This window comes from Nonomuraea sp. NPDC049158 (genome assembly GCF_040648335.1).
Lineage (GTDB): Bacteria > Actinomycetota > Actinomycetes > Streptosporangiales > Streptosporangiaceae > Nonomuraea.
Genome location: NZ_JBEZDM010000006.1, coordinates 329,071 through 383,546, shown reverse-complemented (window position 1 = coordinate 383,546; position 54,476 = coordinate 329,071). Strand labels below are relative to the sequence as shown.

The following is a 54,476-nucleotide window of genomic DNA, read 5'->3' as shown; positions in this document are numbered from 1 at the left end:
GGGTGCGCCCGCCACCGCCGAGGAGCACGCGCCGCGGCCTTCGGCGCGGGACACCATGATCAGCCTCGGGCTGCTGCTGGTGGCTCTGGTGACGGTCGTCGGCCTGGCCAAGGTCGAGTCGCCGGTGATCGAGCTGGCGGTCTCGTCGGCCGGGCTGCCCCAGGCGGTGGTCGGCGTGGTGATCGCGCTGCTGGTGCTGCTGCCGGAGACCATCGCCGCCGTCCGCGCGGCCAAGCGCGACCAGATCCAGATCAGCCTCAACCTGGCCCTGGGCTCCGCGATGGCCAGCATCGGGCTGACGATACCGGTCATCGCGGTGGCCTCGATCTGGCTGACGGGGCCGCTCGTGCTCGGTCTCGGCGCCACGCATCTGGTGCTGCTGGGGCTGACCTTCGTCGTCACGACGCTCACCGTGGTGCCGGGGCGGGCGACGCTGCTGCAGAGCGGCGTGCATCTGGTGCTGTTCGCCGCGTTCCTGTTCTTGGCGATCAGCCCCTGAACATCACACTCCCCGGCGCATCGCCCGGTTGCCCAGCCAGAGGCCGATCGCGGCGATGAGGCAGGCGGCCGCGGTGCCGTACAGGATGGACAGGTTGGTGAGGTCGCCCGAGAAGAGGGCGCGTTGGGCCTCGACGATGTACGAGATCGGGTTGATCTGTCCGACCACCCGCAGCCACGCGGGCCCGGTCTCCACGGGGAGCAGCACCCCCGACAGCAGCAGGATCGGGAAGAGCACCACCTGGGTGACCAGGTAGAACAGGTTCCCGCTGGGCGCCGACTTGATCGCGAGAACGAACGAGAGCGCCCCCAGTCCGACGCCCAGCACGATCAACATCGCGAGCCCGGCCAGCACGCCAGCCGGATACAGCCGGAAGCCCAGCGGGAGCGCCAGCAGGATGATCAGCACGGCCTGGCAGAGCAGGACCGCCATCTCCTTCATCGTCCTGCCGACCAGCATGGCCGAACGGTTCAACGGCGTGACCATCAGCCGCTCCATCGAGCCGCCTAGCAACTCGACCAGCAGCAGATAACCCGACGACATGGGCGCCGTCAGGGACATCATGACGAGAATGCCCGGCACGAACCACTGCCACGACGAGCCCGTCGCCCCATCGAGCAGCGAGCCGAACAGGTACAGGAACAGCAGCGGCTGCCCCATCGCGAACAGCAGCCCGGCGGGCTCGCGCAGCGCGGGGGTGATTTCGCGGGTGAAGACCGTCGCGGTGTCACGAAGGAATGTCGTCATCGGTGAGACTTCTCCCGGTAAGAGTGAGGAACACGTCGTCGAGGGTCGGGCGGGCGGTCTCGGCGGTGGCGACCTTGACGCCGTTCGCCTCCAGCGCGCGCAGATATTCGGGCAGGGCCGTGGCCGCGTTGGCGACGCGCAGCCGCACGCTCGTGCCTTCGACCTCGACCGCCGTCTCGCCGGTCGCCTCACTGGTCATCCCGGCGGCCGTGGCCGCTTCCTGCTCCGTCGCGGTGGTGATCGTGATGCGGTCGCCGGCCAGGTCGTTCTTGAGTCCTTCCGCGGTGCCGTCCGCGATGATCTCGCCGTTGTCGATGATCACCACGCGTTCGGCCATGCTGTCGGCCTCTTCGAGGTAGTGGGTGGTCAGGAAGAGCGTCGTGCCGTACGCCTCCCGCAGCCGCAGGATGTGCGACCAGACCTCGGCGCGGCTCTTGGGGTCGAGACCGGTGGACGGCTCGTCGAGGAAGAGCAGCTCCGGGCGGTGGATCAGGCCGAGCGCGATGTCGAGGCGGCGGCGCTGGCCGCCCGACAGCGTGCCGGGCTTGCGCTGGGCCAGCGGCCGCAGGTCGAGCAGGTCGAGCAGTTCGTCGGCGCGCCTGCTCGCCTCCGCGGGGGCCAGGCCGTAGCAGCGGCCTTGGGTGACGAGTTCGTCGCGGACGCGGAAGTTCTCGCCGGCGCTGCTCTTCTGGCCGACGTACCCGATGCGGGCGCGTACGCCGGCGGGGTCGCGGGCGATGTCCCGGCCCGCCACGGTGGCGGTGCCGGAGGTGGGCGGCAGCAGGGTGGTCAGCATGCGGAGGGTGGTGGATTTTCCGGCGCCGTTCGGGCCGAGGAAGGCGACCAGCTGGCCGGCCTCCACATCGAGATCGATGCCGCGTACGGCCTCGACGGCCTCTTTCTTCAGCTTGAACACTCGGGTCAGTCCCCGGGCGTGGATCATGGTCGTTCTCCTCCGGGCATGACGAAGAAACCCCAGGTCGGGGGCTCGATTGAGGATCGGAATCAGCTTGAGCCAGATAAAGCCGGTTTGGCAAACGTGAAAGTGACGTTCATAAACGGCCCTGACCTGCGAAAACGCCATCTCGTACACACCCTGTGGATGACCAATTTCCGGCCGTTGAAATGCGGTTTTATACCGATATAAGAAATTTCTTGCGAGGCCGTTCGGCGCTCCGCGATGATCTCCCGCGTGAAACGTCTGTTGTTGTTGGCGGCGGTCGCCACGGCCGGGATGACCGGCACCGCGTGGGCCGCCGACGGGGTCGCCGGGGTGGACGTCAGTAACTGGACCGGCGAGGTCGACTGGTCGGCCGTCGCGTCCGGCGGCGGGAAGTTCGCGTTCGTCCACGCCACCGAGGGGACCGACTACCGCAATCCCTCCTTCGACGCGCAGTACGACGGCGCGGCGGCGGCCGGGTTGCTCCGCGGGGCGTACCACTTCGCGCAGCCGCACGAGTCCGACGGCGCCGCCCAGGCCGACTTCTTCCTGCAGAACGGCGGGGACTGGAAGATCGACGGGTGGACGTTGCCCGGGGTGCTCGACCTGGAGGAGAACCCGTACAAGGACAAGAACGGCAAGGACGGCTGCTACGGCCTGTCGCAGAAGGACATGGTCGGCTGGATCAAGTCGTTCACCGCGAAGTACCGGGAGCAGACCGGCCGCCAGGCGATCATCTACACGACCCGGGCCTGGTGGCAGACGTGCACCGGCGACTCCGGCAAGTTCGGCGCCCACCCACTGTGGCTGGCCCGCTGGGGCGGCGATCCCGGTGAGCTGCCCAAGGGCTGGGAGCGGCACACGTTCTGGCAGTCCGCCGAGAAGGGCACGCTGGCCGGCGGCCAGAACTCCTTCAACGGCTCCGAGGACGAGCTGGGGGAGCTGGCCAACCCGCCCGCCGAGGTGACGGTCTCCGGCCTGGCCAGGAACAGGAAGACGTACACGGTCACCGTGTCCAACACCGGCCCGGTCGCCGTTACGCACGTCAAGGTGTCCGGGCGCGCGTTCGGCGGCCAGCGGGTGGTGCGGGCGCCGGGCTGCGACTTCAGCGGTACGGCGGTGCGCTGCGACGTCGCCGAGCTCGGGCGCGGCCAGAAGACGACGCTGACCTTCACCACGAACGCGAAGCCCAAGGGCAAGGGCAAGGTCGGCGTACGTGTCACGGTCGGCTCGGTGAAACTCACCCTCACGGCCCGATAGACCTGGTCTGCTCGCCGGGCCGCCCGATAAAGCAGAATAAATCCCGATGCCTAGGTTGCGAGGGTTAGCGGCGGCATCGGGATGGCGTTGGGTGGCGATCGCCCTCATCCTGCTGACCGCCACCGCGTCGGTGCCGCTCCTGCGGTTCCCCGCCCCTTCGGCGATCGTCAGAATCGCGTACGAGATCCAGCAGCGGGGCGTCGTCTACTCCTGGGGAGGCGGCCACGGTACGGACCCGGGACCGTCGAAGGGCACCTGCCTGGGCTACCGGGGAAAGACGCGCCCCTGCCCGGCGGCCAGGACACGGGGGCTGGACTGCTCGGGTTTCACCAGGTGGGTGTACGCCCGAGCCTTCGGCGCCGACGTACTCGGCCCCGGCACCACCGACGCCCACGTACGCAGGCTGCGCCGAGTCGGCTCGGCCGAACCAGGCGACCTCGTCTTCTTCGGAAAAATCACCAAAAACACCGTTAAGACCCACCACGTCGGCGTCTACCTGGGCCACGGCAAGATGATGAACGCCCCCGAGACGGGAGCCTCGGTACGCGTCGACGACATCCGAAGGATCAAGGACCTCGCGGGCTTCTACCGCTACTGACCTCAGTATGTACGGTCCAGACCAGCCTTTGACGGGAGTAGTCGTGAGCGATGCTGGGCGCATCGATGGTGAGCTGATCCAGCGCTTGCTGTCCCAACGCGTGACACGGTATGAGCCGCTGTCTGGATTCGCTGCCAACACGGTCGCCGCAGTGACCCTGGAGTCCGGGACACGCGCTGTCTTCAAGGCCGCCGCCGCGCGTGAAGTCGAGGTGGAGTTATGGGCCTTGCGATCCATGTCGGAGAGGGGCGTTCCGGTCCCCGAGGTCATCGCCGGCGCGGCGGACGCGGAGATTCCGTACCTGGTGACGCGACTCGTCTCTGGCGAGCCGGGGGTCGCGTCGCTCAAGGCGGCGTCCGAGGTGGGACGGCTGCTGCGTGCCGTGCACTCTCTTCCGGTGAAGGGAGCGGGCTTTTTCAAGGAGGCGTCCGGCCCGCCACCATGCGCCAGTGAGGGAACCTGGGCTGATCAGGTCGCGGGGCTGGTGGATCGACTCGGCCTTGTCGCCGATGCCGGGATCTTGACCCCGAGGCTCTTCTCCCGATGTCGGGATCTCCTGGTGGACGGTGGTCGGTGGGATCAGCCCTGCGTGTACGTGCACGGTGATCTCCACCTGCGGCATGTCCTGTCGGTCGGGTCCCGGATCGAGGGGATCATCGACTGGGCGGACTGCGGTGCCGCCAGCCCATGGCTGGACCTGGCCAGGATGGACTTCCCGGAGCCCGGCTCGCAGCATGCGATGCTCGACGCGTACTTCCCCGCGGGCATTCCACTCGACGCGCCATCGCACATGGCCAACCACCGACTGCTCTACATGCTGCTGGCACTCGTGTGGGAGTACGAGTGTGGCGGGGACTGGCTGCACGAGCTCGTGGCCGGCATCGAATCGGCACTCCCCACGACCTAGATGCGCCGCCGCAAGGACCGCAGTAGCAACTCGGTATGGCGTGTAACGCATGTCGCCTATCGGAAATTGAGAGACCCAGGAGCTACTGTGTGCCGCTATGGACAGGCGATGGGTTGGATTAGACGGCTACGAGGTCGTTCTCGCCGAGCGTGACGGGCGACAGGTGCTCCGCGTGCGCAGGGACGGGGTTCCCGTCGCCGACTGTGTGTCGGTCGCGGAGGTGGCCCGGCACGTCGATCTGGCCGATCTCTGCGAGGTCGTGGAGCTGCCGTTCCAGCGGGGATACGAGGCGGTCGGCTAGTGGGCCGACGAGTTCGCGTCATCGCTGAGGGCCGTGTATGGTTACACCTGTCCGCAGCGCCGGACAGGCCCCTATAGCTCAGTCGGCAGAGCGTCTCCATGGTAAGGAGAAGGTCAACGGTTCGATTCCGTTTGGGGGCTCGCACACTGACAAGGCAATTCGCCCGACCCGTGAAATCGCGGAGTCGGGCGTTTCTCGTTGTGCGCGCTATCTGCGCGACGACTGAGCAGGTGCCCGCTGGACGAAGCAGCGAGCGCCTTGTTTCTGCGGCGGGGGCGTCAGGCCAAGGCGTCCGAAGCCGACCTCACCCCGAACGGCAGGGCTAGCCAGACGAGTGATCGGCGTGCGAGTCGGTCCTTCTCACTCGCGTGCTAAATGCCTGTACGGTCGGTAGCCTTGAAGGGCAGCGAGAGGAGGGCAGCCGGTGAGCGCTCAGCCGCATGGCACACGCCGTACGCCGGAGGAGATCCGGGCATCGCTCAAGGATGACCGCAGCCCCAAAGCCATCCGTACCGCGCTGCCGGCCGAGGACCACGTGCTGTTCGACCGCGAGTACCGGACTGCGTTGGATCAGGCGAAGATCTCCTACGATTTGGCACCCATCCAGGAGTTTCAGACGCGCTGGTGGATGACCGCAGTCCTCAAAGCCGACCCGAACGAGTACGCGGAGACCCTCCAGGCTGGAGAGCGCGCAGCGGAGTACTACGAGCGGGGAGAACGCCCGCCTGGCGCCACGCGGTGGGATGACGCCGTTGACGCCGATCTCCGGGAACGTATCAAGCGCGGCCAGTAGGCTCGCCTGGTGTACGCCGTCGAGTTCGATCCGCCAGCGGAGAAACAACGCGACACGCTGCCGGTCGAGGCGCTACCTGCGTTTATGGAGGTTCGGGCGCTGCTGGAGCTCGCGCTGTGGAGCGGCGATCCGCCATCCAGCAACCCTGCCGGGAACATGCTGTCCATGCCGTTCGGCCACTCGGGCATCGTCACGTATGTCGTGATGGAGCGACGGCAACTCGTCTACATCGTGCGCATCGTGTGGTTGTGAGGCCCGGCCCTCGCTCGTCCCCTCCAAGCGGCGAAGGCCGGGCTGTCCACGGGGCCCGCTCGGGCCGCAGATCCGATACGTGCACGATGAGGGCCCTGGCGAGCGTGTATTCCAGCGTGGCGTTGTCGGTCAGCGGGACGTCCTGGCGAGTCGGGCTGCCGGAGGAGAAGACGATTCCCTTCACCCCCCACGGCTTGTAGTCGGGCGAAGTGTAGACGTGGGCCTCTTGCCGGAGACGCGGGCACGCGGCCCGCGCCCCTGGGATACACCGCAGGCACGTCGGCGGCTTGCTGAGGTGACCGGACGCGGCGGGTACCTTCTCGTGGAAGATCCAGGAGAGGCGCCCAGTGCCGGGGTCCAGCGCGGGCCTCGCGCACACCTGGCAGAGCCGATGCAGCATGCATTCCCGCTGCCGCAGCGTGTGCAGCTCGTCGTACTGGGGCCTCCCAAGGCGGTGTGACTGCTGCCGGGCCCACAGCACGCCCAGGCTCCAGTCGCTTGCCGCAGGGTCGATGTACGACAGCCGCCGCCCGCTCAACGCCCACTCGTCGGCGAGGAGGGTGAGAGCCAGCGAGACGGTCTCCTCGCTGTAGGCGACGACGTGCGGCACCCGGAGGGCGGTCGAGGTCATTAGGAGGAGGTCAGGCGCGGGTTCGGGAACCACCATGCCTTGACCGTACGTCCACTTGCCCTGTCTGGTCTAGGTCTTGCTATAAGTCAGTTAGATGGTTGACTGCGATCAACAAGAAGCATGTAGTGGAACAATAGGGCATGATATAGCTCACCTATCGTCACGAGCGTGCTCAACCGTGAGGGGCCTGTGCCGATATATCGGCAGGTCGCCAATGAGATCAGGCGCCGCATCGCCAGCGGGGCGATCCCGCCTGGCCACGCCATCCCCAGCGAGCACCAGATCGTCGCCGAGTTCGAGGTGTCGCGCATCACCGCGACGAAAGCCATCCGCACGCTGCGAGACGACGGTCTGGTCTACACGGTCCGCGGGGTCGGCTCGTTCGCCGGTCCCGAAGACCAGCCACGCGTCAACGAGACGACGTCGCCCTACCAGCGGGTCGCCGCCGAGATCGCCGAACGGATCCGCGCCGGCGAACTCCGGCCTGACTTCCCGATCCCGAGCGAGACGACACTCATGCAGCAGTACGGCCTCGCGAAGGGCACCGTCAGGCGGGCGGTCGCTCTGCTACGCGAGCAGGGGTGGGTGTTCACGGTGCCGATGCGTGGCACGTACGTGGCGGCGCGCAAGGACTGGCCCAAGACCTGAGGTCGAGGTCCTGTCCGCCGGTAAGGTGGAGATCCGCGCACTTGAGAGTTGACGCGAGAACGCGCTCCTGCCTTGTCGTTGTGCGTGGATTTTGCCCGCTGTACCCCGGCTGCTAGGCTTAATGGTCGGCCAGCCTGGGCGAGCTGGTCGATTACGTATGTGCTCCCCAGGTCAGGTATCCTCTACGGGCCGGGGTCGTTCGTCCGGCTCAAAGGCGGAGTAGCTCAGTCAGGCAGAGCAAACGGCTCATAATCGTTGTGTCGCCGGTTCAAGTCCGGCCTCCGCTACTGCCCCTCCCCAGGTCGCCGACCTGGGCTTGGGCATGTCCCAGTCCCAAACGTAGAAAGGCACTCCCACGTGGCTGCCACCGACGTTAGGCCGAAGATCACGCTGGCCTGCCAGGAGTGCAAGCACCGCAACTACATCACGCGGAAGAACCGGCGCAACGACCCGGATCGGCTTGAGCTGAAGAAGTACTGCCCCAACTGCCGCTGCCACCGCGCGCACCGCGAGACCCGCTAGCTCTTTTCCGAGCGCGGTCTCGCCGGGGGCATTCTCCTGGCCTTACCTAACGCATAACCGGCGTCCTGACTCCAGGGCGCCGGTTTGTCGCGTCTACCGGCTGTCTCGGCGGGGAAGTCGCCACTCGTCACTGCGGCAAAGTCATGGTCATCCCGGCGACAGCCGAACCTTGTTCTGTTAGCGTCTGCGTAACGGACATGCGAGGGAGCACAGATGGCCTTGAACCGCGACTTCGTGGGCCGGACGTACGCGTCCAAGTCCTCGTACGAGGTCAGCCGGGTGAAGATCAGGGAGTTCGCCGCCGCGATCGGTGACGGCAATCCGATCTACCGAGACCGGGACGCCGCCCAGGCCGCCGGGCATCCCGATGTGGTCGCGCCGCCGACCTTCCCCATCGTGTTCAGCCTGCAGAGCGGCGGTGAGGCGCTGGCCGATCCGGACCTCGGTCTGAACCTGGCCATGGTGGTCCACGGCGAGCAGCGTTTCGAGTACGTACGCCCCATTTATGCCGGTGACGAGCTCGTCACCAGCTCCACGATCACCGACATCCGCAGCGCCGGGCGCAACGAGCTGCTGACGGTGAGAAGCGACATCGCCACGGTCGCCGGTGAGCCGGTCTGCACCACGTACAACACGATCGTCGAGCGCGGAGGGGCGGCCTGAGATGACTGCCACGGTGAAGTACGACGAGGTCGAGGTCGGGCACGAGATCCCGGCCGCCGGCTACGACGTCCGCAGGCTCAACCTGGTGATGTACGCGGGCGCGTCGGGCGACTTCAACCAGATCCACTGGAACGAGCGGTTCGCCAAGGCGGTGGGGCTGCCCGACGTCATCGCGCACGGCATGTACACGATGGCGCAGGGCGGCCGGTTCGTCACCGACTGGGTCGGCGATCCCGGCGCGGTGGTCGACTTCGGGGTGCGGTTCTCCTCGATGGTGGTCGTGCCCGATGACGACGAGGGCGCGACGATCACCATCAGCGGCGTCGTGGAGGAGAAGCTGCCGGACAAGCGGGTGGTCGTCGCGCTGACGGCCAGGGCGGGCGACACCCGGGTGCTGTCCAAGGCCCGCGCGGTGGTTCAACTCGCCTAGCGCGACGAGCCCCAACGACGAGTTCCCAACGACGAACCCGGCGGGATGAGTCGGATGGTAGGCGGGGCGGCTCTCGGGTACGCGGGAGCCTATGAATACAGCTCCGCACCAAGGCAGGATCTGGCCCACGGTCGAATCGATCCCGGTCTCCGCGGTGACCGACAAGCCGCCCGGCCACCTGGCTCCCGTCAGGACCGAGGACGTGGCGGGCACCGTCGGCACGGGCCGCGACACGGCCGGCGGCGCGGGCGCGGCGACGGGTGTCGGCACCGCGGGGGCCAGGCCGAGAGGCGCCCGCGCCAATCCCGCCGCCGAGCTGGGCTTCTCCGGCGACCCCGAACAGCGGGGTGACCCGGGCGACGACATGCTGCACGCCCAGCGCGTCTGGGACGCGAGCCTGGCCGCCAACCGGCTCGACGCGGCGGGTGTCGCCGCCGAGCGGCAGCGCGTGGCGACCGCCGACGTCACGGCGTCCGTGAGTCTCATCGTCGATGGCTGGCCGGAGGACGTACGGGCGTCCATAGAGTCGGTGATCGAGCACACCGGCGCCCATGTCCTGGCCCTCGATTTGGGCGACGTGGACGGCGCCGGTGAGGTGCTGCACGAGCTGGCGCTGCGCCATCCGGACCGGATCACCGAATGGCGGGTGGCCGAGACTCCGCACTGGCGGGGCGGCTCGGCCACGTGGGGCGGCTGCCGGGCCAAGCTGCTGCGCCTCGACACGTCCGAGGTGCACGTGCTGATGGAGACCTCGGTCGTACTGACGGGCGACGCGCTCACGCCGCTCGTCGCGGCCGTCGCGGACGGCGCGGTGGCAGCGGGGTGGCACGGCCTGGAGCGACCTCCGGACGGCACGGAGATACCGCCGGGCGGCACGGAGCGATCGTTGGACGATATAGAGGCAGACAATATAGAGGCATCGCAGGGCGGCCTGGAGCGACCGCTGATCGGCGCGGGGTGGCACGAAGCGGGGCCGGGGCGGGTGCGGGCGTTGCGCGGCGACCTGATGGCGGTACGCAGGTCGGCCGCGCTCGGCGCGCTGCCCGAGGACGCCCGAGACGGCGAGAACGCCGACCTGGAGCTCTCGCTGGCCCTCAAGGGCGAGCTGGTCGTGCCCTCCGACCGCCTTCCGGTACGCCGCCTGCGCCACCCCGAGGCTCGCCAAGAGTGAAAGAACCCGAGGCGCCCCACGAGTGAATCCCGGCGGAACCACGACAAGGTGCTGGGCATGCCGAGGGCCTCATAAGCTTGTGCCCCATGGAGAACCTCGCGCCGTACACCACCCTGGGGCTGGGCGGCCCCGCCCGCGAATTCGTCGAGGCCACTACGGCGGAGCACCTCGTCTCCCTTGTGGCCGAGGCCGACCGGCAGGCCCAGCCCACCCTGGTGCTCGGCGGCGGGAGCAACCTGGTGGTCGCCGACGAGGGGTTCGACGGGCTGGTCATCCGGGTCGTCACCCAGGGCGTGTCCGTCTCCCGTGACGGCGACGAGGTGCTGGTCACGGTTGAGGCGGGCGAGGACTGGGACGGTCTGGTCACCCGCGCGGTGGCCGAGGGCTGGTCCGGCATCGAGTGCATGTCCGGCATTCCGGGGCTCGTGGGCTCGACCCCGATCCAGAACGTCGGCGCCTACGGCCAGGAAGTGGCCCAGACCATCAGGTGCGTACGCGCCTACGACCGCAGGACGCGGCAGGTGGTCGACCTGGAGGCGCGGCAGTGCGGCTTCTCCTACCGCGACAGCGCGTTCAAGCGGGATCTGGCGCGGCATGTGGTGCTCGGCGTGACGTACGCGCTCGACGTCTCGGAGTTGTCGGGTCCCGTGGCCTACCAGGAGCTGGCCACCCGGCTCGGCGTCGAGCCGGGCGCCCGCGTGCCGCTCGACCAGGCTCGTCGAGCGGTGCTGGAGCTGCGGCGCGGCAAGGGCATGGTGCTCGACCCGGCCGATCCCGACACCCGCAGCGCCGGGTCGTTCTTCACCAACCCGGTCCTGTCGGCCGCCGAGGCCGAGGAGCTGGCGGCGCGAGCCCCCGGTCATCCGCGCTGGGACATGCCGGATGGCTTGGTCAAGGTGCCCGCCGCCTGGCTGATCGAGCAGGCGGGCTACCCCAAGGGCTACGAACGCGGCCCGGTCCGCATCTCCACCAAGCACACGCTGGCCCTGACCAACCCCAACGGCACGGGCACCACGTCCGACCTGCTGCTGCTGGCCGGGGAGGTGCGTGACGGGGTGCTGGAGAAGTTCGGCGTCACGCTCGTCAACGAGCCGGTGCTGGTCGGCTGCTCGCTGGAATAGGTCCCTGCGGGCCGCTGTTATGGTTGTTCGGAATTACCGAAGGGGAGTAGTCCCAATCGCGTGATCGACATGCTGGCGCGCTTGCGCGCCCGGTCACGCGGGCCTGTACGGGCGGACGAGACCTTCGGCCTGGTAGCTATAGATAAAGACGCTACCGGGCCGAAGTCGTGCCCGAAAACCTCCCTGGGTGCCTGCTTCCGGCTCGGTCGCGCGGAAGAGGACAGTTGGAAGCGTTCTGGATCAGCCTCGCGGTCATTTTCGTGGCCGAGATGGGTGACAAGAGCCAGCTCATGGCGATGACGTTCGCCACCCGTTTCAAGCCTTGGCCGGTGCTGGCCGGCATCACGATCGCGACGACCGCCGTGCACCTCGTCAGCGTCGCGGTCGGCGGACTGATCGGCGACGCGTTGCCCACCACAGCCATCTCCGTCGTGGCCGGCCTCGCCTTCCTGGGGTTCGCCCTGTGGACGCTGCGCGGTGACGAGCTGACGGACGAGGAGTCGAACAAGGCCCGGCGCACCACCAGGAACGCCGTGGTCGCGGTGACGGTGGCGTTCTTCCTGAGCGAGCTGGGTGACAAGACCATGCTGGCCACCATCACGCTGGCGACGCAGCACGGCTGGCTGGGCACCTGGATCGGGTCCACGGTGGGCATGGTCGCCGCCGACGCCCTCGCGATCGTGGTGGGCCGCCTGCTGGGCAAGCACCTGCCGGAGAAGGCGATCAGGTATGGCGCCGCCGCCGTGTTCGCGATCTTCGGAGTGGCGCTGCTGATCGATGCGGTCGTCTAGCGTCGTTCGATGAGGACCTGGAGGCCGTCCAGGACGCGCTGGAGGCCGAACTCGTAGGCGTGGTCAGCACTGTAGGCGGCGTTGTTGGCGGCTCCGGCGGCCGCGCCGACCCGGCTGGCCGTCGGATAGGCGGCCTCGTCGTAGACGCGGGCGAGCAGCGGGGAGCTGACGGCCCACCACTGCTCATCCGTCATCGCCTCGCTCTGGGCGGCCCGCTGGTCGGCGGCCGAGCGGGCGCAGGAGTGCACGAAGCCGAGCAGGTAGGCCAGGGCGGCGTCCATCTCCACGTCGCCCAGGCCGAGCCCTTCGAAGGCCCGCAGCTCATGCTCGTACTTGGCCAAGACCCCCGGGCCGAGCGGCGGTCGTGTGGTGGACACGGCGAGCATCCACGGGTGCCGTTCGTACACCGTGAGGTTGGCCCGCGCCACCGCCTCCAGCCGCGCCCGCCACGGCAACTCCGACAGGTCGGGGCGCGGCATCTGGCCGAGGACCGTGTCGAGCATGAGGTCGAGCAGCTCGGCCTTGCCCGGCACGTACGTGTAGAGCGACATGGTGCCGATCCCGAGCGTCTGGGCGACCCGCCGCATCGTCGTGGCGTCGAGGCCCTCCTCGTCGGCGACGGCGATCGCGGCCGCGACGACCTCGTCGACCGTGTGGCCCTGACGTGGCCCGCGCTGCGCCGGCCGTGCTCCCGGCTGCCGCCAGAGCAGCTCTATGGTGCGGGCGGGGTCTCCGGCGCTGGTCCGGGCGATCGTGGGCGGCACGTCATCCATCTTCTCACTCAACATAACTCCGTACGTAGTACGATGTACGGCGTACGGAGTTTATCGAGGGCGAGGAGTGGCGTTGCAGACGTCCCGTATCCAGATCATCGGCGCGCGCGAGAACAATCTCCGCGACATCTCCCTGAGCATCCCGAAGGGGCAGATCACCGTCTTCACCGGCGTATCCGGGTCCGGGAAGTCGTCCATCGTGTTCGACACCCTCGCCGCCGAGGCGCAGCGTCAGCTCAACGAGACCTTCACCGCCTTCGCCCGCAACAGGCTGCCGAAGTACGGGCAGCCGGACGTCGACGTGATCGAGAACCTGTCCGCCGCGATCGTGGTCGACCAGAAGCGGCTCGGGGGCGGCTCGCGCTCGACCGTCGGCACGATCAGTGACATCTACTCGCTGCTGAGACTGCTGTTCTCGCGGGTCGGCAAGCCGTTCGTCGGCTACTCCAACGCCTTCTCCTTCAACGACCCTCAGGGCATGTGCCCTGAATGCGAGGGCCTGGGCAGGACGGTCGCGCTCGACCTCGACGTCTTCCTGGACAGGTCCCGGTCGCTGAACGAAGGTGCCCTCCTGCACCCGCACTTCGCCGTCGGCACCTGGTACTGGAAGATCTACGCCAGCTCCGGCCTGTTCGACAACGACAAGAGGCTGGCCGACTACGACGAGCGGGAATGGGCGACGCTGCTGCACGGCGCCCAGACCAAGGTGCCGCTGGAGTGGCAGGGCGGCACGATCAACTCCAGCTACGAGGGCCTGGTGGCGCGGTTCACCCGCCTGTACATCAAGAAGGACGTCGCCGAGATGTCCGAGGCCAACCGCCGGCTCTTCCAGGAGTACGTCACGACGGCCACCTGCCCGCTGTGCGCGGGCGCCCGGCTCAACCAGGACGTGCTCGGTTGCGAGATCGACGGCTTCAACATCGCCCGGCTCGCCGCGATGGAGGCCACCGAGCTCGTGGAGGTGCTGGCCGGATTCACCGACCCGGTGGGCGCTCCCGTGGTGGCGAGCCTGATCGACCGGGTGCGCGACCTCGTCACGATCGGCCTCGGCTACCTCAGTCTCGACCGCGAGACCGCCACGCTCTCGGGCGGCGAGTCACAGCGCGTCAAGATGGTGCGGCACCTCAGCAGCAGCCTCACGGACATGATGTACGTCTTCGACGAGCCGAGCGTCGGGCTGCACGCGCGCGACGTCGAACGGCTCAACACGCTGCTGCGCAAGCTACGTGACAAGGGCAACACGGTCATCGTCGTCGAGCACGACCCCGAGGTGATCGGGATCGCCGACCACGTCGTGGACATCGGCCCCGGAGCCGGGACGCACGGCGGGCAGGTGGTGTACGAGGGCAGCGCGGCGGCGCTGCCCGAGGCCGGCACCTTGACCGCCCGGTACATGAAGCGGCGACTACCCCTGAAGACCGACTACCGACCCCCCACGGGAGCGATGACGATCGCCGGCGCGAGCACGCACAACCTGAAGAACGTCACCGTCGACATCCCCGCCGGCGTGCTGACCGTCGTGACGGGAGTCGCGGGATCCGGCAAGAGCACGCTGGTCAACGACGTGTTCCTGAGCCGGCACCCCGAGGCGGTGGTCATCGACCAGTCGGCCGTCAGCGTCTCGCGCCGCTCCAACCCCGCCACGTACACCGGGATGCTGGACGAGATCCGGCGGCTGTTCGCGCGGGCCGGCTCGGTGAGCGCCTCGCTGTTCAGCCCGAACTCCAAGGGCGCCTGTTCCGCCTGCCAGGGGCTCGGTGTCATCTACACGGACCTGGCGTTCATGGACGGGCTGAAGTCCACGTGCGAGGACTGCCAGGGGCGGCGCTTCCGGCCGGAGGTGCTGGAGCACAAGCTCGACGGGAAGTCGATCAGCGACGTACTGGAGATGACGGCGGCAGAGGCGTACGCGTTCTTCCCGCAGCCGAAGCTCAGGCGGGTGCTGCGGGCGGTCAACGACGTCGGGCTCGACTACCTCACGCTCGGCCAGCCGCTCAGCACGCTGTCGGGCGGCGAGTGCCAGCGCATCAAGCTGGCCACTGAACTGCACAAGAGCGGCACCGTGTACGTCCTGGACGAACCGACCACCGGGCTTCACATGTCGGACGTGAAGCGGCTGCTCGACATCATGGACCGGCTCGTCGACGCCGGGAACTCGGTCGTCGTCATCGAGCACAACCTGGACGTGGTCAAGAACGCCGACTGGGTCATCGACCTCGGGCCCGAGGGCGGCGGGCAGGGTGGCCAGGTGCTTTTCGAGGGCACGCCGCGTGATCTGCTGGCGGCGACCGGCTCCTACACCGCCGAGTTCCTCCGCCGCGACCTGGCCTCCTAAGGCGCCCCGGCCGGAGGAGGCTCGCTTCTACCGAGACAGCAGGGAGAGCCGGTGTGCGGCCGCCGCTGCCTCGCCGCGGGTGGTCACGCCCAGTTTGGCCAGGATGTTGGACACGTGCACGCTGACGGTCTTGGCCGAGATGAACAGCTCGGCGGCGATGTCCCGGTTCGTACGGCCCAGCGCCACCAGCCGGAGCACCTCCGTCTCGCGCGGCGTCAGCAACTCGGGGACGGTCGCCTGCTGCTGGACGACGCCGACGCGCCGGGATAGCGCGTCGATCTCGTCGATCAGCGGCGTTGCCCGCAGCGCGGCGGCCAGCGGCGCGGCCACGGCGAGCCGGGTCGCCGTGCCCTCCCTGTCGCCCGACCGCGCCACCGCGGTGGCCGCTCTGACGAGGGCCTTGGCCTGGTTGTGCGGGCGCTTGAGTCGCTCCCAGGCGGCCGCCGCCGCGTCGAAGTCGCGCGAGTAGGTCAGTTTGTACGCCTCCGCCACCGGCCCGCTGACCTTGAGGCTCGCGGCGACCTTGGCGGCCTGCTCGCGCACCGCGCGGACCCGGTCGGGCTCGGCGTCCTCGGCGGTGTCGCAGACCAGGGTGAGCAGGGACAGCCGCCGCCAGCCCAGCATGGCCTTGGGGGACTGCGACGACAACGACAGGATGTGCTCGGTCATGGCCAGCGCGGCCAGCGACTCGCCCTTGAACAGGTGCCAGCCGATGCGCAGCCGGGTGCTGTTGGTGATGTCCTGAAGGAACTCCTCGGACCGCTCCTTGAGCACGCCCAGCTCCGCCAGGATGCCTTCGACGACCGCGAGTTCGCCCCTGGCCAGCGCGATGTCGGCGCGTACGCGGAGCAGGTGGTTGTAGGTGCGCAGCACGGGACCGAAGCGGAGCGCCTCCCCGATGGTGTCCAGGGCCTCGTCCCAGCGGCCGATGGCCTCCAGCGCCTCGGCCCTGTTGAGCAGGATGAACAGCCCGTTGACCCGCATCCGGCCGTACTGCTTGGCCAGCTGCCAGCCCTCGTCGGCCAGCGCGAGGGCCTCCTCGGAGCGACCCAGATCGCTCAGCGCGTCGATGTTGTTGCCGATCGCCCGCGCGATGAGCCGTCCCGAGCTCTCCTGACGGCCCATTTCCAGCGCGCGCAGGTTGGTGGCCAGCGTCGCCTCCGTGTCACCGTCGATCGAGTGGCCGAGCGCCAGGTTCAGCAGGAGGTCTCCTTCGAGGCACTTGTCGCCGAGGTCCCTGCTCAGGCGCAGACCTTCCTCGATGAGCCGGGTGCCCTCCTTGACGTCGCCGCGGAGCATCAGGTGCTGGCTCATCGGCATGATGACGCTCGCGCGGGCCAGGTTCGGCTCGGGCACCAGGCGCAGCGCGTGCTGGAAGTCGTCGAGGACGCCCGACTTGCCCTTGTAGATCTTGAGATTGGCCCAGCGCACGATCAGCGTGGCGACCCGGGCCGGCTCCTGGGTCTCGTCGAGCTGCGCCAGGGCCGCCTTGACGAACTTGATGCCCCGGTCGAGCTCGCCGCCCGCGAGGGCGGCCTCGCTAGCCCGTTCGAGCACCGCCGTGTGGTCGGCGCCGATGCGCTCGGCCGCGTCCGGGACCCGGTCCCACAGCATGAGTACGCGTTCGAGCAGCGGGATCGCCTCGGTGTACGCGAAGGCCCCGAACGACTTCCGGGCCGCCTCCCAGGCCGAGATCAGCGCCCAGAGGTCGTTGCGCGCGCCGTACCAGTGGTGGGCCAGCTCCACGGCGGCCCGGCCCGGTGGCACCAGCTTGCGGTCGCGGGAGATCTCCTCGGCGTAGCGCGAGTGCAGCCGCTGGTGCTCGCCGGGCAGCAGCTCGTCGTGTACGGCCTCGCGGATGAGGGAGTGCCTGAAGACGTAGGCGCGGTTGTCGGCGATCTGCAGCACGTTCCCGGCGATGGCCGACCGCAGCGCGGCCTCCAGCTCCAGGTCGGACAGGCCGCTGACCGCGGCGAGCAGGGCGTGGCCGACCCTGATGCCGCCCGCGGCGGCGATACGCAGCACGCGCTGGGTCTCCTCGGGCAGCCGCTCGACCGAGCCGAGTATCAGGTCCTGCATCGACTCGGGGAACGCGCAGTCCTCGCCGCAGTCCAGCAGGGCCTCGACGAACAGCGGGATGCCCTCGCTGCGCTCGTAGACCTTCTCCACCTTGGGGTAGTCGGGGTCGATGCCGAGGATCCCGGCCATCTGCAGGGCGACCTCGTCCCTGGACAGGCGGGGCAGGTCGAGCCTGAGCACGCTGCTGACCCGGCCCAGCTCGGCGAGCACCGGCCGGAGCGGATGCTGCCGGTGCAGATCGTCGGAGCGGTAGGTCATGACGATCAATATCTGCGCGGTGCCGAGATTGCGGCTGAGGAAGGCGATCAAGTCGCGGCTGGACCGGTCGGCCCAGTGGATGTCCTCGATGAGCAGGATCGTCGGCCGGTTGCCGGCCAGCCGTTGGAGGAGTGTCAGGAACTGCTCGAACAGGCGGGCCCGCCCCGTGTCGGTCTCGCCGTCGCCGCTGGGCTCGCCGAACTCGGGGAGCAGCCGGGCCAGGTCGCGTTCGGCGCCGCCCGGCAGCAGCGCGGCGATCTGGGTGGTGCCCTGCTCTCTGACCAGCTGCCTCAGGGCAGCCGTGAACGGCGCGTAGGCCAGGCCCTCCGTGGAGAGCTCGACGCACCCGCCGTACAGCACATGAGCGCCGCTCCGCGCCGCCTGCTCGGCGAAGCGCTGCACCAGCCGGGTCTTGCCGACTCCCGCCTCACCGCCGACCAGCACGGCTGTCGCGGCGCCCTTCCGGGCCTCGTCGAAGGCTTGAGAGAGAGTCGTGAGCTCCTCTTCCCGCCCCACGAAGACGGGACTTACCGAACGTCCCAGCATGTCGTCCAGCATGTCATGCCTCACCAGTCGCTTTCGACGCATTTAGCGGCAGTTGCCGCGCGGCTTGGCCGCTGGTGCGGTGGCCGCGATGGGTTCTCCGGGGTTCGTCACGAGACCGTCTCGATTCGGATGCCGCCTTCGGAGGTGCGGTCCTAGGGAGGGACGGTGGCCCGGCCGCGAGGGAGGTCGCGGCCGGGCGCTTGTGGGGCGGTCATGAGGAGCGGCGCTTGCCGAACAGCGAGCGGCGCTCGGACTTGTTGCCCTCCAGTGCCTCGCGTACCTGACGGTGTCGCGCGGCGGCCTGGCGCAGCTCGTTGACGTGGCTCTTCATGATCTGGTATTCGATCTCGGGACTCATGATGGTGTGTCTCCTTCTTGTGTCTTGCTGACACTCTTAAGGTTCGGGCTAAGGCCCCACCCGCCACATCGGGCGGATGCCCTATCTCCCGGGAAACTCCAGGCCAGGCAGTACCTAGGAGGGGCGCCTATGCCGCCTTAGAGATCCGGTTTGGAGGTAGCCCACCTGGTCGGCGATCCTGTGGAGGTGTCAACTGTGACTACCTCGCTCGCCGACGTCGGCTTGTCCGGCGCGACGCTGCGAGCATTCCTGCACGGCCTGCCCGGTGTCGACCGGGTCGGCGCGGACCAGCGAGCGGCGATGCTCGGCACCCGCTCCATCAAGACCAGCGCCAAGGCCATGGCGATCGACCTGGCCATCTCGATGGTCGACCTCACCACGCTCGAGGGCGCGGACACGCACGGGAAGGTCCGTGCGATGTGCACCAAGGCGACGCACCCCGGCGAGGGAGCGCCCCGGGTGGCGGCCGTCTGCGTCTATCCCGACCTGGTGGCCGTGGCCGCCGGCGCGCTGCGCGGCTCGGGGGTGAAGGTCGCCTCCGTGGCGACCGCCTTCCCGAGCGGGCGTACCTCGCTGGAGGTCAAGGTGAGCGACACCGCGCTCGCCGTCGCCGCCGGCGCCGACGAGATCGACATGGTGATCGACCGCGGCGCGTTCCTGTCCGGCGACTACCTCAAGGTGTACGAGGAGATCGTCGCGGTGAAGGCCGCCTGCGGCTCCGCCCACCTGAAGGTGATCCTCGAGACCGGCGAGCTGTCGACCTACGACAACGTACGGCGGGCCTCCTGGCTGGCGATGCTGGCCGGCGCCGACTTCATCAAGACCTCCACCGGGAAGGTGGCCCCGGCCGCCACGCCGCCGGTGACGATGATCATGCTGGAGGCGGTCCGCGACTTCCGCGACCAGACGGGCCGGCAGGTCGGCGTGAAGCCGGCCGGCGGCATCCGCACCACCAAGGACGCCATCAAGAACCTCGTGCTGGTCAACGAGACGGCGGGCGAGGACTGGCTGTCGCCCGACTGGTTCAGGCTGGGCGCCTCGTCGCTGCTGAACGACCTGCTGATGCAGCGCCAGAAGCTCACGACCGGCCGTTACGCGGGCCCCGACTACTTCACCTTGGACTGATGATGGCGAGCTTCGCATACGCACCGGCGCCCGAGTCGCGCGACATCGTCGATCTGAAGCCGTCGTACGGGCTGTTCATCAACGGCGAGTTCGCGGACGGCTCCGGCTCCGCCTTCAAGACGATCAACCCGGCGACGGAGGAGAAGCTGGCGGAGGTCGCCACGGCCTCCTCCGACGACGTCGACCGGGCCGTACAGGCCGCGCGCAAGGCCTTCGGGGTCTGGAGCGCGATGCCGGGCACCGAACGGGCCAAATACCTGTTCAGGATCGCCCGCATCATCCAGGAACGCGCCCGCGAACTGGCCGTGCTGGAGTCGCTCGACAACGGCAAGCCCATCCGCGAGTCGCGCGACGTGGACCTGCCGCTCGTCGCCGCGCACTTCTTCTACTACGCCGGCTGGGCCGACAAGCTGGAGTACGCCGGGTTCGGCGCGGACCCCCGGCCGCTCGGCGTCGCCGGGCAGGTCATCCCGTGGAACTTCCCCCTGCTCATGCTGGCCTGGAAGATCGCCCCGGCGCTGGCCTGCGGCAACACGGTGGTGCTGAAGCCGGCCGAGACCACGCCGCTGACGGCGCTGCTGTTCGCGGAGATCTGCCAGCAGGCCGACCTGCCGCCCGGTGTCGTCAACATCGTCACGGGAGCGGGTGAGACCGGCGCCGCCGTGGTCGCCCACCCCGACGTGAACAAGGTGGCCTTCACCGGCTCCACCGAGGTCGGCCGGATCATCGCCCGGACCGTCGCGGGCACCGGCAAGAAGCTCACGCTGGAGCTGGGCGGCAAGGCCGCGAACATCGTCTTCGACGACGCCGCGCTCGACCAGGCCGTGGAGGGCGTGGTCAACGGCATCTTCTTCAACCAGGGGCACGTGTGCTGCGCGGGCTCCCGGCTGCTGGTGCAGGAGTCGATCCAGGACGAGCTGCTGACGGCGCTCAAGCGGCGCCTCGGCACGCTGCGGCTGGGCGACCCGCTCGACAAGAACACCGACATCGGCGCGATCAACTCGGCCGAGCAGCTGGCGAAGATCCGCTCGCTCAGCGACCTCGGCGAGCAGGAGGGGGCCGAGCGCTGGTCGCCCGCCTGCGACCTGCCCGACAAGGGCTTCTGGTTCCCGCCGACCGTCTTCACCGGCGTGGCACAGTCGCACCGCATCGCCCGGGAGGAGGTCTTCGGCCCGGTGCTGTCGGTGCTGACGTTCCGCACCCCGGCCGAGGCCGTGGAGAAGGCCAACAACACGCCGTACGGGCTGTCGGCCGGGATCTGGACGGAGAAGGGCTCGCGCATCCTGTGGATGGCCGACAAGCTCAGGGCCGGAGTGGTCTGGGCCAACACGTTCAACCGGTTCGACCCGGCCGCGCCGTTCGGCGGGTACAAGGAGTCCGGATACGGCCGAGAGGGCGGGCTGCTCGGGTTGGAGGCCTACCTTGATGTGTGAGCACCGCCGTTCCCGCCGGGGTAGACGGCGGGCGCAGGCCACGCGCGGCCACGCCTTCGCCCGCGCCGGAAGGCCCGTACGCACCGGCTGGTACGCCCACCGCTGCGGGGTGAGCCGGTGCGGCCAGGTCTTCGTGCCGGTCGAGATGTCGGAGGAGACCATGCGGAGGGGGCGCGGCGATGAGTAGGTTGGCCGTTCGCAAGACGTACAAGCTGTACATCGGCGGGGCGTTCCCGCGCTCCGAGAGCGGGAGGTCCTACGCCGTGACCTCGCCCAAGGGCGACTTCCTCGCCAACGCCTCGCGGGCCTCCCGCAAGGACGTCCGTGACGCCGTGGTGGCGGCGCGCAAGGCGTTCCCCGGCTGGTCGGGCGCCACGGCCTACAACCGGGGCCAGATCCTCTACCGGATCGCCGAGATGCTGGAGGGCCGCCGCGCGCAGTTCGCCGAGGAGCTGGGCGGCGGCAAGAAGGCGGCGCTGGAGGCCGTGGACGCCACGGTCGACCGGCTGGTCTGGTACGCGGGCTGGTCGGACAAGATCGCCTCCGTGCACGGCACGGCCAACCCGGTCGCCGGCCCGTACTTCAACCTCTCCTCGCCGGAGCCCACGGGCGTCGTCGGCGTCGTCGCGCCCGAGGACCCGCTGGTGGGGCTGATCTCGGTGATCGCGCCGGCGATCGTGACGGGCAACACGTGCGTCGTGATCGCCTCCGAGCGGACGCCACTGCCGTCCATCACCCTGGCGGAGGTGCTGGCCACCTCGGACCTGCCGGGCGGCGTCGTCAATGTCCTCACGGGTCATCAGAAGGAGCTCGCGCCCTGGCTGGCGGCCCACATGGACGTCAACGGGCTGGACCTGACCGGCGTGTCCGACGCCGAGCTGGCGCTGACCTGCGAGCAGGCGGCGGCGGAGAACCTCAAGCGGGTCCTGCGCCCGTCACCGGAGGAGGACTGGCGGGCGGCGCCGGCCCTCACCCGCATGACGCGTTTCCTGGAGACGAAGACGGTCTGGCACCCGATGGGGGTCTGACCGTCAGGCGGGTGGGATGTTGGCGTTGAGCGCCGTCACGCCGGTGGGATGTTGGCGTTGAGCCGGAACAGGTTGCCGGCATCCCACACGGCCTTCAGCGCGGCGAGCCGCCGGTAGTCCTCCGGGTCGTAGGCCAGACGGACCTGGGCGGGCGCGGTGTTCTCGCCGTACAGGAAGTTGAGGCCGCGGCCTCCGGTGTCCCACGGCGACAGGGCCTCGCGGACGCCGTCGTGGAGCGGGCGCACCTCGCCGGGGTCACCGCCCGGCGCGAGCCGGGACAGGACGCCGACCTGATACTGGGCGTCGCGGTTGACCACGGGCCCGAGGCCCGGCTTGTCCAGCGCGCCACCCAGATGCCTGATCTCCAGGATGAGGCGCTCCGTCTCCAGCAGCGCGTCCACGGCCCGCGCGGGCAGCTCGCGCAGCAGCGAGTGGGTGGCGTAGTAGGCCATCGGCTCGGCCGGGTCGTTGTGGATGCTGCCCGACTCGGTGTACGGCAGCTCCTTCACCGAGTCCACGAGCCGGGGCCCGATCGCGCGCAGCGGCTCCAGCAGGCGCTCGCCCTCCTCCGGGCCGCCCGTGTACGCGATCCGCACGTGGCCGACGCGGCGGCCGCGGAACACCTCGGGCACCTGCGGGGCGTCCGGGAACGGGATCACCGCGATGGACGAGGTCATCTCCTCGGGCAGGTCCCGTGTCCACTCCGCCCAGCGCCGCACCACGTCGGTGGCGAGATCGAAGAACAGGCCGCCCCCGTACAGGGCGGTCACCGGGACCAGCCCGATCTCCAGCGCCGTGACCACGCCGAAGTTGCCGCGCCCGCCGAGCAGCGCCCAGAACAGGTCCGGCTCCGTCGCGGCCGTCACCTCCCTGAGTACGCCATCGGCGGTGACCACCTCGACGGCGCGCACCTGGTCGACGGCGTAGCCATAGCGGCGGGCCATGAGCCCGAGCCCGCCGCCGAGCGTGTAGGACACGGCGCCGACGGACGGGGCCGAGCCGGACAGCGGGGCCAGCCCGTGGCGGGCCCCCTCCTCGATGACCCGCGCCCAGCGCACGCCCGCCTCGATCCTGGCCGTCGCGGTCTCGGGATCCACCCGTACGCCGGTCATCCTGCGGGTGCTGATGAGCAGGCCACCCTCGGCCGCCATCGGCATGCCGTGCCCGGTGGCCTGCACGGCCACCGGTAGCCCGTTCGCCGCCGCCATGGCCACGGCCGCGCGTACGTCGGCGGCGTCCGTCGCACCGACGATCACGTCCGGCCGGTGCCGGGCGAGGGCCTGGAAACCGGCCCGCTCGTCGTCATATCCCTCATCACCCGGTCGGAACACCGGGCCCTTCAGCATGTCCATGCGCTTCAGCCTGTGTCCGGCCCATCCAGAAGTCAAAGAGATGGATTGTCTGGCTGCTAGCATGATTTGTTATGGAGCTCCGACAGCTTGAGTACTTCGTGGCCGTGACGGAGGAGGCGGGCTTCACCCGGGCCGCGGCCCGGCTCCACGTGGCCCAGCCCGGGGTGAGCGCGCAGATCCGGCAGCTGGAGCGGGAGCTGGGCCAGCCGCTGTTCGACCGCTCGGCGCGGCAGGTGCGTCTCACCGAGGTGGGGGAGGCCGTGCTGCCGTACGCGCGGGCCGCGCTCGCGGCGGTCGCCGGCGCCCGGCTGGTCGTCGACGAGATGACCGGGCTGCTGCGCGGGCACGTCGTGATGGGCACCGTCTCGGCGCCCTCCGTGCTCGACCTGCCGGGGCTGCTGGCCGACTTTCATGATCGGTATCCGTCCGTGGAGATCTCGCTGCAGGAGTCCGATCCGGAGAGCCTGATCGAGGCGGTGCGGGTGGGGCGGATGGACCTTGGCCTCATCGGCATCGGATCGAGCGTGCCGCCGGGGCTCGACGCGCAGGTGGTGATCGACCAGGCTTTGGTGGCCGCCGTCGGGCTCACCCACGAGCCCGCCGTAGGGGTCGCTCACGACTTGGTGGGGAAGCCCGCGATCACGCTGCGGGAGTTGGCAGACCGGGCGCTGATCTGCCTGCCGCGCGGCACCGGCCTGCGGGCCGCGCTCGACGAGGCGTGCGCCGCCGCCGGGTTCACGCCGCATGTCGCCTTCGAGGCCAGCGAGCCGTACGTGCTGGGGCAGCTCGCCGCCAAAGGGCTCGGCCTGGCCGTACTGCCCGAGTCGGCGGTCACCGTCGCGAAGGACGACCTGCACGTACTGGAGATCACCGAGCCGCGGCTGCGCGGCCGGATGGCGCTCATCTGGCGGGCCACGGGGCCGTCGGGGCCCGCCGCGCGGGCGTTCATCGACCACGCCCGCCACCGACTGCCCGACTTCAGCTGAATCGACCGTGTTCGCAGGGTCGGTTCGTCCGCCGGGGTCAGCTTGAGTAGCCGCGCGGCCGGACCGGCGGGTGCGCTGCCGACAGCTGGGCGGCCAGGCCGAGGAGTTGCGGCTCGCCGCCGGGTGGGGCGATGAGCTGGACGCCGATCGGCAGGCCGCTGGAGTGGGTGGCGATGGGAACGGTGAGCGCGGGCCAGCCGCACATGTTCCAGGCGCCGGTGGCGGGCGCGTACCTGACGTTGGCCAGCAGGTTGCGCGAGAGCCCGCGCTCGCCCCAGCGGTCGGCCTTCGGCGGAATCCGGGCCAGTGTCGGCGTGATCAGCACGTCGGCGTCACCGAACCACTGATCGGCGCCGTAGCCGTGCCAGCGGGCGCGGCCCCGCTCGCCGTCCAGCCTGAGCGCGTGGAGCACCCGGCCCGCGCGGGCCAGCGCACGGGTGCGCGGCTCCAGGCGCCTGCGGTCGAGGCCGGCGGCCGCCCCGGAGGCGCGGGTCAGCCAGGTGGCGATCGTGGCGGGGCCGAGGGCGGACGGCAGGCGCGGGCCGTGCTCGACGACCGTGTGCCCGGCGATCCTGAGGGTCTCGGCCGCCGCGCGTACCGCCGCCTGGAACTCCCGGTCCATCGGCAGGCCCACCGGCAGCGGCTGCGGGGCGTAGGCCACGCGCAGGTCGAAGGGCTCCGGGGTGTCTTGCGGTGGCCGGGGCGCCCAGACCTCGTCGTCGTCATCCGCCCAGACCGAGCGGAGCATGCGCGGCCGCGGCTCGATCCGCTCGCCGCCGCGCCAGGACTCGGCCAGACCCTCGTCGGCGGCCAGGACGGAGAGCATCAGCGCCAGGTCGGCTACGTTCCTGGCCAGCGGGCCGTTCTCGGTGAGGCCGCCCCAGGTCTCCGTCGGCGGTGGTACGAGGCCCGTACCCGGCTTGATGGCGTACACCCCGCAGCATGCCCCGGGTATGCGCAGCGAGCCCATCCCGTCGTTGCCCAGCGCTACCGGCACCATCCCGGCCGCCACCGCCGCGGCGCTGCCCGCCGACGAGCCGCCGGCCGTACGGGCCAGGTTCCAGGGGTTGCGCACGGTGCCAAAGGCGCTGTCGCCGAAGGCGACCAGGCCCAGCTCGGGCAGGTTCGTCAGGCCGACGACCACCGCGCCGGCCGCGCGCAGCCGGGCGACCGTCTCGTGGTCCTTGGGCGCGGGAGTGTCCGCCGTCGCGGCGGATCCGCCGCGGGTGGCCTCGCCCGCGACCTCCAGGTTGTCCTTCACCGCGACGGGCACGCCCGCCAGCGGCAGTTCCGCCAGGTCGCGGCGCTTCTGCACGGCCCGCGCCTCATCCACGGCCCGCTCCCTGACCAGCCGGAACGCCCCCACCCCTGGATCGCGCTCGGCGATCGCGTGGAGGTGTTCCTCGACGACGGCCGCGGCCGTGACCTCACCCTGACGTACGGCCGTCGCGATCTCGATGGCGGACCTGCCTGTCCACAACATGCTTAAAGTGTGCGGCTTTTCACCCTTCGTTGCGAGGCTCCCGGCCGGCCTGCTTCAGCGCGAGCCGCAACGCGAACTCGATCTGCGCGTTGACGCTGCGCAGATCGTCGGCCGCCCACTTGGCGAGGGCGTCGTAGACGGCCGGATCGAGGCGCAGCAGGAGCTTCTTGCGCTCAGGCATAGAGGCTGCCGGTGTTCACCACCGGCTGGATCGCCCGGTCGCCGCACAGGACGACCAGAAGGTTGGAGACCATCTGCGCCTTACGCTCCTCATCCAGCTCCACCACCTGCTCGGCGGCCAGCCTATCGAGCGCGAGCTGGACCATGCCCACAGCGCCTTCGACGATTCGGGTGCGCGCCGCCACGACCTGTGCTGCCTGCTGGCGGACCAGCATGGCCTGGGCGATCTCGGGAGCGTAGGCGAGGTGCGTGATGCGCGCCTCCAGCACCTCGATCCCGGCCAGCTCGGTGCGCTCGCGCAGCTCGGCGGTGAGCTCGGCGGCCACCTCCGTGCCGTCGCGCAGGCTGGTGCGGCCGGGTTCGTGCGAGTCGTAGGGGTGCGTGGTGGCCAGGTGGCGTACGGCCGCCTCCGACTGGATCTCGACGTAGTCCTCATAGTCGTCCACCGAGAACTTGGCCTTGGCCGCGTCGTCCACCTTGTAGACGACCACCGCGGCGATCTCGACCGGGTTGCCGTCGGCGTCGTTGACCTTGAGCTTGGCCGTCTCGAAGTTGCGGACCCGCAGCGTGATCGTGGTCTTGTTGGTGAACGGCAGCACCCACTGTAAGCCCGCGTCCTCGACCGTGCCGATGTAGCGGCCGAAGAACTGCACCACCTTCGCCTCGTTCGGGTTGACCACGGTGAACCCGCTGGCGACCAGCGCGAAGAGGACGATCCACCCGATGCCCAGAACCTCCGGCGAGCCGATGGCCGCCACGGCGGCGAGCACCAGCAGCACGAGGAGGACCAGGAAACCGTTCAGGCGGAAAGCGTATCGTTGCATCCCGACTCCTTGCTATCGAAGTGATATCACAATGATAGCGCGTCTAGGCTTGGGCCGCGTGAACGGACCATCCCTGGCCACCGGCCAGCGCTCTCTGGGCGACCCCTCGATCACGTATCCGCTGTGGCCGCCGCTGACCCGCGGCTGCCCCAAGACGAGCACCGCGTCATTGGCCTATCCGGTCGAGGTCGACTACGACTACGCCCGGGTCAGCGCGACCCTGTTCGAACAGGAGCCGGGCCCCGACCTCGCGCGCTGGTCACCGCTGCTGCCGCCACTGCACGCGCCCACGCTGGGCGAGGGCGGCACGCCGCTGATCCCGCTGGAAGGCGTGTACGTCAAGGACGAGTCGCGCAACCCCACCTGGTCGCACAAGGACCGGCTCAACCGGGTCGCGGTCAGCGCGGCCGTGGGCGCGGGGGCGCCCGGCGTGGTGGTGGCCTCGTCGGGCAACCACGGCGCCTCGGCCGCCGCGTACGCCGCTCGCGCCGGCCTGCCCGCCATCGTGCTCGCCTCGGCCGACGCGCCGCCCGCCGTCCATTCGCTGGTCCGCGCGTACGGGGCCAAGGTGCTCGCCGTGCCGGTCGAGGCGCGCTGGCCGCTGATGCGCGAGATCGTGGACCGGCTCGGCTACCACCCGGTCAGCAACCTGACCGTCACCCACACCGGGCACCCGTTCGGGACCGAGGGCTATAAGACGATCGCGTACGAGCTGTTCCTGCAGCTCGGCGGGGTACCGGCGGCGGTGTTCGCGCCGACGGGCTACGCGGAGCTGCTGTACGGGGTCTGGAAGGGGTTCACCGAGCTGCGCCGGCTCGGGCTGACGGGCACGACACCCCGCATGTTCTCCTGCGAGCCCGCCGCGGGCGGCCCTCACGCGCGGGCCGTCGCCACGGGAGCGCCGGCCGCGATCGTCTCGCTCGGGCACACCGACGCGTACGGCATCGGCGGCTCGGTGGGCGGGCATCGGGGCGTACGGGCGGTGCGCGACAGTGACGGCGAGGCGCTGCTGGTGACTGACGAGGAGATGCGTTCGGCCCAGCGGGCGCTGGCCAGGCAGGGGCTGTGGCAGGAGCTCTCGGGAGCCGCCGGGCTGGCCGCCTACCGCAAGCTGGGGCGGGACTTCGACGGGCCGGTGGTCTGTGTCGCCACGTCCAGCGGGTTCAAGGATGTGGGGGTGGGGTCGGAGAGGGTCGAGGTACTGACGAACCCGACCATGGACGACGTGCGGTGAGGTCGTCTGTGCATGCGGTGAGGTCGTCCATGGCCTGGCGATGTGCGCTGAGGTCCGCTGTGGCGCCGCCGGGTCGGGGCGGCGCGTCCGGGGTCACGCCTTCAGCCACACCCGGAGCGGGCCGATCGGGGTGAAGCCGTGCCGGGACGCGGGGGCCGGGTCGGTCTCGTAGCCGACCAGTGGGCGGCCGGGGAACAGCTCGGCCGCCAGGGCCACCGTGCCCGACCAGGCGGCGTTCAGGTCGCAGCCCAAGGCGAACACGTTCGAGACGCCCACGACACTGCCGCTCGCGTTGAGCGCGGACCCGCACACGATGTCGCCGCCGATCCGGCCCGCCAGCACGGTGACCTCGCCCAGCAGCGGCGGCCGGAACAGATCTGTGTCATCCGCCGGAAAACAGGCGCGCTCCCAGTCGCGGAGCGTGCCCGCGTCGCGGACCGCCTCCCAAGCGATGACGTCCCCGGTTGCCGCCGGGGAGATGGTCACGCCGGTCGCCGTGGGCGTGATGGCCTCGCCGGTCGTCGTGGGGGCCGGGCGGTGGATCCACTCGGCCTCGAACAGCAGGTCCCACCCGGGCGGCAGCTGGAGCACGGCGAAGCTGTCCTTCACCGAGGCGCTCCGCTTGCCCTCGACCCCGGCCAGCAGGTCGGCCCACGTCCCCTCCGGGGAGAGGGTGACGGCATCGGGATAGTAAGTCGGGGTGACGCCGGGGTTGGTCCAGCTCAGCGCGCTGAACGTGCCGGGGGACCCGTGCGAGCGGCACACCGCGTCGCACCACTCGGCGTTGTTGCGCGCCGCCTCAAGCAGCCGGTCATCGGTCATCGCGGCTCCCGTTCGGTCGCGGGGGTCATCTCGGGTTCGCGCGGCGGGTGGGGGCCGCCGTGAGCGGGTCCTCCGGCCAGGGGTGACGGGGGTAGCGGCCGCGTAGCTCCGCGCGGACCGCACGGTAGCCCTCGCGCCAGAACGACGCAAGGTCCGCGGTGACCGCCACCGGGCGTCCGGCGGGGGAGAGCAGGTGTACGAGGAGCGGCACGCCCGCGATCTTCGGCGTCTCCGTCCAGCCGAACAGCTCCTGCAGCTTGACCGCCAGCACCGGTTGCCCGCCCGAATAGTCCACACGGACGCGAGAACCGCTGGGCACCGCGAAGCGCTCGGGCGCCACCTCGTCCAGCCGCCGGCTCCACGGGATCAGCCGTTTCAGGGCGGTGGCCACGTCGATGCGCTCCAGGTCGGCTCGGCGACGGGCGCGGGACAGCTCGGGCTCCAGCCAGCGTTCGGCGATCTCCGCCAGGTCGTCCATCGGGAGCCACGGGTCGCCCAGCTCGCGATGGCAGAACGCCAGACGGTCCCTGAGCGCGGTGGCCTCCTTGGTCCAGGTCAGTACGTCCTCGGTGCGCAGGCCGTACAGGATGGCCTCGCGTACGTCGGCGTTCTTGAGCGGGGTGGCGGAGAGCTCGATCGCGCCGAGCCGCTCGACGACTCGGGCGGACACGTCGCCGCGGCGCTCGCCCGGCGGGGTCCGCCACGCGATCTCCTCCTCAGCGGTCACCGGGAACGCCAGCCTGGCGGTCTCCTCGTCGATCACCACGGCCTGCCGGATCCGGGCGGAGGCCGAGCCGGTGGGACGGTCGGCCACCGCCACGGCCAGCCACTTCGCCTCGCCGAGCCGCGACCCCTCGGCCAACTGCGCCTGGGTGCCGGACGCCATCAGGTATCCGCCACCCCGCCGCCGCGCCACCCGCTCGGGAAACGCCAACGCCACGGCCAGCCCGGCCAGGGCGTCGTCGGTCAGCTCCCGCCCGTCCGGTGGTGCGGCCTGTCGGCCTGGGGGTGGGGTGCGCCGGTCCGCGGGTGGGGTGCTTCTTGTGAGGCGGCGGACCTCCTGGCGCCAGCGGGCGGTGAAGCCGTCGCGGCCGTGGCGGGCCGAGCGCCAGATCTCCACGAGGTCGTCACCCGCGTCGCGGGGGAGCTGGTCGGACAGGAGCGCCACCACCTCGGCGGCGCGCGGCCCGAGGTCGAGGAGCGCTCTGGCCAGGCGCGGGTGCACGCCGACCAGTGCCATCCGCCGTCCTCGCGCGGTCACCCGCCACATCACCTGGTCGGTGTCGTCGTCCGGCGCGTACGAGGGCGTCGCGGTGCCAGGGGTCGGTTCCAGGGCGCCCAGGGTGTGGAGGGTGCGGGTGGCGGCGGTCATCGCGGCGGGTGGTGGCGGATCGAGCAAGGCGAGGCCTGAGGCGTCCGGGTCGCCCCAGCAGGCGGCCTGGAGTGCGAAGCCCGTGAGGTCAGCCAGGGCGATCTCCGGCCGTGCGTGGTCGGCGAGCCGCTCGTGCTCCGCCGACGTCCAGCACCGGTACACCGTGCCGGGAGCCTCCCGCCCGGCCCGGCCGGCGCGCTGGTCGGCCGACGCCTTCGAGACCCGTACGGTGGTGAGCGAGCCGAGTCCCCGGGCGTGGTCGGTGCGCGGCTCCCTGGCCAGGCCCGAGTCCACCACCACCCGCACTCCCGGCACGGTCAGGCTCGACTCCGCCACCGACGTGGCCAGCACCACCCGGCGCGTCGATCCGGGCGACAGCACCGCGTCCTGGACCCGCGCCGGCGCCTGCCCATGCACCTGAAGCACCTCGACACCGTCCGAGAGCCCGCCGCCGAGCAGGGCGGCCACCCTGGCGATCTCGCCCGTGCCGGGCAGGAAGCACAGGATGTCGCCCTCCCGTTCCGCCAGCGCCTGCCGTACGACCTGAGCCACATGCGAGAGCAGTGCGGGATCGACCCGGAGGCCGTGTGGTGGGGCGATCGGGCGTGCCGGGGGCGTCCACACGATCTCGACGGGGTGTGTCGCCCCCGACGCGTGCACGATCGGCGCGTCGCCGAGCAGGCGGGACCAGGGGACGGCGTCCGCGGTGGCCGAGGCGGCGAGGAGGCGCAGGTCGGGGCGGAGCGTGTCCCGTACGTCGAGCAGGAAAGCGAGCGCGGTGTCGGCGTCGAGGTGGCGTTCGTGGCATTCGTCGAGCATCACCACGTCCACGCCAGAAAGCTCCTGGTCGCGCTGGAGCCGCTGCAGGAGTACGCCGGTGGTGACGACCTCCACCATTGGGTTCGCGCCGGTGTGCCGTTCGCCGCGGATCGTGTAGCTGACGCCCATCCGCTTGGCCGCGGCGCGTACGGCCAGTCGCCGCGGCTCCGCCACCAGCACCCGTAGCCCGGCCGATGCCAGGGCGAGTGGGACGACGGTGGTCTTGCCCGTGCCGGGCGGCGAGGTCAGGACGGCCGACCCGGCGCGGTCGAGCACGTCGAGCAGCTCGGGCAGGACGTGCCGGATGGGCGGTCCGTCAGCCGGGGACGCTGGCCGCCCGTCAGTCTGGGGTAGCGGGCGGCCGTCAGACGCGGGCCGCCTCTCAGACCGGGACATGGGCCGCCAAAAGGATCGCGTCGAGCAGGCCGGGGAAGCGGGCGTCGAGGCCGTCGCGCCGCAGGCTGATGTACTTCAGCCGCCCCTCCTGCCTTGACATGATCACTCCGGCCTCGCGCAGCGTCCGGTAGTGGTGTGAGGCCGTCGACTTGTGGACGCCTAGGTCGTCGCACGCCTCGGTGCACGTTATCTCGCCGCGCACGGCGAGCCGGACGGCGATCTCCATGCGTATGGGATCGGACAGCGCCCGCAACACCTCGGTGAGCTGGATGTCGGCAGTGGCCGGATGTGGGAGCAGGCGCATGGTCCGACCTTACCTCCGTCGCATTGTTTGACAACAATCCAACTATGGGTCACTTTGATGAGCATCAAACTGAAGGAGACTCAGTGAGCAGTCGGCTCTATCCTCTCGCGCTCGGGAATTTCGCCGTCGGCACCGGTATGTTCGTCACCGCTGGGCTGCTGACCCCCATCTCACAGGATCTGGACGTCTCGTTATCGGCGGCCGGTCAGCTGATGACCGTGTTCGCGCTGGCCTACGCGTTGCTGTCGCCGGTGCTCGCCGCCCTGACCGCGCGGCTGTCGCGCCGGCGGGTGCTGCTGATCGCGCTGGCCGTGTTCGTGGCGGGCAACACGTTGACCGCGCTGGCGCCCACGTACCCGCTGGTGATGGTCACCCGCGTCATCGCCGCGGCGGGTGCGGCGATGTTCACGCCGACCGCCTCCGGCGTCGCCAACGCGCTGAGCTCGCCCGAACGCCGTGGCCGCGCGCTCGCGCTGGTGATGGGCGGCCTGAGCGTCTCGTCGGCGATCGGCGTGCCGCTGGGTACCTGGCTCGGGTCCGCGTCGAGCTGGCGGAGCACGATCTGGCTCGTGGTCGCGCTCGGTGTGCTCGGCTTCGTCGGGGTGGCCGCCGTGGTGCCCGATGTCATGATCGAGGCCACCGGACGGCTGGCCGACCGGTTCGCCCCGCTGGCCGACCGGCGGGTGGTGGCGGTGCTGACGACGCAGCTGCTGATGTTCGCCGCCGGGTTCGCCGCCTACACCTATATCGGCTCGCTGTTCGATCTGCCGCTGCCCGCCATCCTGTGGGCGTGGGGGATCGGCGGGGTCGTGGGCAACCAGGTCGGCGGGCGGTTCACCGACACGTACGGGCCGCGGCGGATGGTGCTGATCGGCATGGCGGCCTCGACGGTGTTCCTGGCGCTCATCCCGGTCGCGAACCTCGCCCTGCCCGTCGCCCTGGTGTGGGCGCTCTGCTGGGGCGCGCTCGGGTGGCTGGTCGCGCCGGCGCAGCAGTACCGGACCGTCGCCGCCGTGCCGCACAACGTGCCGATCGGTCTGGGGCTGCTGTCCTCGGCGCAGTACGTCGGGCTGTTCGTGGCGGGCATCGCCGGCGGCCTGGCGCTAGACGGGTACGGCAGGGCGGGCGTGATCGTGCTGGCCACCGGGCTCGCGCTGGTGGCCCTGCTGTTCACGCTGGTGACCTACCGGCCGGAGACGGTCAGCTCGTCGAGCGAGAGCGTGCCGGTCAGATAGCGCTGTACGTTGGGCGCCACCAGGGCCGCCACCCGGTCCACGGGCAGCGAGGCCAGCGGATCGACCTTGAGCACGTAGCGGAACATGGCCATGCCGACCAGCTGTGACGCGGCGAGCAGCGCGCGGATCTCGGCGTGGTCGCCGGGCAGCCGCTCGGCGAGCGGCCCGAGCAGATCCACCCGCGTGAGGTTCGTCACCAGGTCGGCCGCGGCCGGTGTGGCGGCGGCCGCCTGCAGGATGGCGATCAGCCGCGGGCCGTGCGCGGGATGCTCCCAGAGCGACAGATACCTGGTCACCAGCCGCTCGCCTATGTGCTCCGGGTCGCCGTGGAGGGCCTCGGCCATCAGCCTGACCGGCATGCTGTGCTCGATCGCCGCGCGGAACAGCCCCTCCTTGCTCCCGAAGAAGTGCATCACCAGCGCCGGATCGACGCCCGCCGCGCGGGCCACGGCCCTGATCGTGGTCTGCCCGTAGCCCTGCGCGGTGAAGGAGGCGACCGCGGCCTCCAGGATCGATGCCCTGGTCGGGGGGCTTCCCGGGCGCCTTCCGCGTTCTTCGGCCATGGGCCCATTCAACTACGGAATTCACCTATGTAGAATTCCACGGCGATGAATTCAACAGTGATGAAGTCAACAGACAGTGAAGCCACATGAGGAAGATCATCGGCGTGCTCGTCGGGGTCTCGTTGCTCGGCATGCTCTTCACCGGGTCGTTCCTCGGGTCGTTCTTCGAGCCGGAGCCGCACGGCGTGCCGGTCGCGGTGGTCGGGCCGGACACGCTGGTGAACCAGCTCTCGGGGACTATGGAGTACAAGAAGCCGGGCGCCTTCGACCTGCGGGAATACACCTCCGTCGAGGTCGCCCGCGAGGCCCTGCTGGGTCGGGAGGTGGACGCGATCCTGGTCCCGCGGGAGGGCAGGCTCGTGGTGGCCAGTGCGGGCGGGCGCGCGGGCGCCGCCGCGATCACCGGGGCCTTCCAAGCCGCCGAGCGGACACAGGGCCGGGCGCTGCGGGTGGAGGACGCGGTGCCGCTCGCCACCGGTGACGTGGGCGGCACCTCCGGCATGTTCTACGTGCTCAGCCTGGTGCTGCCCGGCCTCGCGATGGCCCTGCTGCTCACGCGGGTCGCGCCCGGCCACGGCCTGGCTCGGCGGGTGGGGGTGCTGGTGGCGGGCGCCCTGGTGGCGGCCTCGGTCAATGCCTGGCTCGCGGACGTGGTGCTCGGCGCCCTGCCCGGCCGATACGGCTGGCTGGTCGTGGTGTCGGCGGGGATCGTGCTGACCATTGGGCTGGTCGTCTCGGGCCTGCTCAAGGCCATCGGCATCGGGGGGATGGTGCTGGCGGCGCTGCTGTTCATCCCGATCGGGCTGCCGGCCAGCGGAGGCCCGATCGGGGCGCGGTTCATTCCCGAGTGGTACGCCGCGATCGGCCGGTTCCTGCCAGTGGAACCGGGGGGCGAGGCGGTGCGCAACACCGTCTACTTCGACGGGGCCGCGCTGGGGACGCCGCTCGTGGTGCTGGCGGCCTGGGCGCTGCTCGGAGTGGTCCTCCTGGCGCTGCCCGGCCGCCGTACGAGCTCTCACCAGGCGGCTCATCGCATACGCCGGTGACGCGCTGAAAGCGGCTCAGCCCTGGGCGGGGATCCAGCCGATGGTGACCGCGAGGATGACGAACAGCCCGAGCAGGATGCGATAGATGACGAACCCGGTGAAGCGGTGGTTGCTGATGTACTTCAGGAACCAGGCCACCGCCGCATAGCCGACGATGAACGAGATGACCGTCGCCACGATGGTCGGCCCCCAGGCGGGTGCCTGTCCCTCGCCGATCTGGGCGACCTCCAGCAGGCCCGACGACAGGACCGCGGGGATGGCCAGCAGGAAGGAGTATTTGGCGGCGTCCTCGCGCCGATAGTCGAGCAGCAGGCCCGCCGTGATCGTGCCACCGGAGCGGGAGACGCCGGGGATCAGCGCCAGAGCCTGCGCGAAGCCATAGACGATGGCGTGCGTGAAGCTCAGGTGCTTCTCCAGCGTGAGCCTGTTGCGGGCGGTGTGGTCGGCGAACCAGAGGATGATGCCGAAGACGATCAGCGTGGTGCCCACCAGGCGCAGGTCGCGGAAGACCGTCTCGATCTGGTCCTTGAACACCAGGCCCAGGATGCCGATGGGCAGGGATCCGACGATCACGTACCAGCCCATGCGGGCCGCGTAGTGGCTGCGTAGCTCGGGCGTCCACAGGGCGCGGGTCCAGGTGGAGATGATCTCCCAGATCTCTTTCCTGAAGTAGATCAGCACGGCCGTTTCGGTGCCGAGCTGGATCACCGCCGTGAACGCGGCCCCCGGATCCTGCCAGCCGAAGAAGGCGGAGACCACGCGGATATGCGCGCTGGAAGAGATCGGCAGGAACTCCGTGAGGCCCTGAATCAGCCCCAGCACCACCGCTTCGAACCAGCCGATCACGGCTACACCTTCCCCATACCCGCGTAAGTGACGAGGCGAGGCTAGCGGATACGGGGGCCCAGCAGTTGCTCGCGGAGTGCGGTCAGTTGGTGTGAATGCTCGACGGAGCGGGTCTCGTCGAGCGAGTCGAGCGCCAGCAGCAGTGCGTCGGCCACGATGATGCCGGTCAGCGGCTCGGCGCTGATGCCGGTGGGCGTGTGGGGGGCGGCCAGTACGGCGTCGACGCGGTCGGCGAAAGTGCCCCCCAATTCATCCGAGATGAGGATCACGCCGGCGCCCACCGCGTGCGCCCGGTCGATCAGGACCGTGAGCTCCCTGAGTTTGCGGCCGGGCTGGAAGATGACGACGGCCTCGCCGTGCTGGAGCGAGAGCAGGTCGTCGGCCAGCGCGAAGCCGGTGGCCGAGACCGCGCGGGCCCGGTGGCCACGGCGCCCCAGCTTGAGCGCGAAGTAGCGGGCCGACGGCTCGGAGGCGCCCGCGCCGTAGACGAGCACCGAGCTCGCGTGGGCCATCACCTCGAGCGCGCGCTGGAACGCCTCGGTGTCATAGAGCCGGCGGCAGTGGTCGAGGCGCTCGCGGGCCTCGTCGAAGACCCGGTCCCAGATCGCCGACAGGTCGTGGCCGACATGGCTGATGCGCTGCCGCATGCGTACGTCGGGCGCGACGGACGAGGTGAACTCACCGGCGAGCGCCCGCTTGAGCCCCGGCAGCCCGCCGAAGCCGAGCCGCTGCATGGTGCGGATCACGGTGGCGTTGCTCGTGCCGGACGCCGCGCCCAGCTCCTGCGCGCTGGAGAAGAGGATCTGCTCGGGCGCAGCGGAGATCAAGAACTGGCACACGGCTCGCTCGGCGGGCGACAGCTCGTCCCAGAGCTGCTTGACCGTGTTCCTGAGCTGCTCGATCGGACTGTGTGAATTTTCCATTACGAACCTTGACTCCTGTGTAGCGCTCATTACTCTTTCCTGGAAACGACCGCTACGGACTCGTTGCCTCACTGAAATGAACGTTACAGGCATCGGCCGGTCCAAGGAGCACCATTGAGCCTCACTTCCCTGCCCGTCGTCGAGATCGCCGGAGCTCCGCGAGAACGCGGGCGCCAGTACGGCGAGCAGGCCCGCGAACGGATCCACCGGGCGCTGGCCTACTACGCCGAGGCGTTCGCCCACTCCAGCGGCCTGGCCTGGCCCCAGGTGACGCAGCGGGCGGCGCGCTGGGTGGAGCCGAGCAAGGCCTTCGCCCCCGACCTGGTCGAGGAGATGGAGGGCATCGCGGAGGGCGCCGGCGTCGAGTTCCTCGACATCGTCGCGCTGAACGCGCGCGGGGAGATCATCTACGACACCACGTTCAACTCCATGGAGCCGGACGGGTGCACCTCCTTCGCCATGCTGGAGCAGGCGTCCGGCGACGGCCACGTCTACGCGGGCCAGAACTGGGACTGGCGCGCCGGCGTGGCCGACACGGTCATGGTGCTCAGGGTGGTCCAGCCGGGCAAGCCCACCGTGATCATGCACGTCGAGGCGGGCCAGGTCGGGCGGCAGGGGGCCAACTCGGCGGGCATCGCGCTCAACGCCAACGGGCTCGGCGGCCGCTTCGACGACGCGATCGGCGTGCCGCAGACGCTGATCAGGCGCCGGGTCCTCGACAGCGCCGACCTCAACTCGGCGCTGGAGGCGCTGACCAAGTCGCGGGCCCACATCGCCAGCAACGCGCTGGTCACCCACCGCGCCGGCTTCGCGATCGACCTGGAGACCACGCCCGGCGCGGTCGGCTGGATGTATCCCACCGACGGACTGCTCGTGCACGGCAACCACTACCAGGCGTTCATGCCGCCCCAGCTGGCCGCCACCTACCGCCCCGGCTCGGCCGACTCGCTGTTCCGGGTGCCGCGCGCGGAGGGCGGGCTGCGGGCCGTACGCCACGCGTCCGGCAGCGACGAGGCGCGCAAGCTGATCAGGCACGCCATGTCCGACCACCTCGGCTACCCCGAGTCGCTCTGCACCCACCCGGACGAGAGCCAGCCCCCTGTCAAGCAGTGGGCCACCCTGCTGTCGAGCTGCGTCGACCTCACCACGGGCGACTACTTGATCGCCGCCGGCACGCCCTGCGACCACGAGTACGAGCGCGTGCCCTGGAACCTCTACGACGGACCGCACGGAGAAGAGACGTTGTGAAGAAGACACTCGCTGTGGCCGGGCTGATCGGTCTCACCGCCGCGTGCGGTGGCCCGGCCGCCACGACCAAGGCGCCCGACCCGGCCAAGCTCACGCTGGTGAACCAGACGGCCAAGGCGACCGGCGCGCTCGACTCGGCCACCTGGCTGCTCGACGAGGAGCCGGGCACGCTGGACATGGACATCGACGGCAACACCGACAACCGCACGGTCCTGGCCAACGTCTGCGAGCGGCTCATGCAGACGCAGCCCGACATGACGGTCAAGCCGTGGCTGGCCGAGAAGGTCGACCAGCCCGACCCCAAGACCATGGTCATGACCCTGCGCAAGGACGCCACCTTCCACGACGGCTCGCCGGTCACCGCCGAGGACGTCGTGTGGAGCCTGAAGCGGCATTCGGGCGAGGGGATGGACGAGTCCGACGAGTTCGAGGACGTCGAGTCGATCAGCAAGTCCGGCGAGGGCCAGGTCACGATCGCGTTCAAGAAGCCGAACGCGCTGTTCGTCCAGGCCATGGCGGGCGGCGCGGGCATCGTGCTGAACCAGAAGGTCGTGGACAAGCTCGGCAAGGAGTACGGCACGCCGGGCCACCCGGATGCCTGCAGCGGGCCGTACCAGGTGAAGGACTGGAAGTCGGGCACCGAGCTGTCCATCGAGCGCTATGACGCCTACTGGAACAAGGACGTCAAGCCGCTCACCAAGACGGTGACCTTCAAATGGGCCGGCGACACCGCGCTGGTCAACAGCCTGACGACGGGCGCGGCCGATGGCGCCTACCTCTCCAGCACCGGCCCTGCGGTCGCGCTGCAGGGCAACCAGGCGGTCAATGTCGCCTACGGGCCCACCACGCGGGTGTTCGTGCTGCTGCCCACCGACCGCGGCGTGCTGAAGGACCCGAAGATCCGCCGGGCGCTGTCACTGGCGGTCGACCGGGCGGGCATCGCCAAGTCCGGGTTCGCCGGGCTGGCCAGGCCGTGGAAGGTGCCGGTGGGCGCGGGCGCCTGGTCGTACGAGAAGCAGGCCTTCCAGGCCGCCTACGACCAGCTGGCCGGCGCGCCCGAGACGCCGTCTCTCGACGAGGCCAAGAAGCTGGTCCAGGAGGCCGGAACGCCCAAGGAGCCGATCGTGGTGGCCACCAACGGGGACGAGACCCGTACGGTGATCGCCAACGCGGTGGTCGACGCGGCCAAGAAGATCGGGCTCACCGCGCAGATCAAGACCGTGCCGCCGTCGGAGTTCGGCAGCTTCTACACCGACAAGGCGCTGCGCGCCCAGGTCGACCTGGTGCCCGACGACTGGTACATCACCAAGTCCGACCCGATCGGCTTCTACGACAACGGCCTGACGGGCTCGGCCAACAACTGGGTCGGCTTCAGCTCGCCCGAATATGACGCGCTCGTCGCGAAGGCGCTGGCGGGCACCGACGACGCCCAGCGCGCCAAGGACGTCATCGAGCTGCAGCGGCGCTTCACCGCCGACATGGTGTGGATCTCGCTCGTCGAGGTGCCGTCCGCGGTCGTGCTCGGCGGCAAGGTGACCGGGCCGCCCGCCTCCCAGGTCTACATGGGCTACCCGTGGGCCGCCGACCTCGGGGCCAAGGGCTGAGCATGATCCGCAAGCTGGCGGGGGTGCTCGCGACGCTGCTGGTCACCTCGTTCGTCATCTTCGGGGCGTCGTACGCGGCGCCCGGCGACCCGGTGACGTTCCTGGCGGGCGGCAAGGAGAACCTGACGCCCGAATACCTGGCGGCCGTCCGCGCGCAGTACCACCTGGACGACCCGTTCCTCGTCCAGTTCGGGCGCTGGCTCGGCGACGCCGTGACCGGCGACCTGGGCCGGTCCACGCAGTACAACGACCAGGTGGGCGATCTGCTGGCGGCGCGGTTGCCGAGCACGCTCGGGCTGGTCGCCTACGCGGCCGTGCTGTTCGTGGTGTTCGGCATCGCGCTGGGCGTGCTGGCGGCGGTAGGCGGCGGGCGGACCGACGCGGCGGTGGTGGCGGGCACGACGTTCGCCACCTCCGTGCCGCCGTTCGTGGTGGCCACCGTGCTGATCTCGCTGTTCGGCGTCCGGCTCGGCTGGTTCCCCGTCATGGGCGGCGGCTCGCTCTGGCACCTGACGCTGCCGGCCGTGACGCTGGCGCTCGGCGCGCTGGCGATCATCAGCCGGGTCACCAGGCAGGCCATGGTCGAGCAGCGCGAGCTCGACCACGTGACCGTCGCCCGCGCCTCCGGGCTGTCCGAGCGGCTGATCGTGGTCAGGCACGTCTTCCGCGGCGCGCTGGGCCCGATCGTGACCATGTGCGGGCTGGTGACCGCCGGGATGCTGGCCGGGACGGTGACCGTGGAGACCGCGTTCGGCCTCAGCGGCATCGGCTCGCTGCTGGTCAACGCGATCAACACGCACGACTTCCCCGTGACGCAGGCGGTGCTGCTGCTCATGGTCACCGCCTACATCGTGGTGACCACGCTGGTGGAGCTGGTCCAGCCGCTGATCGACCCCCGAGCAAGGAGGCGGGCATGACCGCTGTCGCAACGCTGTCCCCGCGCCCGGCCCGGCCGCTCGGCTACCTGCTCGCCGCCGCCTTCCTCGGCCTGGTCGTGGTCGGCGCGGTGTGCGCGCCGCTGATCACGCCGTTCGAGCCGGACGCGGTCGACTTCGGCGCCTCGCTCGCGCCGGTCTCGCCCGAGCACCTGCTCGGCGCCGACCAGTCGGGCCGCGACCTGCTCACTCGCATCCTGTACGGCGCCCGCACCTCGCTGGTCGGCCCCCTGCTGCTGCTGGCCATCGCCTCGGCCCTCGGCGTCGCCCTGGGCACGCTGGCCGCCTGGCACCGGGGCTGGGTCGACGCGGTGGTGTCCAGGGTGACCGACGTGATGTACGCCTTCCCCGGGCTGCTGTTCGTGGTGCTGATCGTGGCCGTCTTCGGCAACGGCATGACCACGGCGGTCATCGCGCTGGGCCTGGCCTACGCGCCGACGATCGCCAAGTACACCAGGAGCGTCGCGCTGGCCGAGTGCGGCAAGCCCTACATCGACGCCTATCGGGTGCAGGGCATGGGCGGGCTGGCGATCTGCGTGCGCCACCTGGTGCCGAACATGGGGCGCTCGATCGTCGGCTACCTCGTGGTGCTGTTCGGCGAGGGGCTGATGAGCCTGGCCACGCTGAGCTTCCTCGGGTTCGGCGCGCAGCCGCCGTCGTCCGACTGGGGCCTCATGGTCAAGGAGGGGCAGCCGGCCATCGTGCAGGGCGCCTTCCTGCCCGTGCTGGTGCCCGGTGCGGCCATCGCCCTGGTGGTCGTGTCGTTCAACGTGATCGGCGTACGGCTCGCCGACCGCATGGGCGTGAGGGGAATCTGATGCTGCTCTCCGTGGAGGACCTCACGATCGAGGCGGGCGGCCGGCGGCCGATCCTGCGCGAGGTGTCGCTGAGCGTCGGCAAGGGCGAGGTCGTCGGCCTGGTCGGCGAGTCCGGCTCGGGCAAGTCCACGATCGCCCGCGCGGTGCTGCGCCTGCTGCCGCAGAGGGCGCGGGTGTCGGGCCGGGTGCTGGTCTCCGGCGACGACGTGCTCTCGATGAGCCCCGCGGCGCTCAGGGACCTGCGGGCCGCCCAGGTGTCGATGATCTACCAGGATCCGCGCTCGTCGCTCAACCCGGTACGCCGGATCGGCGACTTCCTCACCGAACGCATGATGCTCACCCTGGGCCGGTCCAAGGAGGAGGCCCGTACGCGGGCGCTGGAGCTGCTGGCCGCCGTCGGCATGCACGATCCCGAGCGGTGCGTGCGGCAGTATCCGCACGAGCTGTCCGGCGGCATGCTCCAGCGCGTGGTCATCGCCGCCGCGCTGGCCGCCGACCCCGCCCTGCTGCTGGCCGACGAGGCGACCAGCGCGCTCGACGTCACCACCCAGGCCGAGACGCTCGCGCTGCTGCGCCGCATCCAGGCCGAACGGGAGCTCGGCATGCTGTTCATCACGCACGACCTGCACCTGGCCGCCGCCTACTGTGACCGGGTGCACGTGCTGTACGCCGGTGCGGTGGTGGAGTCCCGGCCGGCCAAGGAACTTTTCGCGGACCCGAGGCACCCGTACACGGCCGGGCTGCTCGCCTGCACGCCCGAGCTCGGCGACCCGCGCCCGATCCGCCCCATCCCCGGCCGGCCGCCGTCTCTCGACGACGCGTTCACCGGCTGCCCGTTCGCGCCACGCTGCCCGCACGCCACCGGCGACTGCGACTCCTGGCAGCCGCGCCCCCTGACCGTCGCGGGCGGCTCGGCCGCCTGCCGCCTCGTGGAGGCATGATGCTCGCCGCTCACGGCTCGGTGCCGCCCGTACGAAATCAGATGCTGGCCGTAGAGAAGCTCAGCAAGTCCTTCCAGGGCACCGTGGCCGCCGACGAGGTCTCCTTCGAGCTGGCGCCGGGCGGCTCGCTCGGGCTGGTCGGCGAGTCCGGCTCCGGGAAGACCACCATCGCCCGCATGCTCGTCGGCCTGGTCACCCCCGACTCCGGCACGATCACCGTGGCCGGCCGCGCCCGCGGCCCGAAGGAGCGCGGCAAAGCGGCCAGGCTCCGAAGAGCACGCGAGATCCAGATGGTCTTCCAGGACCCCTACCTCTCGCTGGACCCCCGGCTGACCGCGACCGAATGCCTGCACACCTCGCTCCGCCTGCACGGCAAGCCGCCCGCTCGCGCCGCCGAGCTGCTCGACCAGGTGGGCCTGGGCAGCCGCGAGGCCGGAGCGCGCCCGCACCAGCTGAGCGGCGGCCAGCGGCAGCGCCTCGCCATCGCCAGGGCGCTCGCGGTCGAGCCGTCGGTGCTGGTGCTCGACGAGGCCGTGGCCGCGCTCGACGTCTCCATCCAGGCCCAGATCCTGGAACTGCTGGCCCAGGTACGTCGCGACGCGGGCGTGGCCCTGCTGTTCGTCAGCCACGACCTGGCCGTGGTCCGGCACCTGTGCGAGGAGACGCTGGTGCTGCATCGGGGGGTGGTCGTGGAGCGGGGCCCGGTCGAGCGGGTGCTGGCCGAGCCCGAGCACCCCTACACGCGCCTGCTGCTGGCCTCGGTGCCCGGCCCCGGCTGGGATCCGGCCAAAGTGGTGCGTTGAGCCCACGGTCCAGGTGGTGCGTTGACCGCACGGTCCAGGTGGTGCGTAGCGTCGGTCCAGGCGGTGCGTAGGGTCGGTCCAGGCGGTGCGTCAGCGCGCGGTCCAGGCGGACTTGTTCGCGGTGGCGTAGTCGGTGAAGTCCCGGGCGGGCCGGCCGAGCGCCTGGTGGACGCCGTCGGCGAGGTAGGCGTTGCGGCCGTCCAGGACCTCGGCGAACAGCCCGTTCAGGCCCTCGATCTCGTCCTCCGGCACGCCCTGCTCGCGGGCCCCGGCCGCGAACTCCTCAGCCGTCACCGGTAGGTAGACGATGTCCCGGCCCGTCGCCTTGGACAGCTCGGCGGCCACGTCCGCGAAGGTGAGCAGCCTCGGCCCGGTCAGCTCGTACAGCTTGCCGCCGTGGCCCTCCTGGGTCAGCGCCGCCACCACGACGTCCGCGATGTCGTCCACGTCCACGAACGGCTCGGGCACGTCCGCGATCGGCAGCGCGATGACCCCTTCGAGCACCGGGTCCAGCAGGTAGCCCTCGCTGAAGTTCTGCATGAACCAGCTACACCGCACGATCGTCCAGTCGGCCCCTGACGACTGGACGACCTGCTCGGCCGCCTCGGCCATGGGCTCGCCCCGGCCGGAGAGCAGGACCAGCCGGCCGACGCCGCCGGCCACGGCGAGCGAGGCGAAGGCGTGGACGTCTTCGAGGGCGCCGGGGAAGGCGAGGTCGGGATAGTAGGTCACGTACACGGAGTCGACGCCGTCCAGCGCGGGCGCCCACGTGGATCGGTCGGTCCAGTCGAAGGGCGGTCGCGCGGAGCGGGAGCCGATCCGCCACGGGTGGTCGAGAACGGTGAGCCTGTTCGCCACACGGCGGCCGGTCTTGCCGGTGCCGCCCAGCACCAAAGTTGTCATGACTCAAGTAAGCCGCCGAAGCCTGAGACTCTCCATGCTTGAGAAGCGCAATCCCATATGCGATCGTCTAACCCATGGACCAGCTTGCCGCCCTCCTCGACGGTCCGCGGGCTAGGGGCGCCTTCATGCTCCGCTGTATGCTCGATCCGCCCTGGTCGCTGCGTATCCAGGACGAGGCTCCGCTCACGGTGGTGGTGATGGTGCGCGGGGAGGCGTGGGTGGTGCCCGATGAGGGGGACGTCGTCCGGATGTGCCCCGGGGAGGTGGCGATCATCCGCGGGCCCAAGCCGTACACGGTGGCCGACAACCCCGCCACGCCGCCGCAGATCGTCATCCACCCCGGCCAGCACTGCACGACGGTCGATGGAGTGTCGCTCGCCCAGGCCATGGACCTGGGCGTACGCACCTGGGGCAACTCCGCGGACGGCGAGACCGTGATGATCACCTGTGCCTACCTCATGGAGGGGGAGGTGAGCAGGCGGCTGCTGGAGGCGCTGCCGACGCTGCTGGTCCAGCGGGGCGACCCGCTCGTCCCGCTGCTGGGCGCCGAGATCGTCAAGGAGCAGCCGGGGCAGGAGGCGGTCCTCGACCGGCTGCTCGACCTGCTGCTCATCTCCGTGCTGCGGTCGTGGTTCGCCACCCACGAGGCGCCGGCCTGGTATCGGGCGCAGAGTGATCCGGTGGTGGGCCGGGCCATGCGGATGCTGCACAACAACCCGGCCCACCCGTGGACGGTCGCCGCGCTGGCCGCGCAGGTGGGCGTCTCGCGGGCCTCGCTGGCCAGGCGCTTCACCGAGCTGGTCGGCGAGCCGCCCATGGCGTTCCTGACCGGCTGGCGGCTGGCTCTGGCCGCCGACCTGCTGCGCGAGCCCGACGCGACGGTCGGCTCGGTGGCCAGGCAGGTCGGCTACGGCAGCCCGTTCGCGCTCAGCGCGGCCTTCAAGCGGGTGCGCGGCGTCAGCCCGCAGGAGCATCGGGGGGCGGTCCGGTGAGACCGCAGCCCGCAGGGGCGCCGGGCGGTCCGATGAGACCGCTGCTGCTGATCGACGTCGACGGGGTGCTCAACCCGTTCAGCCGGCCCACGCCCGACTTCCGCCGCTACCACTGCACGGTCGGCGACCAGGTCTACACCGTGCAGCTCAACGCCAGGCACGGCACCAGGCTGCTGGAGCTGGCCCTGGTCACCGGGGCCGAGCTGGTCTGGGCGACGACCTGGGAGGAGCACGCCAACGAGTGGATCGGGCCCCGGCTCGGCTTGCCCGCGCTGCCCGTCATCCCCATGGGACCGGGATCGGAACAAGGCGGTTTGTACGGGGAAATGTTTAAAACCCCGCACGTAGCCGCCTATGTCGGTCGCAGACCGTTCGTGTGGTTCGACGATCAGGTGTGGCTGGAGGACGAGGAATACCTCAGGGGCACTCAGGGTCTCGATGATTTCCTGCTCATTCATGTTGATCCGAGAAAGGGTCTGACCAGCCAACACCTCGCTCAGGCGCACGAGTGGCTGACCCTCTCAGGGTTTTCTCAGGGTGCCTAGTGGGATATCTCCTGCCTGGACATCCGTTTTCCAGATAGGTGCAACCACACGGAGGAAACGATGTACCGCTCACGAGAGCACAGAATCCTGGCCGGCGTCTGCGGCGGTCTCGCCGACAAGATGGGCCTGCCCCCCACCCTCGTCCGGATCCTCTGGCTGCTGCTGTCGCTCATCCCCGGCCCGCTCTGGGTGGTCTACGTGGCCATGTGGATCCTCGTCCCCGAGGAGCCGAAGCGCTACTAGGGCGACCTATCCTGGAACGCATGAGGGCTAGGCCGCTGACACTCGTCCAGGATGAGCTCGTCGATTACGACAAGGCGATGGAGCGCATGACCGACCTCGTCGGTGAGCGCCAACGAGACGAGCGGCCGGACACGCTCTGGCTGCTGAGCCACCCGTCGGTCTACACGGTCGGTCGCCGTACGCCGGTGACCCACCTGCCGGACCCGTCGCGCGGCATCCCCGTGGTCGAGACCGGCCGCGGGGGCCAGCTCACCTACCACGGTCCCGGCCAGCTCGTCGGCTACCTCATCGTCAAGCTGGGCGAGGAGGAGGGCATCGTCGACTACGTACGGGAGGTCGAGCTCCGGCTGGTCGAGGCCCTGGGCGCGCTGGGGCTGCCCGCGGAGCGCCGCGACACCCCGCCCGGCTCCGAGCTGCTGACCGGCGTCTGGACGTCCGAGACGGGGCGCAAGGTCGTGTCCATCGGGATGCGGCAGAGCCGTGGCGTCACCAGCCACGGCTTCGCGCTCAACGTCGACGGCGACCTGGAGCCGTGGCACTGGGCCGTCGCCTGCGGCATGCCCGACGTGGACATGACCTCGCTCAAGAGAGAGCTGGAGGCCACGTCCATGGAGACCGTCCGCGCGGCCGTGGCCACGGCTTTCGAAGCGTCCTAAGACACGTCCTAGCGTCTTAAGACACGTCCTAAGGCATGGGCAGTTCGTCGATGGTCCGGCGGGGCCCGGTGAACCAGTGCTTGGCCGACAGCTTCCACCACAGGGCGATGCCGAGCAGCACGACCCCGACCAGGACCGGCGCGTAGTTCACGTCCGTCCAGGTGAAGTTCTCGTTGCCGGGGATCGCCGAGGGCTTGATCGGCATGATGAAGTAGATCGAGATGATCACGATCTCAATGCACGCGATCCAGCACATGACCCGATATTTCCGGCCAAGCGTCCACGGGCCGGGCCGGAAGTCGTCGCCCATGCGCAGCCGCAGCCAGATCGGGATGAGGAACGCCAGGTAGAGCCCGATGACCGCGATCGACACGACGGCGAGGAAGGCCACCGGAGTGGTCGAGCCGGCCGGCGCCCAGAGCGCGGGCAGCGTGATCAGCGCGGCCACCACGCAGCCGGCGAGGATCGCGTTGACCGGCGTCCGGTTGCGGTCGACCTTCGACCACAGCCGCCAGCCCGGCACGGCGCCGTCTCGCGAGAACGCGTAGGTCATCCGCGACATCGAGGTCACGCAGCTCATCCCGCAGAAGAACTGGCCGATCGTGGAGATCGCGAAGACCGCGGTGGCCAGCGGCGAGGAGAGCGCGGTCTCGAAGATGGCGCCCACGAAGCCGCCCTGCTTGTTGATCTCGTCCACGTTCGTCGCGGCGAACAGGAAGGCCAGCAGCAGGATCCAGCCGCCGATCGCCGAGTAGAAGATCGACTGCCAGAGTCCGCGGGCGGCCGCCGTTGAGGCGCCCTGCGTCTCCTCCGACACGTGCGCGCAGGCGTCGAAGCCGGTGATCGTGTACTGGGTGAGCAGGAAGCCCAGCGGCAGCACGTAGAACCAGAACGGTATGCCGCCGTCGCCGTCGCCGAAGCCGGAGTTGTTGATGGTGTCGGTGAAGACGAAACCGACCGTCTGGTGGTGGCTCGGAGCGAAGATCAGAATCGCCACCACGATCGCGGCACCCGCCACGTGCCACCAGACCGAGACGTTCTGCAGCATGGAGATGAGCCGGTGGCTGTAGATGTTGATCAGCGCGTGCAGCACCAGAATGATCACGAACAGCAGGAACGCGTTACCGAGCGAGGCGTCCCAGCCGCCGCCGGTGAGCCGGTTGATGGTGATGTTCAGGAATGTCGCGCAGCCGTAGTCGACCGACGCGGTGACCGCGATGAGGCCGATCAGGTTGAGCCAGCCGGTGAACCAGCCGTGGATCGGCTTGCCCATCGTGGCGGCCCACCAGTAGATGCCGCCCGCCGTCGGGTACGCGGAGACCAGCTCCGACATGCAGAGACCAATGATCAGGATGAAGATGGAGATCAGCGGCCAGCCCCAGGAGATGGCGATGGGACCGCCGTTGTTCCAGGCCTGGCCGAAGGTGGTGAAGCAGCCGGCGAGGATCGAGATGATGGAGAAGGAGATGGCGAAATTGGAGAAACCGCTCCAGGTCCTTGACAGCTCCTGTTTGTAACCGAGCTCGGCGAGGCGCCTGGAATCCTCTTCTGTGGTCATTGAGGTCTCCTTGGGGGGATGCGCGGCGGAGGACTCTCTAGGATTTGGTCTATCTCTAGACCATTTCCATGTCACAGGCAAGGCGTTACAGCGGAGTTTCGAGCTGGTAAGGACCGTTCTTTACCTAAATGTGGACCTCGTCGCTAAATGCGCAGTACAAGCCACGGCGGCGCCCACGGCGTACCAGAACAGGTCGGGCGGGTTGAACGTGCTGCCCAGCAGCGGCTGGAGCAGTGGCGGGATCTCCCAGAGCTGGGCGAACTCGATCGCCCAGCTCAGCGCGGTCGCCCCCAGGGCGGCCCACAACGGCCGGACTCGCGGCAGGACGAGCACGACGAGCAGGTAGATCAGGACCGTGTAGAGCGCGTCGCCCGCGTACTTCGCGAACGGTCCGTCCCACAGCAGCCGCACCCCCAGCCCGGCCAGGACGGTGACGACAGCGGCGGCGAGCGCGGCCCAGCGAGACATTTGGCTCACGTTAGTAGCATCGGCCTACATGAGCGCGACGATGGTGGTCAAGGACCTTGCGGCGGGGCACGGCGAGCGGATCCTGTTCTCGAACCTGGATCTGGTGGTGGCCCCCGGCGACGTCATCGGGCTCGTCGGGGCCAACGGCGCCGGGAAGTCCACGCTGCTGCGCCTGCTGGCCGGGATCGACCGGCCCGAGCAGGGCTCCATACGCCTCAGCCCGGCCACGGCCACGGTCGGCCACCTGCCGCAGGAGCCGGAGCGCCGCCCCGGTGAGACGGTCGGGCGGTTCCTGGCCAGGCGCACCGGCGTGGAGCAGGCGCAGCGGGAGCTCGACGACGCCACCCAGGGCCTGGTCGAGGCGCGGCCGGGCGCCGACGACGCCTACAGCGTCGCGCTGGAGCGCTGGCTCGCGCTCGGCGGCGCCGACCTGGAGGAGCGGGCGGCGGAGATCGGGCTGCCGGTGGGCATGGACCAGCCCATGACCTCGCTGTCGGGCGGCCAGGCGGCCCGCGCGGGGCTGGCCTCGCTGCTGCTCAGCCGCTACGACCTGTTCCTGCTCGACGAGCCGACCAACGACCTCGACCTCGACGGGCTCGACCGGCTGGAGGGCTTCGTCCAGGGCTTGCGGGCCGGCACGGTGGTGGTCAGCCACGACCGGGAGTTCCTGGCCAGGACCGTCACCAAGGTGCTGGAGCTGGACCTGGCCCAGCAGCAGATCCGCCTGTACGGCGGTGGCTACCAGGCCTACCTGGACGAGCGCGAGGTGGCCAGGAGGCACGCCCGCGAGCGGTACGAGGAGTACGCCGACACCCGCGCCCAGCTGGAGTCCCGCGCCAGGACGCAGCGGGCCTGGATGGAGAAGGGCGTCAAGAACGCCCGGCGCAAGGCGACCGACAACGACAAGATCGGCCGCAACACGCGCATCGAGACCACCGAGAAGCAGGCCGCCAAGGCCCGCCAGTCGGAGAAGCTCATCGAACGCCTCGAGGTGGTCGAGGAGCCGCGCAAGGAGTGGGAGCTGCGGATGGAGATCGCCGCCGCGCCGCGTTCCGGCGCGGTGGTGGCCACGCTGCGCGGCGCGGTGGTCAGGCGGGGCGCGTTCACGCTCGGCCCGGTCGACCTGGAGATCGGCTGGGCCGAGCGGGTGGCGATCACCGGGTCCAACGGCTCGGGCAAGACGACGCTGCTGGCCGCGCTGCTCGGCCGTACCCCGCTCGACGAGGGGCACGCCACCCTCGGGCCGGGCGTGGTGGTCGGCGAGGTGGATCAGGTCAGAGGGCTGTTCGAGGGCGGGGAGCCGCTGCTCGACGCGTTCGCCGCGCAGACACCGGAGCTGCCGCCCGCCGAGGTGCGGACGCTGCTGGCGAAGTTCGGGCTGCGGGCCGCGCACGTGCTGCGGCCCGCCGACACGCTGTCGCCCGGCGAGCGTACCCGCGCGGCACTGGCGTTGCTGCAGGCTAGAGGCGTTAATCTACTCGTGCTGGACGAGCCGACGAACCATCTCGACCTTCCCGCGATCGAGCAGCTGGAGTCGGCCTTGTCGAGCTATCCAGGCACGCTGCTGCTCGTCACCCACGACCGGCGGATGCTCGACGCCGTGCACGTCGATCGTCGCCTGAGACTGAGCGACGGGTCAGTTCTCGAGTCGGTCTGAAAATTTACACCGCTCAAGGAAACGAAGATGAAACAATTTTCCGGACCTCGTTGACACGCAGTGTTCGTATGGTGTGCCTTTCTCTACACAGGACACCCCCGCCTGAAGGTGAGGCACAATGAGGAAATGGTTCGCACGCCTGGCTCTGCTGGGCGTAGCGGTATTAGTCGCAGGTCAGGGCCAGGCGGCCCAAGCCGCGGAACCGGCAGCGGGGAAGAAGATCGTCCGCATCGGCGCCACGCAGTCGATGGACTCGATGAACCCCTTCCTGGCGGTCAGGCTGGTCTCGTCGGCGGTCCAGCGCGAGATGTACAGCTTCCTGACCACGCCCGACCCCAAGACGCTCAAGCCCAGCCCGGACCTGGCCGAGTCGTGGACGACCTCGCCCGACGGGCTCACGTGGGTCTTCAAGATCCGCAGCACCAAGTGGTCCGACGGTCAGCCGGTCACCGCCGAGGACGCGGCCTGGACGTTCAACAAGGTCATGACGGATGACGCGGCCAAGACCGCCAACGGTCCGGCCGTCGAGAACTTCGAGAGCGTCACCGCCAACGGCCAGGAACTGACCATCAAGACCAAGGCGCCGCAGGCGTCCATGCTGGAGAACCCGATCCCGATCATGCCCAAGCATGTCTGGGAGAAGGTCACCGACATGGCCAAGTACGAGGCCGACGTCTACCCGGCCGTGGGCAGCGGGCCGTACATCGCGGTCGAGCACAAGAAGGACCAGTTCGTCAAGCTCAAGGCCAACCCCGACTACTGGCGGGGCAAGCCCAAGGTCGACGAACTGCAGTTCATCTTCTATGACAACCCGCAGGCCGCCATCGCCGGTCTGAAGAAGGGTGACATCGACCTGATCGGCCGCATGACGCCGCCGGACTTCGAGTCGATCAAGGGTGACCCCAACATCGAGCAGTGGAACACCCAGGGCCGCCGCGCGGCGTACCTGGAGGTCAACCCCGGCGCCACCACCACGGACAACAAGCCTGTCGGCGACGGTCACCCCGCGCTGAAGGACCCGAAGGTGCGCACCGCGCTGCACTACGCGATCGACAAGCAGAAGCTGGCCGACGAGGTGCAGAGCGGCCTGGCCAAGCCCGCCGACGGTTCGATCATCCCGCCGCTGTACAAGGAGTTCTTCTGGGAGGCCACGGGCGACCAGAAGGTCACCTACGACGTCGCCAAGGCCAACAAGATCCTCGACGACGCCGGCTACAAGAAGGGCGCCGACGGCGTCCGTACGATGCCCGACGGCAAGAGGAAGCTGGAGTTCCGCTTCAGCATCCACACCGACACCCCGATCGAGGACAAGCTCGCCGAATACCTGACGGGCTTCTTCAAGGAGATCGGCGTCACGCTGACCACGGTGAAGCTCGACTCCAGCAAGTTCAGCGAGCAGACGGGCGTCACGGGGCTCTACGACATCGCGATCAGCGGCTGGTCGGTCAACCCCGACCCCGAAGAGGTCCTGGCCACGCACCTGTGCAGCCGCCGGCCCACCCCGTCGGGCGAGGGTGGCGGCACCGAGTCGTTCTACTGCGACCCGACCTTCGAGAAGCTCTACCAGGAGCAGCTCAAGGAGCTGGACCGGGCCAAGCGCGTCGAGATCATCAAGAAGATGCAGGAGCGCCTCTACACCGACGCTCCGGTGATCGCGATCTACTACCCGAACGACCTTGAGGGCTACCGCAAGGACCGCATCACCAGCATCACCCCGGTTCCCGAGGACAAGGGCCTGATCTACGGCGGCAGCAGCGGCTACCCGTTCTACGCCATGGACGTCAAGGCCACCGGCGGCACCAGTGCGGCCGGCAGCGACGGCGGCTCCAACACCGGCCTCATCGCCGGTGTGGTCGGCGGCGTGGTGGTCATCGGACTCGTGGCCTTCCTCTTGACCCGGCGTCGCAAGAGCGTCGCCGACGAGCGCGAATGACCACACCGCTCGAAGCAGCGGAGCCCGCCGTCCAGGCGGCGGGCTCCGGTGATGACCGCCCCGCCTACCGCGGCACGCTGAAGTACGCGCTGTCGAAGGTCGGCGGGGCGTTGTTCAGCATCGCGATGGTGATCGTCGGCACGTTCTTCGTGTTCCGGCTGCTGCCCGGCGACCCCGTGCGCAACCTCGCGCAGGGCCGCAACATGACCCCGACGCAGCTCGCCCTGGAACGGCACCGGCTCGGCCTGGACAAGTCGCTGATCGACCAGTTCTTCGACTTCGTCGGCAAGACGCTCCACCTCGACCTGGGCACCTCCTACGAGTACAACCGGCCGGTCCTCAGCCTCATCGGCGAGCGCTTCCCCGCGACGCTGCTGCTCGCGGGCGGGGGCCTGGTCATCGCGGTCAGCCTCGGGATCTGGCAGGGCCAGCGGGCCGGATGGCAGCGCGGCAGCCGCTTCGACCAGGTCTCCACGGGCATCTCGCTGGTGTTGTGGTCCATGCCGACGTTCTGGCTGGGGCTGCTCCTGCTCATGGTGTTCGGCGTCGGGATCGGCCCGATTCCCGGCATCTTCCCGACCCGGGGAATCGAGAGCGTGGACGCGCCCGACGGCTTCGCCTACGTGCTCGACGTCGGCATGCACATGGTGCTGCCGTGCCTGACCCTCGTGGCCGTGGTCTATGCCCAATACCTGCTGGTCATGCGCTCGTCGCTGCTGGAGGAGGTCAGCCAGGACTACGTGAACGTGGCCCGCGCCAAGGGCCTGCGCGACGACCAGGTGCGCCGCCGCCACGCGGTCCCCAACGCGCTGCTGCCGACGGTGACGCTGGTCTTCATGCGCATCGGCTTCGTGGTCGGCGGCGCGGTCACCGTCGAGACGATCTACAGCTGGCCGGGGCTCGGGCAGCTGTTCTACGAGGCGGTCAGGGTGCCTGACTTCACACTCATGCAGGGCACGTTCATGCTGATCACGGTGGCCGTGATCCTCATGAACACGCTGGCCGACGTGGTCTATCACATCATCGACCCGAGGGTGAGGTCGGCATGACCGCCGTGGCCACGTCCCGCAGGCGTCTGGCGCTCGGCCGCTTCTGGCGCAGTTTCCGTCAGGAGCGGGCCGGGATGGCCGGGCTGGTGGTGCTCGTCACCGCGGTTCTTCTGGCGCTGGTCGCGCCCCTGTTCATCAGCGACGGCGTGACCAGCGTGGTGTCCGGCACGGGCGCCAAGTGGGCGGCGCCCAGCCTCGCGGAACCCTTCGGCACCGACGAGTCCGGCCGGTCCGTCCTGCTGATGGTCTGGTGGGGCTCGCGTACCTCGCTGCTCATCGGCTTCCTCGCCGCCCTGCTGAGCATCGTGATCGGCATGGTCATCGGCATCGCCGCCGGGCACTTCCGCGGCTGGATCGGGGCCGCGCTCATGCGGGTCACCGACTGGTTCCTGGTGCTGCCCTCGCTGATCACCGCGCTGGTGCTGGCGGCCATCCTGGGCGGCAGCACGGCCACGATCATCGTGGCCATCGGCATCACCACCTGGCCGTCCACCGCCCGGCTGATCAGGTCTCAGACGCTGTCCGTCGAGGCCAGGCCGTACATCGAGCGGTCCAAGGCGCTCGGCGGCGGGCACTGGCACATCACCACGCGGCACGTGCTGCCGAACGTGGCGCCGCTGCTGCTGGCCAGCACCACGCTGGAGGTCGCCAGCGCGATCGTCACCGAATCCACGCTGGCCTTCCTCGGCGTCAGCTCGAACAAGACCTCCTGGGGCACGATGCTGCGCGCGTCCTACGACTTCGGCGCCGCCACCCAGGGCGCGTGGTGGTACATCCTCATTCCCGGCCTCTGCATCCTGGCCGTCGTGATGGCGTTCACGCTGGTGGGACGCGCGCTGGAAGCCGTGCTCAACCCGCGACTCAGGAAGGCGGGCGCATGACTCTCCTCGAACTCGACGACCTCTCGGTGACCTACCGGATCGCCTCCGGCGAGGTGCCCGCCGTACGGGGAGTGTCGCTGAAGCTGGAGTCAGGCGCGGCGCTCGGGGTAGCCGGTGAGTCGGGATCCGGCAAGTCGACGCTGGCCATGGCGCTGCTGCGGCTGCTGCCGCGTGACGCCCGCGTCGGCGGCCGGATCCTGCTCGACGGCGAGGACATCCTGGCCATGAAATGGGGCCGCATGCGCGCGGTCCGCTGGGCCGAGGCGTCGATCGTCTTCCAGGGCGCCCAGCACGGTCTCAATCCGGTTCGCAAGATCGGCGACCAGATCGCCGAGCCGCTGCTGGTGCACAACCTGGCCAAGCCCGACCAGGCCGGCAAGCGGGTGGCCGAGCTGCTCGAACAGGTCGGCCTGCCCGCCTGGCGGGCCCGCAGCTACCCGCACGAGCTGTCCGGCGGCCAGCGGCAGCGTGTGATGATCGCGATGGCCCTGGCCTGCTCGCCCCGGCTGATCATCGCCGACGAGCCGACGACCGCGCTCGACGTGATGGTCCAGGCCCAGGTCCTGACGCTGATCAAAGAGCTGATCGCCGAGCGGAACATCTCGCTGATCATGATCTCGCACGACCTGTCGGTGCTCGCCGACGTCT

At 69.9% G+C, this 54,476-nt stretch carries 56 protein-coding genes and 2 tRNA genes (2 of these 58 only partly in view); 40 read left to right on the top strand and 18 right to left on the bottom strand.

Going from position 1 to position 54,476, the window contains the following annotated elements:
- A protein-coding gene (locus AB0B61_RS17120) for a hypothetical protein (RefSeq protein ID WP_358432362.1) crosses the window boundary here: on the top strand, window positions 1-499 show its final stretch. 623 nt of this gene lie to the left of the window's left edge; the window shows 499 of its 1,122 coding nt (coding positions 624-1,122); its start codon lies beyond the left edge, outside the window; it ends in the stop codon at window positions 497-499.
- Between the two features lie 3 nt (window positions 500-502).
- Here AB0B61_RS17120 and AB0B61_RS17115 read toward each other — a convergent pair whose 3' ends face one another.
- Together AB0B61_RS17115 and AB0B61_RS17110 are read right to left on the bottom strand one after the other, a co-directional pair.
- A complete protein-coding gene (locus tag AB0B61_RS17115; protein WP_358432360.1) occupies window positions 503-1,246 on the bottom strand; it encodes an ABC transporter permease in 744 nt (247 codons plus the stop codon).
- A complete protein-coding gene (locus AB0B61_RS17110; RefSeq protein WP_358432358.1) occupies window positions 1,227-2,189 on the bottom strand; it encodes an ATP-binding cassette domain-containing protein in 963 nt (320 codons plus the stop codon). Before AB0B61_RS17110 ends, AB0B61_RS17115 begins: the two co-directional genes overlap by 20 nt.
- 249 nt (window positions 2,190-2,438) lie before the next feature.
- On the opposite strand from AB0B61_RS17110, the gene AB0B61_RS17105 reads away from it, so the two are divergent.
- From AB0B61_RS17105 to AB0B61_RS17035, 15 genes are all read left to right on the top strand, one after another.
- Window positions 2,439-3,446, top strand: a complete 1,008-nt coding sequence (locus AB0B61_RS17105; protein ID WP_358432356.1) for a GH25 family lysozyme — start codon at window positions 2,439-2,441, stop codon at window positions 3,444-3,446.
- A gap of 91 nt (window positions 3,447-3,537) precedes the next feature.
- A complete protein-coding gene (locus AB0B61_RS17100; RefSeq protein WP_358432354.1) occupies window positions 3,538-4,044 on the top strand; it encodes an NlpC/P60 family protein in 507 nt (168 codons plus the stop codon).
- 7 nt (window positions 4,045-4,051) lie between these two features.
- Window positions 4,052-4,951: a phosphotransferase gene (locus AB0B61_RS17095; RefSeq protein ID WP_358432352.1), complete on the top strand. Its 900-nt coding sequence runs from the start codon at window positions 4,052-4,054 to the stop codon at window positions 4,949-4,951.
- A 97-nt stretch (window positions 4,952-5,048) separates the two neighbouring features.
- A complete protein-coding gene (locus AB0B61_RS17090; protein WP_357959209.1) occupies window positions 5,049-5,252 on the top strand; it encodes a transposase in 204 nt (67 codons plus the stop codon).
- Between the two features lie 67 nt (window positions 5,253-5,319).
- Window positions 5,320-5,392 (top strand) — tRNA-Thr (locus tag AB0B61_RS17085).
- A 284-nt stretch (window positions 5,393-5,676) separates the two neighbouring features.
- On the top strand, window positions 5,677-6,045 hold the full coding sequence (locus tag AB0B61_RS17080; protein WP_358432350.1) for a DUF6247 family protein: 369 nt from the start codon (window positions 5,677-5,679) through the stop codon (window positions 6,043-6,045).
- Window positions 6,046-6,054: 9 nt separating this feature from the next.
- Complete coding sequence (locus AB0B61_RS17075; RefSeq protein WP_358432348.1) at window positions 6,055-6,297, top strand: hypothetical protein; 243 nt, start codon at window positions 6,055-6,057, stop codon at window positions 6,295-6,297.
- A gap of 799 nt (window positions 6,298-7,096) precedes the next feature.
- The gene (locus AB0B61_RS17070; protein WP_358432346.1) at window positions 7,097-7,576 is read left to right on the top strand and encodes a GntR family transcriptional regulator; all 480 of its coding nucleotides are present in this window, start codon (window positions 7,097-7,099) and stop codon (window positions 7,574-7,576) included.
- A 213-nt stretch (window positions 7,577-7,789) separates the two neighbouring features.
- Window positions 7,790-7,863: transfer RNA gene (locus AB0B61_RS17065), tRNA-Met, on the top strand.
- Between the two features lie 70 nt (window positions 7,864-7,933).
- Window positions 7,934-8,098 (top strand): 50S ribosomal protein L33, encoded by a 165-nt coding sequence (gene rpmG / locus AB0B61_RS17060; RefSeq protein ID WP_019632658.1) that lies wholly within the window; start codon window positions 7,934-7,936, stop codon window positions 8,096-8,098.
- A gap of 213 nt (window positions 8,099-8,311) precedes the next feature.
- Entirely contained in the window at window positions 8,312-8,761 is a 450-nt protein-coding gene (locus AB0B61_RS17055) for a MaoC family dehydratase N-terminal domain-containing protein (protein WP_225294557.1), read from the top strand.
- A 1-nt stretch (window position 8,762) separates the two neighbouring features.
- The gene (locus tag AB0B61_RS17050; RefSeq protein ID WP_358432344.1) at window positions 8,763-9,191 is read left to right on the top strand and encodes a MaoC family dehydratase; all 429 of its coding nucleotides are present in this window, start codon (window positions 8,763-8,765) and stop codon (window positions 9,189-9,191) included.
- Window positions 9,192-9,282: 91 nt separating this feature from the next.
- Window positions 9,283-10,362, top strand: coding sequence for a hypothetical protein (locus AB0B61_RS17045; protein WP_358432342.1), 1,080 nt, complete (start codon window positions 9,283-9,285; stop codon window positions 10,360-10,362).
- An 86-nt stretch (window positions 10,363-10,448) separates the two neighbouring features.
- Complete coding sequence (locus AB0B61_RS17040; protein WP_358432340.1) at window positions 10,449-11,483, top strand: UDP-N-acetylmuramate dehydrogenase; 1,035 nt, start codon at window positions 10,449-10,451, stop codon at window positions 11,481-11,483.
- A 224-nt stretch (window positions 11,484-11,707) separates the two neighbouring features.
- A complete protein-coding gene (locus AB0B61_RS17035) occupies window positions 11,708-12,274 on the top strand; it encodes a TMEM165/GDT1 family protein (protein WP_358432338.1) in 567 nt (188 codons plus the stop codon).
- Here the strand turns inward: AB0B61_RS17035 and AB0B61_RS17030 are convergent.
- On the bottom strand, window positions 12,271-13,059 hold the full coding sequence (locus AB0B61_RS17030; RefSeq protein WP_358432336.1) for a TetR/AcrR family transcriptional regulator C-terminal domain-containing protein: 789 nt from the start codon (window positions 13,057-13,059) through the stop codon (window positions 12,271-12,273). The two genes, AB0B61_RS17035 and AB0B61_RS17030, sit on opposite strands and share 4 nt — an antisense overlap.
- A gap of 61 nt (window positions 13,060-13,120) precedes the next feature.
- Between AB0B61_RS17030 and AB0B61_RS17025 the strand changes: the two genes are divergently transcribed.
- Window positions 13,121-15,382 (top strand): excinuclease ABC subunit UvrA, encoded by a 2,262-nt coding sequence (locus AB0B61_RS17025; protein WP_358432334.1) that lies wholly within the window; start codon window positions 13,121-13,123, stop codon window positions 15,380-15,382.
- 27 nt (window positions 15,383-15,409) lie between these two features.
- Here the strand turns inward: AB0B61_RS17025 and AB0B61_RS17020 are convergent, their stop codons facing one another.
- Both AB0B61_RS17020 and AB0B61_RS17015 read right to left on the bottom strand, forming a co-directional pair.
- The gene (locus AB0B61_RS17020; protein WP_358432332.1) at window positions 15,410-18,265 is read right to left on the bottom strand and encodes an AAA family ATPase; all 2,856 of its coding nucleotides are present in this window, start codon (window positions 18,263-18,265) and stop codon (window positions 15,410-15,412) included.
- A 211-nt stretch (window positions 18,266-18,476) separates the two neighbouring features.
- Window positions 18,477-18,623 carry a hypothetical protein gene (locus AB0B61_RS17015; protein WP_357649218.1) on the bottom strand — a complete coding sequence of 49 codons (147 nt, stop codon included), beginning with the start codon at window positions 18,621-18,623 and terminating at the stop codon, window positions 18,477-18,479.
- Between the two features lie 195 nt (window positions 18,624-18,818).
- Between AB0B61_RS17015 and deoC the strand changes: the two genes are divergently transcribed.
- Genes deoC through AB0B61_RS16995 form a run of 4 tightly spaced genes read left to right on the top strand, consistent with a single transcriptional unit; the run spans window position 18,819 to window position 22,209 of the window.
- On the top strand, window positions 18,819-19,748 hold the full coding sequence (deoC, locus tag AB0B61_RS17010) for a deoxyribose-phosphate aldolase (protein ID WP_358432425.1): 930 nt from the start codon (window positions 18,819-18,821) through the stop codon (window positions 19,746-19,748).
- 2 nt (window positions 19,749-19,750) lie between these two features.
- A complete protein-coding gene (locus AB0B61_RS17005; RefSeq protein ID WP_358432330.1) occupies window positions 19,751-21,181 on the top strand; it encodes an aldehyde dehydrogenase family protein in 1,431 nt (476 codons plus the stop codon).
- Entirely contained in the window at window positions 21,174-21,368 is a 195-nt protein-coding gene (locus AB0B61_RS17000; RefSeq protein WP_358432328.1) for a hypothetical protein, read from the top strand. The genes AB0B61_RS17005 and AB0B61_RS17000 overlap by 8 nt, the downstream gene beginning before the upstream one ends.
- Window positions 21,361-22,209, top strand: coding sequence for an aldehyde dehydrogenase family protein (locus tag AB0B61_RS16995; protein WP_358432326.1), 849 nt, complete (start codon window positions 21,361-21,363; stop codon window positions 22,207-22,209). Before AB0B61_RS17000 ends, AB0B61_RS16995 begins: the two co-directional genes overlap by 8 nt.
- A gap of 35 nt (window positions 22,210-22,244) precedes the next feature.
- Here AB0B61_RS16995 and AB0B61_RS16990 read toward each other — a convergent pair whose 3' ends face one another.
- Complete coding sequence (locus AB0B61_RS16990; RefSeq protein ID WP_358432324.1) at window positions 22,245-23,561, bottom strand: FAD-binding oxidoreductase; 1,317 nt, start codon at window positions 23,559-23,561, stop codon at window positions 22,245-22,247.
- Window positions 23,562-23,632: 71 nt separating this feature from the next.
- On the opposite strand from AB0B61_RS16990, the gene AB0B61_RS16985 reads away from it, so the two are divergent.
- Window positions 23,633-24,547, top strand: a complete 915-nt coding sequence (locus tag AB0B61_RS16985) for a LysR substrate-binding domain-containing protein (protein WP_358432322.1) — start codon at window positions 23,633-23,635, stop codon at window positions 24,545-24,547.
- Between the two features lie 37 nt (window positions 24,548-24,584).
- On the opposite strand, the gene AB0B61_RS16980 is transcribed toward AB0B61_RS16985, so the two are convergent.
- Genes AB0B61_RS16980 through AB0B61_RS16970 form a run of 3 tightly spaced genes read right to left on the bottom strand, consistent with a single transcriptional unit; the run spans window position 24,585 to window position 27,034 of the window.
- Complete coding sequence (locus AB0B61_RS16980) at window positions 24,585-26,030, bottom strand: amidase (RefSeq protein WP_358432320.1); 1,446 nt, start codon at window positions 26,028-26,030, stop codon at window positions 24,585-24,587.
- Between the two features lie 19 nt (window positions 26,031-26,049).
- Window positions 26,050-26,211, bottom strand: a complete 162-nt coding sequence (locus AB0B61_RS16975) for a hypothetical protein (protein WP_225294533.1) — start codon at window positions 26,209-26,211, stop codon at window positions 26,050-26,052.
- The gene (locus tag AB0B61_RS16970) at window positions 26,204-27,034 is read right to left on the bottom strand and encodes an SPFH domain-containing protein (protein ID WP_358432317.1); all 831 of its coding nucleotides are present in this window, start codon (window positions 27,032-27,034) and stop codon (window positions 26,204-26,206) included. Before AB0B61_RS16970 ends, AB0B61_RS16975 begins: the two co-directional genes overlap by 8 nt.
- Window positions 27,035-27,092: 58 nt before the next feature.
- On the opposite strand from AB0B61_RS16970, the gene AB0B61_RS16965 reads away from it, so the two are divergent.
- Window positions 27,093-28,268 carry a pyridoxal-phosphate dependent enzyme gene (locus AB0B61_RS16965; RefSeq protein ID WP_358432315.1) on the top strand — a complete coding sequence of 392 codons (1,176 nt, stop codon included), beginning with the start codon at window positions 27,093-27,095 and terminating at the stop codon, window positions 28,266-28,268.
- A gap of 93 nt (window positions 28,269-28,361) precedes the next feature.
- On the opposite strand, the gene AB0B61_RS16960 is transcribed toward AB0B61_RS16965, so the two are convergent.
- The 3 genes from AB0B61_RS16960 to AB0B61_RS16950 are packed head-to-tail and all read right to left on the bottom strand — an operon-like array spanning window position 28,362 to window position 31,981.
- A complete protein-coding gene (locus tag AB0B61_RS16960; RefSeq protein WP_358432313.1) occupies window positions 28,362-29,090 on the bottom strand; it encodes a hypothetical protein in 729 nt (242 codons plus the stop codon).
- 25 nt (window positions 29,091-29,115) lie between these two features.
- Window positions 29,116-31,677, bottom strand: coding sequence for an ATP-dependent helicase HrpB (gene hrpB / locus AB0B61_RS16955; RefSeq protein ID WP_358432311.1), 2,562 nt, complete (start codon window positions 31,675-31,677; stop codon window positions 29,116-29,118).
- On the bottom strand, window positions 31,664-31,981 hold the full coding sequence (locus AB0B61_RS16950) for a metalloregulator ArsR/SmtB family transcription factor (RefSeq protein ID WP_358432309.1): 318 nt from the start codon (window positions 31,979-31,981) through the stop codon (window positions 31,664-31,666). The genes hrpB and AB0B61_RS16950 overlap by 14 nt, the downstream gene beginning before the upstream one ends.
- 83 nt (window positions 31,982-32,064) lie before the next feature.
- On the opposite strand from AB0B61_RS16950, the gene AB0B61_RS16945 reads away from it, so the two are divergent.
- Window positions 32,065-33,216: an MFS transporter gene (locus AB0B61_RS16945; RefSeq protein ID WP_358432307.1), complete on the top strand. Its 1,152-nt coding sequence runs from the start codon at window positions 32,065-32,067 to the stop codon at window positions 33,214-33,216.
- Here the strand turns inward: AB0B61_RS16945 and AB0B61_RS16940 are convergent.
- Window positions 33,165-33,779: a TetR family transcriptional regulator gene (locus AB0B61_RS16940; protein WP_358432305.1), complete on the bottom strand. Its 615-nt coding sequence runs from the start codon at window positions 33,777-33,779 to the stop codon at window positions 33,165-33,167. The genes AB0B61_RS16945 and AB0B61_RS16940 overlap by 52 nt on opposite strands.
- An 86-nt stretch (window positions 33,780-33,865) precedes the next feature.
- On the opposite strand from AB0B61_RS16940, the gene AB0B61_RS16935 reads away from it, so the two are divergent.
- Complete coding sequence (locus tag AB0B61_RS16935; RefSeq protein ID WP_358432303.1) at window positions 33,866-34,825, top strand: hypothetical protein; 960 nt, start codon at window positions 33,866-33,868, stop codon at window positions 34,823-34,825.
- A 15-nt stretch (window positions 34,826-34,840) separates the two neighbouring features.
- Here the strand turns inward: AB0B61_RS16935 and AB0B61_RS16930 are convergent, their stop codons facing one another.
- Both AB0B61_RS16930 and AB0B61_RS16925 read right to left on the bottom strand, forming a co-directional pair.
- Window positions 34,841-35,671 (bottom strand): undecaprenyl-diphosphate phosphatase, encoded by an 831-nt coding sequence (locus AB0B61_RS16930; protein WP_358432301.1) that lies wholly within the window; start codon window positions 35,669-35,671, stop codon window positions 34,841-34,843.
- 41 nt (window positions 35,672-35,712) lie between these two features.
- Window positions 35,713-36,594 carry a MurR/RpiR family transcriptional regulator gene (locus tag AB0B61_RS16925; RefSeq protein ID WP_358432299.1) on the bottom strand — a complete coding sequence of 294 codons (882 nt, stop codon included), beginning with the start codon at window positions 36,592-36,594 and terminating at the stop codon, window positions 35,713-35,715.
- Between the two features lie 114 nt (window positions 36,595-36,708).
- Between AB0B61_RS16925 and AB0B61_RS16920 the strand changes: the two genes are divergently transcribed.
- The 6 genes from AB0B61_RS16920 to AB0B61_RS16895 are packed head-to-tail and all read left to right on the top strand — an operon-like array spanning window position 36,709 to window position 42,943.
- Window positions 36,709-37,842 (top strand): C45 family peptidase, encoded by a 1,134-nt coding sequence (locus AB0B61_RS16920; protein ID WP_358432297.1) that lies wholly within the window; start codon window positions 36,709-36,711, stop codon window positions 37,840-37,842.
- A complete protein-coding gene (locus tag AB0B61_RS16915; RefSeq protein WP_358432295.1) occupies window positions 37,839-39,446 on the top strand; it encodes an ABC transporter substrate-binding protein in 1,608 nt (535 codons plus the stop codon). Before AB0B61_RS16920 ends, AB0B61_RS16915 begins: the two co-directional genes overlap by 4 nt.
- Before the next feature lie 2 nt (window positions 39,447-39,448).
- The gene (locus AB0B61_RS16910; protein ID WP_358432293.1) at window positions 39,449-40,363 is read left to right on the top strand and encodes an ABC transporter permease; all 915 of its coding nucleotides are present in this window, start codon (window positions 39,449-39,451) and stop codon (window positions 40,361-40,363) included.
- A complete protein-coding gene (locus AB0B61_RS16905) occupies window positions 40,360-41,199 on the top strand; it encodes an ABC transporter permease (RefSeq protein ID WP_358432291.1) in 840 nt (279 codons plus the stop codon). The genes AB0B61_RS16910 and AB0B61_RS16905 overlap by 4 nt, the downstream gene beginning before the upstream one ends.
- Window positions 41,199-42,140 (top strand): ABC transporter ATP-binding protein, encoded by a 942-nt coding sequence (locus tag AB0B61_RS16900; protein WP_358432289.1) that lies wholly within the window; start codon window positions 41,199-41,201, stop codon window positions 42,138-42,140. The genes AB0B61_RS16905 and AB0B61_RS16900 overlap by 1 nt, the downstream gene beginning before the upstream one ends.
- The gene (locus AB0B61_RS16895) at window positions 42,137-42,943 is read left to right on the top strand and encodes an ABC transporter ATP-binding protein (RefSeq protein ID WP_358432287.1); all 807 of its coding nucleotides are present in this window, start codon (window positions 42,137-42,139) and stop codon (window positions 42,941-42,943) included. Before AB0B61_RS16900 ends, AB0B61_RS16895 begins: the two co-directional genes overlap by 4 nt.
- Before the next feature lie 90 nt (window positions 42,944-43,033).
- Here the strand turns inward: AB0B61_RS16895 and AB0B61_RS16890 are convergent, their stop codons facing one another.
- Complete coding sequence (locus AB0B61_RS16890) at window positions 43,034-43,846, bottom strand: NAD(P)H-binding protein (protein ID WP_358432285.1); 813 nt, start codon at window positions 43,844-43,846, stop codon at window positions 43,034-43,036.
- 74 nt (window positions 43,847-43,920) lie between these two features.
- Here AB0B61_RS16890 and AB0B61_RS16885 point away from each other — a divergent pair, with 74 nt between their 5' ends.
- The 4 genes from AB0B61_RS16885 to lipB are packed head-to-tail and all read left to right on the top strand — an operon-like array spanning window position 43,921 to window position 46,282.
- Window positions 43,921-44,838 carry an AraC family transcriptional regulator gene (locus AB0B61_RS16885; RefSeq protein ID WP_358432283.1) on the top strand — a complete coding sequence of 306 codons (918 nt, stop codon included), beginning with the start codon at window positions 43,921-43,923 and terminating at the stop codon, window positions 44,836-44,838.
- Between the two features lie 32 nt (window positions 44,839-44,870).
- Window positions 44,871-45,383, top strand: coding sequence for an HAD domain-containing protein (locus AB0B61_RS16880; RefSeq protein WP_358432281.1), 513 nt, complete (start codon window positions 44,871-44,873; stop codon window positions 45,381-45,383).
- 60 nt (window positions 45,384-45,443) lie between these two features.
- Window positions 45,444-45,626 carry a PspC domain-containing protein gene (locus AB0B61_RS16875; RefSeq protein ID WP_219529398.1) on the top strand — a complete coding sequence of 61 codons (183 nt, stop codon included), beginning with the start codon at window positions 45,444-45,446 and terminating at the stop codon, window positions 45,624-45,626.
- A 20-nt stretch (window positions 45,627-45,646) separates the two neighbouring features.
- Window positions 45,647-46,282 (top strand): lipoyl(octanoyl) transferase LipB, encoded by a 636-nt coding sequence (gene lipB / locus AB0B61_RS16870; protein WP_358432279.1) that lies wholly within the window; start codon window positions 45,647-45,649, stop codon window positions 46,280-46,282.
- A 28-nt stretch (window positions 46,283-46,310) separates the two neighbouring features.
- Here lipB and AB0B61_RS16865 read toward each other — a convergent pair whose 3' ends face one another.
- Both AB0B61_RS16865 and AB0B61_RS16860 read right to left on the bottom strand, forming a co-directional pair.
- Complete coding sequence (locus AB0B61_RS16865) at window positions 46,311-47,840, bottom strand: amino acid permease (protein ID WP_358432277.1); 1,530 nt, start codon at window positions 47,838-47,840, stop codon at window positions 46,311-46,313.
- A gap of 120 nt (window positions 47,841-47,960) precedes the next feature.
- Complete coding sequence (locus AB0B61_RS16860) at window positions 47,961-48,308, bottom strand: DUF2809 domain-containing protein (RefSeq protein WP_358432275.1); 348 nt, start codon at window positions 48,306-48,308, stop codon at window positions 47,961-47,963.
- Between the two features lie 28 nt (window positions 48,309-48,336).
- Here AB0B61_RS16860 and AB0B61_RS16855 point away from each other — a divergent pair, with 28 nt between their 5' ends.
- The 5 genes from AB0B61_RS16855 to AB0B61_RS16835 all read left to right on the top strand — a co-directional run.
- Window positions 48,337-49,965, top strand: a complete 1,629-nt coding sequence (locus AB0B61_RS16855) for an ABC-F family ATP-binding cassette domain-containing protein (protein WP_358432273.1) — start codon at window positions 48,337-48,339, stop codon at window positions 49,963-49,965.
- 118 nt (window positions 49,966-50,083) lie between these two features.
- A complete protein-coding gene (locus AB0B61_RS16850) occupies window positions 50,084-51,898 on the top strand; it encodes an ABC transporter substrate-binding protein (RefSeq protein ID WP_358432271.1) in 1,815 nt (604 codons plus the stop codon).
- Window positions 51,895-52,947 carry an ABC transporter permease gene (locus AB0B61_RS16845; RefSeq protein ID WP_358432269.1) on the top strand — a complete coding sequence of 351 codons (1,053 nt, stop codon included), beginning with the start codon at window positions 51,895-51,897 and terminating at the stop codon, window positions 52,945-52,947. Before AB0B61_RS16850 ends, AB0B61_RS16845 begins: the two co-directional genes overlap by 4 nt.
- Complete coding sequence (locus AB0B61_RS16840; protein ID WP_358432267.1) at window positions 52,944-53,828, top strand: ABC transporter permease; 885 nt, start codon at window positions 52,944-52,946, stop codon at window positions 53,826-53,828. Before AB0B61_RS16845 ends, AB0B61_RS16840 begins: the two co-directional genes overlap by 4 nt.
- Window positions 53,825-54,476 carry the 5' portion of an ABC transporter ATP-binding protein gene (locus AB0B61_RS16835; protein WP_358432265.1) on the top strand. 323 nt of this gene lie beyond the right edge of the window, so the window shows 652 of its 975 coding nt (coding positions 1-652); it begins with the start codon at window positions 53,825-53,827; its stop codon lies off the right edge, out of view. Before AB0B61_RS16840 ends, AB0B61_RS16835 begins: the two co-directional genes overlap by 4 nt.

Coding starts and splice junctions, on each gene's coding strand:
- AB0B61_RS17115 (WP_358432360.1), bottom strand. CDS start 1,246: ATGACGACATTCCTTCGTGACACCGCGACGGTCTTCACCCGCGAAATC.
- AB0B61_RS17110 (WP_358432358.1), bottom strand. CDS start 2,189: ATGATCCACGCCCGGGGACTGACCCGAGTGTTCAAGCTGAAGAAAGAG.
- AB0B61_RS17095 (WP_358432352.1), top strand. CDS start 4,052: ATGTACGGTCCAGACCAGCCTTTGACGGGAGTAGTCGTGAGCGATGCT.
- AB0B61_RS17090 (WP_357959209.1), top strand. CDS start 5,049: ATGGACAGGCGATGGGTTGGATTAGACGGCTACGAGGTCGTTCTCGCC.
- AB0B61_RS17055 (WP_225294557.1), top strand. CDS start 8,312: ATGGCCTTGAACCGCGACTTCGTGGGCCGGACGTACGCGTCCAAGTCC.
- AB0B61_RS17050 (WP_358432344.1), top strand. CDS start 8,763: ATGACTGCCACGGTGAAGTACGACGAGGTCGAGGTCGGGCACGAGATC.
- AB0B61_RS17045 (WP_358432342.1), top strand. CDS start 9,283: ATGAATACAGCTCCGCACCAAGGCAGGATCTGGCCCACGGTCGAATCG.
- AB0B61_RS17040 (WP_358432340.1), top strand. CDS start 10,449: ATGGAGAACCTCGCGCCGTACACCACCCTGGGGCTGGGCGGCCCCGCC.
- AB0B61_RS17020 (WP_358432332.1), bottom strand. CDS start 18,265: ATGCTGGGACGTTCGGTAAGTCCCGTCTTCGTGGGGCGGGAAGAGGAG.
- AB0B61_RS17015 (WP_357649218.1), bottom strand. CDS start 18,623: ATGAGTCCCGAGATCGAATACCAGATCATGAAGAGCCACGTCAACGAG.
- AB0B61_RS17005 (WP_358432330.1), top strand. CDS start 19,751: ATGGCGAGCTTCGCATACGCACCGGCGCCCGAGTCGCGCGACATCGTC.
- AB0B61_RS17000 (WP_358432328.1), top strand. CDS start 21,174: ATGTGTGAGCACCGCCGTTCCCGCCGGGGTAGACGGCGGGCGCAGGCC.
- AB0B61_RS16995 (WP_358432326.1), top strand. CDS start 21,361: ATGAGTAGGTTGGCCGTTCGCAAGACGTACAAGCTGTACATCGGCGGG.
- AB0B61_RS16990 (WP_358432324.1), bottom strand. CDS start 23,561: ATGGACATGCTGAAGGGCCCGGTGTTCCGACCGGGTGATGAGGGATAT.
- AB0B61_RS16985 (WP_358432322.1), top strand. CDS start 23,633: ATGGAGCTCCGACAGCTTGAGTACTTCGTGGCCGTGACGGAGGAGGCG.
- AB0B61_RS16980 (WP_358432320.1), bottom strand. CDS start 26,030: ATGTTGTGGACAGGCAGGTCCGCCATCGAGATCGCGACGGCCGTACGT.
- AB0B61_RS16975 (WP_225294533.1), bottom strand. CDS start 26,211: ATGCCTGAGCGCAAGAAGCTCCTGCTGCGCCTCGATCCGGCCGTCTAC.
- AB0B61_RS16970 (WP_358432317.1), bottom strand. CDS start 27,034: ATGCAACGATACGCTTTCCGCCTGAACGGTTTCCTGGTCCTCCTCGTG.
- AB0B61_RS16960 (WP_358432313.1), bottom strand. CDS start 29,090: ATGACCGATGACCGGCTGCTTGAGGCGGCGCGCAACAACGCCGAGTGG.
- hrpB (WP_358432311.1), bottom strand. CDS start 31,677: ATGTCCCGGTCTGAGAGGCGGCCCGCGTCTGACGGCCGCCCGCTACCC.
- AB0B61_RS16950 (WP_358432309.1), bottom strand. CDS start 31,981: ATGCGCCTGCTCCCACATCCGGCCACTGCCGACATCCAGCTCACCGAG.
- AB0B61_RS16940 (WP_358432305.1), bottom strand. CDS start 33,779: ATGGCCGAAGAACGCGGAAGGCGCCCGGGAAGCCCCCCGACCAGGGCA.
- AB0B61_RS16935 (WP_358432303.1), top strand. CDS start 33,866: ATGAGGAAGATCATCGGCGTGCTCGTCGGGGTCTCGTTGCTCGGCATG.
- AB0B61_RS16925 (WP_358432299.1), bottom strand. CDS start 36,594: ATGGAAAATTCACACAGTCCGATCGAGCAGCTCAGGAACACGGTCAAG.
- AB0B61_RS16910 (WP_358432293.1), top strand. CDS start 39,449: ATGATCCGCAAGCTGGCGGGGGTGCTCGCGACGCTGCTGGTCACCTCG.
- AB0B61_RS16905 (WP_358432291.1), top strand. CDS start 40,360: ATGACCGCTGTCGCAACGCTGTCCCCGCGCCCGGCCCGGCCGCTCGGC.
- AB0B61_RS16900 (WP_358432289.1), top strand. CDS start 41,199: ATGCTGCTCTCCGTGGAGGACCTCACGATCGAGGCGGGCGGCCGGCGG.
- AB0B61_RS16895 (WP_358432287.1), top strand. CDS start 42,137: ATGATGCTCGCCGCTCACGGCTCGGTGCCGCCCGTACGAAATCAGATG.
- AB0B61_RS16890 (WP_358432285.1), bottom strand. CDS start 43,846: ATGACAACTTTGGTGCTGGGCGGCACCGGCAAGACCGGCCGCCGTGTG.
- AB0B61_RS16885 (WP_358432283.1), top strand. CDS start 43,921: ATGGACCAGCTTGCCGCCCTCCTCGACGGTCCGCGGGCTAGGGGCGCC.
- AB0B61_RS16880 (WP_358432281.1), top strand. CDS start 44,871: ATGAGACCGCTGCTGCTGATCGACGTCGACGGGGTGCTCAACCCGTTC.
- AB0B61_RS16875 (WP_219529398.1), top strand. CDS start 45,444: ATGTACCGCTCACGAGAGCACAGAATCCTGGCCGGCGTCTGCGGCGGT.
- lipB (WP_358432279.1), top strand. CDS start 45,647: ATGAGGGCTAGGCCGCTGACACTCGTCCAGGATGAGCTCGTCGATTAC.
- AB0B61_RS16865 (WP_358432277.1), bottom strand. CDS start 47,840: ATGACCACAGAAGAGGATTCCAGGCGCCTCGCCGAGCTCGGTTACAAA.
- AB0B61_RS16860 (WP_358432275.1), bottom strand. CDS start 48,308: ATGTCTCGCTGGGCCGCGCTCGCCGCCGCTGTCGTCACCGTCCTGGCC.
- AB0B61_RS16855 (WP_358432273.1), top strand. CDS start 48,337: ATGAGCGCGACGATGGTGGTCAAGGACCTTGCGGCGGGGCACGGCGAG.
- AB0B61_RS16850 (WP_358432271.1), top strand. CDS start 50,084: ATGAGGAAATGGTTCGCACGCCTGGCTCTGCTGGGCGTAGCGGTATTA.
- AB0B61_RS16845 (WP_358432269.1), top strand. CDS start 51,895: ATGACCACACCGCTCGAAGCAGCGGAGCCCGCCGTCCAGGCGGCGGGC.
- AB0B61_RS16840 (WP_358432267.1), top strand. CDS start 52,944: ATGACCGCCGTGGCCACGTCCCGCAGGCGTCTGGCGCTCGGCCGCTTC.